This window comes from Microvirga sp. BF8 (genome assembly GCF_059888585.1).
Window position 1 is genome coordinate 4086469 of sequence record NZ_CM187619.1, and the last position, 56124, is coordinate 4142592.

The following is a 56124-nucleotide window of genomic DNA, read 5'->3' on the forward strand; positions in this document are numbered from 1 at the left end:
TGCCGCCGGGCGCGACTTTAAAATGCGCAGGAAACTGCCATCAAGTTCAAGAGCTTAGCAGGCAAAGCTTCGCAAAGCATCGGAATCAGGCACGAGCCCGCCGCGAATCGCTCCTGAATCAAGGTTGCGGGGAAACTCTTTTTCAGGCCTGCTGCCAAGCTGTGATGGAACTGTGAATCAATTGGAGAGTCAGGACTTTATGGCCCCGGCGGAAAAGCTGTGGACGGGATTGCGGGAGGTTTGGGAGTTGCTCTGGCCCGATTCGACCGACTCGGCCGTATTGCTCGACCCTACCCCCCTGTGTAAGGTCAATCTCACTTCGGCGGCCCGAAGTCATTCACTCAAGTCGCAAGGTAGAACACTCAACGGTGGGGATAGGGCATTGTTTCAAGAATTAAGAAGCAAGAGAAAGCTCACCCCCTTTTTGTGGTTTCACTTGAAAAAGCTTGAGGGGATGGGAAGCAAGTGATCGATCTCGATCATCTGTACTTAAGCGTAAAACAATAATCATCGTTAGTATTGGGGGCGCTAGGTTTTCAAGAAACCTGGCGTAGGTCTGTCCCTGACGTTGAGACAGGCTTTGGCGTAGGGGTTCTCTGCCTGGGACGGGGAGAACCTCTTGGAGGGGATATTGATGTATCGCAGCGAGGATCATCGCACCTATGCCGCTCCGAACGAGAGCGGTATCGAGGCGTCGGGCGAACAGAGCGCGCCCGATATTTGGGCCAGGGTCAAACGGCGGCTCCGGGCGGAGCTGGGCGAGGATATCTTCGCCAGCTGGTTCGGACGGCTCGAACTCGATGCGGTCGTCGATGGCTGCGCCTATCTGACGGTGCCGACCCGCTTCCTGAAGAGCTGGATCGAATCCCATTACACCGACCGGGTGCTCGCCCTCTATCGCGCCGAAGCGAAGAATGTGGAGCGCGTGATGATCGGCGTGCGCAGCACCACGGGCCGCGAAGGGACAGCCCAACGCCGCATGATCGAGGCGGCCGCACGGCCGGCCGCCGGTCCGAGTGCGTCTCCGGTCCCGGTGAGCGCTCCCGCGGTCCACGAGGCCAAGCCCGTCCTTCCCTCCCACCAGGAGGAACGAAACGATGCGTCCGATCTCGGCGGCGCTCCGCTCGATCCGCGCCTCACGTTCGAGAGCTTCATCGTCGGACGCTCCAATGCCCTCGCCCATGCGGCCGCCGACCGGGTGGCCCATGCCCAGAACGGCCAGGCCATCTACAACCCGCTCTATCTCCACGCGGGTGTCGGCCTCGGCAAGACCCATCTTCTCCATGCCATCGGTCACGAGGTGCGCAGCCAGGGCCGCAGGGTCATCTATCTCACCGCAGACCGTTTCATGTATGGCTTCGTCGCGTCCCTGAAGGCGCAGACTTCGCTCGCTTTCAAGGAGCGCCTGCGCGGCATCGACCTGCTCATTCTCGACGATGTCCAATTCATCCAGGGCAAGCAGATCCAGCAGGAATTCGGCCATACCCTGAACTCCCTGATCGACGCCGGGCGCCAGATCGTCGTTGCCTCGGATCGCCCGCCGGCGGATCTCGAGAGCCTGGACGAGCGCGTGCGCTCGCGCCTTGCGGGCGGCCTCGTAGTCGAGGTCGGGGCCCTGGACGAGGCCCTGCGCGCCTCGATCCTCACGACCCGCATTGAGGCATTGAGGGCCGTCCATCCCACCTTCGAGGTCAGCCCGAGCGTGGTCTCCTATGTGGCGCGCGCCATCACCGCCAATGGTCGCGATCTCGAAGGCGCAGTGAACCGGCTGCTCGCCCACGCGACCCTGACCGGCTCCGCCATCACGCTCGAGACTGCGGAGGCCGCAATCCGCGACCTGGTTCGCAACCGCGAGCCCAAACGGGTCAAGATCGAGGACATTCAGAAGCTCGTAGCCTCCCGCTACAACGTCTCCCGTTCCGATATCCTGTCCGAGCGCCGGACCGCCGCAGTGGTGCGGCCCCGCCAGATCGCCATGTATCTGTCGAAGGTGCTGACCCTTCGCTCCCTGCCCGAGATCGGGCGCCGCTTCGGTGGGCGTGACCACACCACCGTTCTCCATGCGGTGCGCAAGATCGAGAAGGCTCTGGGGGAGGACAACGCCCTCTCCGACGAGGTCGAGCTTCTCAAGCGTATGCTGCAGGAATAAGCTCCGGCGCCGGGCCGGGCGCGTCAGGGCGCCGGGACCGGCGTCAGCTCCCGCCTCCCGGTCCGGGATCAGGCCCGACGGCCTACGCGCCCTGTTGAGGAAAGCTCGGCCGGAGCTTGCTTTTGCTGGCGACCTTCGCCAATCTTCCCGGCCCTTGGGATCCGTCCACCTGCCGGATCGCCGGCCAATAATTCCAACGAGAATGGGTGTTGGGCTATGAGAGTTACTGTCGAGCGCGCCGCTCTCCTGAAGGCACTCGGGCATGTTCACCGGGTCGTTGAGCGCCGCAACACCATCCCGATCCTGTCGAATGTCCTCCTGCGTGGAGAGGAAGGAACCCTGCGCCTCAAGGCGACGGACCTCGATATCGAGGTGACAGAGACGATCCCGGCCGACATCACGGATGCGGGCTCGACCACTGTCCCCGCCTACATGATCTACGATATCGTCCGCAAATTGCCCGACGGAGCCCAGGTCTCCCTGGAGACCCCCGGCGACACGGGGCAGATGCAGATCCGCTCCGGCCGCTCCCGCTTCATGCTGCAGGCGCTCCCGGAGAGCGATTTCCCGGATCTCGCCGCCGGCGATCTTCCCCATCGTTTCACGCTGGCTGCCGCCGACCTCAAGCGCCTGATCGAGAAAACGCAGTTCGCGATCTCGACCGAGGAAACGCGCTATTACCTCAACGGCATTTTCCTGCACACGATCGACGTCTCGGGCACGACCATGCTGCGCGCCGTGGCGACCGACGGCCACCGGCTCGCCCGGGTCGAGCTGCCGGCGCCTCAGGGGTCCGAGGGCATGGCTGGGATCATCATTCCGCGCAAGGCCGTGGCAGAGATTGTCAAGCTCGTGGAGGACGGCAGCGAATCCGTGACGCTCGAGCTCTCCTCGGCCAAGATCCGCCTGACCTTCGACGGCGTGGTGCTGACCTCCAAGCTCATCGATGGGACCTTCCCCGACTATCAGCGCGTCATTCCCGCCGGCAACGACAAGCTGCTCACGGTGGAGCGCGCCGATTTCGCCAAGGCGGTGGACCGGGTCTCGACCATTTCGTCGGAGCGCGGCCGGGCGGTGAAGCTCGCTCTCAACGACGGACGCCTGACGCTCACCGTCAACAATCCGGATTCCGGCAGCGCGACGGAAGAAATCGAAGTCGACTACGATGCCGCGCCGATCGATATCGGCTTCAACGCCCGTTATCTCCTCGACATCACGGCCCAGCTCGATGGCGATACCGCTCTGTTCAAGCTGGCAGATCCCGGCTCCCCGACGGTGGTGCAGGATCGCGAGGGCGCTTCAGCGCTCTACGTGCTGATGCCGATGCGGGTGTAGGCGTTGCCCGCCCTTCGTGATCGCGCCGCCCAGGTCCACCGGGCGGCGTGGATCGGGTCCGCAGCGAAAGGCAACGCGCATTCGGAGAGCCGGGCTCAGGACGCGGGGCGGCCTCAATCCGTGCGCGCAGGATCCCCATGGCGCGGAACCGGGAGCAGGTCGGACGGAAGTTGGTCCCTGTCATTCAGGCCGTAATCGCGCGACACCTCTGCGACGCGCAGACGATAATGATCGAAGATCCCGTCCCGGCCCCGCGCTTGCGCCATGCGATGCTCGGCCTGCATTCGCCAAGCCTTCACCGCGGCTTCGTCACGCCAGAAGGAGAGCGAGAGGATCTTTCCAGGCCGGGTCAGGCTCGCAAACCGCTCCACCGAGATGAAACCGTCGATGCCATCGAGGAGCGGGCGCAGCGAGGCAGCGATATCGAGATACTCGTCGCGATGCCCGTCGCGCGGCTCGACTTCGAAAATCACGGCAATCATCGTTCTCCTCCCAGGATCGTTCGAGTCCATTGCCGAGCCTTCCATGGGCCTCCCGTGCTGTCCCGTTGAAATGCTTCGGCCCGCGCCAAAATATGCCGGGCCACGACGGCCGCGCTTGATCTTTTTGGGGGAGTCCCGGAAAAGGGGCTGAGATCTGACATGCCCCCTGCGCCCCCCGCCGCTTCCCTGATCACGCGCCTGATGCTTCAGGATTTTCGCACCTATGCGAGCCTGGACCTGGCAGTCTCGCGTCCGCTCGTGGCTCTGGTCGGCGAGAATGGCGCCGGCAAGACCAACGTCCTGGAGGCGATCTCCCTGTTCATGCCGGGACGCGGCCTGCGGCGCGCGGAACTCTCCGACATGACGCGCCACGGCGGCGCCGGATCCTTTGCCGTTTCACTGACCCTGGAAACACCCTATGGCGAGCACCGGCTCGGCACCGGTCTCGAGCGGACGGGCGACGAGGTTCGCGCCTCGCGGATCTGTCGCATCGACGGCATGCCGGCCTCCTCTCCGGCCGCCTTTGCCGAGCATCTGCGCATCGTCTGGCTGACCCCGGATCTCGATGCCTTGTTCCGGGGCCCCGCGGGCGACCGCCGCCGCTTTCTCGACCGGCTCGTCCTGGCCGTCGATGCCGAGCACGGCACCCGGGTGAACGCGCTCGAGCGGGCCCTGCGCTCGCGCAACCGGGTTCTCGAGGACACGCCCGACGATCGGCTCTGGCTCGATGCCCTCGAACGGGAGGTGGCGGAGCTCGCCATCGCCGTGGCGGCGGCGCGCCGGGAGACCGTCGAGCGACTGGCGGCCCTGATCCTCGCCACCCGGGACGATGCCTCGCCCTTTCCCTTCGCCACCCTGACCCTGGAGGGCGAAATCGACGCTCTGGTCGCGACCTTACCGGCCGTCGATGCTGAGGACCGCTATCGTGCCATGCTGCGTGACGCCCGCGCCCGGGATCGGGCGGCCGGGCGGGCGCTGATCGGGCCCCAGGCAACCGACCTTCTCGTGCGCCACGGGCCGAAGGATATTCCGGCCAGCATGGCCTCCACAGGGGAGCAGAAGGCGCTGCTCATCGGCCTCGTCCTCGCCCATGCGAGGCTCGTCGGCAGCATGAGCGGGATCGCGCCCTTCATCCTCCTCGACGAGGTCGCGGCCCATCTCGACCCGAAGCGACGGGCCGGCTTGTTCGACACCCTGGAATCCCTGGGCGGCCAGGTCTGGATGACGGGGGCGGACCCTGGGCTTTTCGCAGAACTCGCCGGCCGTGCCGATCTGCTCCAGGTGCTCCCCGGCTCGATCTACAACCAGAACGATTGACTTGCGGCCGCCCCGGCGCTGGCGTGAGGGCCTGGACCGTCGTATAAGCCCCTGACGCCCACTTTCGCCATTTCCGGTGCATCGTCATGGATCTTGCAGGCATTCTGGTCTTCGCTACGGCGCTCTTCATCGCCGCCGCCTCGCCGGGCCCGGGTATCGCCGCCATCGTGGCGCGGGTCCTGGGGCGCGGAACACGGGGTGCTGCCGCCTTTGGCGCGGGCCTTGCGATCGGCGACGTGGTCTGGCTGACCTTTGCCATCGTCGGCCTTGCCGCCCTGGCGCAAACGTTCCATGGCGTCTTCCTCGTGATCAAGTACGCGGGCGCAGCCTACCTCCTATATATCGCCTACAGGCTCTGGACGGCACCGGCGACGGCTCGGGCCGTGGTGGCGGACGGCAAGGCCGAGCATCCGCTCAAGCTGTTCTTCGGAGGCTTCGCCGTGACCATGGGCAACCCGAAGGTCATGGTGTTCTATCTGGCACTCCTGCCGACCATCCTCGACCTCACCCGGGTGGGCCTGCTCGGCTATGCGGAGCTCGTGCTCGCGACCCTGAGCGTTCTGGCCGTCGTACTGGGCGCCTATATCGTGCTCGCTTCCAGGGCTCGCCGGCTCTTTACCAGCCCCCGGGCCCTCCGGATCCTCAACCGGACCACCGGCACCGTCATGGCAGGCGCTGCGGCCGCGGTGGCGGCGCGGTAGGATTGCATCCCGCTTCCGCAGCGGAAGACCTCGGGCTGGCTCCCGATTCGATTGTTTTTCGTGGATTCCGGCGCCTTTTCACGCGCGCATACGCGCGTGGGGGTGAAATTTCAACCGGGAATGACTAAATAGTTGATTCAACGAATCAAACATGGGGCGCGCATCCATTTTTCCCGCCGCGCTCCGAAGGATCCTCAATGGCCGAACCCGCAATCAACGTGAATGTCGACGCCTATGGCGCGGAATCGATCAAGGTGCTCAAGGGCCTTGACGCGGTGCGCAAGCGGCCCGGCATGTATATCGGCGATACCGACGACGGCTCGGGCCTGCATCACATGGTCTACGAGGTGGTGGACAACGCCATCGACGAGGCTCTCGCCGGCCACGCGACAGAGGTGACCGTCACGCTCAATGCCGACGGTTCGGTCACCGTGACCGACAACGGCCGTGGCATCCCCACCGATATCCATCAGGGAGAGGGCGTTTCGGCCGCCGAGGTCATCATGACCCAGCTTCATGCCGGCGGTAAATTCGACCAGAATTCCTACAAGGTCTCCGGCGGTCTCCACGGCGTCGGCGTGTCGGTGGTGAACGCGCTTTCCACCTGGTTGCGCCTGCGCATCTACCGTAACGGCAAAGAACATTTCATGGAGTTCCGCAACGGCGATGCAGTGGCTCCGCTGGTCGTGGTCGGCGATGCGGAAGGCAAGCGCGGCACGGAGGTGACCTTCCTGCCGAGCCCGGAAACCTTCACCATGGTGGAGTTCGACTATGCCACCCTCGAGCATCGCCTCCGCGAACTCGCCTTTCTGAACTCGGGCGTACGCATCATCCTCACCGACAACCGCCATGCGGAGCGCAAGCGCGAGGAGCTGATGTACGAAGGCGGCGTCGAGGCCTTCGTGCGCTATCTCGACCGTGCCAAGACGCCCCTCATTCAGCAGCCGGTCATGATCCGTTCCGAAAGGGACGGCATCGGCGTCGAGGCTGCCCTGTGGTGGAATGACAGCTACCACGAGAACGTGCTCTGCTTCACGAACAACATCCCGCAGCGGGATGGCGGAACGCATCTCGCAGGCTTTCGTGCGGCCCTGACCCGCCAGGTCAACGGCTATGCGGAATCCTCCGGGCTCACGAAGAAGGAAAAGGTTTCTCTCACCGGCGACGATTGCCGCGAGGGGCTGACAGCCGTGGTCTCCGTGAAGGTGCCGGATCCGAAATTCTCATCGCAGACAAAGGACAAGCTCGTTTCGTCCGAAGTCCGTCCGGCCGTCGAGAACGTTCTGAACGAAGCTCTCAGCAACTGGCTCGAGGAGCATCCCGCCGAGGCCAGGACTCTCGTCGGCAAGGTCGTCGAGGCTGCGGCCGCCCGAGAGGCGGCACGCAAGGCCCGCGAGCTGACGCGCAGGAAAGGCGCGCTCGATATCGCATCGCTTCCCGGCAAGCTCGCTGATTGCCAGGAGCGCGACCCATCGAAATGCGAGTTGTTGCTCGTCGAGGGCGACTCGGCCGGCGGCTCCGCCAAGCAGGGTCGTGACCGCGCCTTCCAGGCCGTGCTGCCCCTGCGCGGAAAAATTCTCAACGTCGAGCGCGCGCGTTTCGACAAGATGCTGTCGTCCCAGGAGATCGGCACGCTGATCACTGCGCTCGGCACCGGCATCGGCCGCGAGGAGTTCAATCCCGACAAGCTGCGCTACCACCGCATCATCATCATGACCGATGCGGATGTGGACGGCTCCCATATCCGAACGCTGCTGCTCACGTTCTTCTTCCGGCAGATGCCGGAGCTGATCGAGCGCGGCCACATCTACATCGCCCAACCGCCACTCTACAAGGCGACGCGCGGCAAGCATGCGATCTATCTCAAGGACGAGCGCGCCCTTGAGGATTTCCTCATCGATGCGGGCATCGACAGCGCATCGCTGCGCCTGGCCTCGGGCCTGGAATTCCAGGGCGAGCAGCTCAAGGGCCTGATCGACGAGGCGCGCCTCGTGCGGCATGTCCTTTCCGGCCTGCATACGCGCTATAATCGCAAGGCTGTGGAGCAGGCGGCGATTGCCGGCGCGCTGCGTCCGGACGTGGTGGAGGATCCGGAGCGGGGACCGGCCGCGGCCGCCTATATCGCCCAGCGCCTCGATACGATCTCGGACGAGCTCGAACGCGGCTGGGCGGGCGAGGTGCGCGATGGCGGCTACGTCTTCTTCCGGACCGTCCGTGGCGTGCGCCAGGTCGCGACACTGGACCAGGCCCTGATCGCCAGCCAGGAAGCCAAGAAGCTCGACGAGCGCGCGGCCTCCCTGCAGGATGTCTATGCCAAGCCGGCGACCCTCGTACGCAAGGGCGACGAGATGCAGATCGACGGGCCTCAGACGCTGTTCAGCTCGGTCCTTACCACCGGCCGCAAGGGGCTGACGCTCCAGCGCTACAAGGGCCTCGGAGAGATGACCGCACAGCAGCTCTGGGAAACCACCCTCGATCGCGACGTGCGCTCGCTCCTGCAGGTCCGAGTGAAGGACGTTACCGATGCGGACGACCTGTTCGTCAAGCTGATGGGAGACGTAGTGGAACCCCGCCGCGAGTTCATTCAGGAGAATGCTCTCTCCGTGGCGAATCTCGACGTCTGACGCATTGCTGAAGAGGCCCGGGAAGGGCAAGGCTGCCCTCCCAGGTTCGGCCTGGAAAGCAATGCATGGCCAAGCTCAACGAGTTTGCCGTTAAGCAAAGGCTCCGCATCGGTGGGCTCTCGGTTGCGCGCTTCCTCGATGCGGCGAAGCCGGTTCAGCCTAAGGTCGGAGGCTGCTCATTCCGTCCGGTGTGTCGACATCCAGGAGGATGGCAGGGTCCGTCGTCGGCCACTCCATGACGTCGCTTCGCCCGCGAAGGCCCGGACCTGCGCCCACATCCCCTGAAAGCGCCTGGATCATGCCTTCAAGGACACGCGACACCACGACCGGATTGCCGCGTTTGCCGTTCAGTGTCGGGATCAACGCCACGGGCTCGCCCTTCGCTTGCCATGTTCGTACAAGGGTATCGATCAGATCGGTCGTGATGAGCGGCATGTCCCCGAGGAGGATTACGGCAGCCCGGGCTTCGGAAGGCAGCGCCGCAAACCCTGCCTTCAACGACGTCGAGAGTCCGCTCGCGAAATCGGTGTTTCGGACAATTTCGGCCGGTAGCCCTTCCAGCGAAGCTTCGATCTCCCCGGCACGATGGCCGGTCACCACGATCACAGGATCGGCCAAGGAACCGACCGCAGCCTCGGCCACGTGGCGCACCAAGGACTTGCCGCCAAGGGAAGCCAGCAGCTTCGGGGAATCGCCGAATCGCGTGCCGCGCCCGGCGGCGAGGATGATAGCCGCCACGTCACTCATCTCTCGTCCCGCTCTCGCCTCCGGCACGCGGCTGCGGCCGGCTCACGATCTCCATGAGGAGGCCCCCGACGCCGAGGGCCATGATATCGGCGCGGGTGACAGGAATATCTGCCAGGACGCGATGCAGAATCCAATCGAATCCATTTTCTTTCGAGGAGCGAGCGCAGCCGGGAGCACCAAGGATCGGCTTGCCTGCGATGGAGCCGAGGAGAAGCAGGTTTCCCGGATCCACGGGCATTCCAAAGTGCTCCACATGCCCACAGGCCATCTCGATCGCAGAAGGAATGACGTCGCGGCGGTCAGCGATGGCAGAGGCACCGAACACGACGACGAGCTGCGTGTCGCCTGCAACTTGGTCCGCCAGCTCCTGTGCCAGCGCAGTCGCCTCATGGGGTACGCGGCGTTCCCGGACAATGGTTGCATTCGCCGGCTGCAAGCGCTTGGCGAGCACGGCAACCGTCTTATCGATCACGGTCGGCTTGAGCCCCGGCAGAACCGTCGAGATGACACCGACATGTCGGCGCGCATAGGGAGCGATGCGCAAGGCCCCCCTACCCGCCCTGGCGATGCCGTTCTCCAGCAAAAACTCAGGGATCGCGTAGGGGATGATCTTGACGGTAGCGATCATCTCGCCCGCGACGACCGGCTTGCAGGATGGCAAGGTCGCAACGGTCATGGCCTCATCAATGGCATTGATGCCATTGATCGCATCGATGTCGATCAGGAGAATCCCTGAGGTCCCGGCATAGAGGTTGGAGCGTCCTGTAAACGGTTTTTCGACGAGGATATTCTCTCCTGCAAGGGCATCGGCGAGCCGGCAGGCCGCCCTGTCCTCGCCGATGTCATCATGTTCCAGCCGTGCGACGATGATCCTCTCGACGCCAGCCTGCTTCAGCTGCGTCGCGATTTCCAATGAGATGAGGCACCCCTTCCTCACCATTGTTTCGCCTGCCCGTACGCTGTGAGCCGCCAACGCGCCAACAGCCTCCTCTACGGGGACAAGGCCGAACTTCACGCGGACTGCCTCCGCTCTTTTCGCAGCGTTGAAATAATCTCGGCGAGAATCGACACGGCAATCTCCGCAGGTACGGCAGCGCCGATGTCGAGCCCGATGGGAGCATGGATGCGACCAAGGTCCGCCTCCGTGAAGCCCGCCTCGACAAGCCGCTGAACCCGTCGCTCATGAGTTTTCCTCGAGCCGAGCGCTCCAATGTAGAAGCATTGGGAGCCCAAGGCGGCGGCGAGCGCCGGATCGTCGATTTTCGGATCGTGAGTGAGCGCCACCAGTGCAGTATGACGATCGAGTTTCAAATCCGGCAGGACCGAATCCGGCCACTCTGCCCGTACCGAGATGTCTGGAAACCTTTCTGGAGTGGCAAAGGCGGTACGTGGATCGATGATTGTAACCTCGAGACCAAGTCCCTTCATCATGGGAGCGAGAGCCTGGCTGATATGGACGGCGCCGATGATGACAGCCCGTACGGGCGGGGCCTGCACGGTCAGGAAGAATTGGCGGCCGCCCCGCTCCACCAGGCCGCTTTTGCCCTGGCGCAGAAATTGCTGCAGCTCGCTGGATAGGGGATCTCCCGCAGCTTCTTGTTCGCGAACAAGGCGCTGCTCTCCCGACGCCAAATCGGTGATGAGAACCGCAGCCCGTCGGGCTGCCCTCTCCGCGTTGAGATCGGATAGGAGGCTCAGTTGCATGCGCCTTCCTCAACCTCCTGGCGAAATGGCGTCCAAAATCATCGAAACGATCCTCTTCAACGTAGACAGGCCCTGGCGTCGACCATACCGTCCCTGCATCGGAGCCCCGGTGAGGAACGGCATTGCTGTTCCCGATATGGCCGCCTCAGTCTACCCGCTCCACATAGACCCTGATCCGCCCGCCGCATGAAAGTCCCACCTGCCAGGCTGTTTCGTCCGCAACGCCGAACTCCAGCATCCGGGGCTTCCCGTCCGCGATGATGTCCAGGGCCTCGGTGATGACTGCGCCTTCAACACATCCGCCGGAAACAGATCCGAGAAAGTTCATATCCTCATCAACGATGAGATGGCTGCCGACAGGGCGAGGCGCCGAGCCCCAGGTCTCGACCACGGTCGCAAGCGCAACGCCCTTGTCCCGGCGCCGCCAGAGTTCAGCCATCTTGAGAATGTCCGTATCCGTCGAGAGCATTGCAATCTCCAGACAATAGCGATGCCTCTAAGGCACAAGCTGCAAGCCGATACTGCCATCCCCGGCACAGGGACTGCAACCGGAATACAGCCAGCCCGAAACGCACATGGCAGGACAGGCGGCCAGCACCGCGATTTCTGGAAACCTCGGGGGGCTAACCAGGATGTCTCGCCGATGGCATGGAACGGAAGTGATACCATGAACCGGCACAGGATGCCGGGCAAATCGGCGGCTTGTTCAAGCCCGAACGAACGCGAATTTGAGATCAGCATCCACCTTTTGTCGCCCAGGGCCTGCAATTGACGCAGCGCATCAAAACCGGATTGCAGTGCAGCAACACTTGGCGGTGGCGCGCTGCCTGATTTGCTCCATACTCTGCCACAGAGATGTCTGACGATGGGAGAGCGCGGCATGGCGATGACGATGCAGGGCGAGGTCAAGTTGCCGGCCGACCGGGCCGCGGTGTGGGCGGCGCTCAACGATCCCGCCGTCCTCAAGGTGTGTATTCCCGGCTGCCAGGACCTGGAGAAAGTGAGCGATACGGAATTCAGGGCAACCGCGAAAATCGCCGTCGGTCCCGTCAAGGCGACCTTCAAGGGCGGCGTAAGCCTGACTGATCTCGATCCTCCGAACAGCTATACCATCAGCGGAGAAGGACAGGGCGGTGTTGCCGGGTTTGCCAAAGGCGGAGCGAAGGTCCGGCTCGAGGATGCCGAGGATGGAACCAAACTCTTCTATGATGTCGCAGCCCAGGTCGGCGGCAAGATTGCCCAGCTTGGCGGACGGGTCGTCAACGGAGTCGCAAAGAAATATGCCGACGAATTCTTCGCGAATTTCGCCAAGGCTCTCTCGCCTGCCGCGAGCGAAGAGAATGCCGCCTGAACGGCCGTTCCTGCGGTCCCTCGTACTTTATTTCAATGCTTGACCGTACTCCCGGCACGGTTCACACTCGACCTCGACTGATCGTCCCTGCTCGACCGGTCCAATGAGAATAAGCCCGCCGGTGCCTGAGACCACCTTAAGGTTGGCCGGGTTGCCGGCGTCCGAGGAGGAAGTCACGCATGGCCACCGTCTCGATGACGGTGAACGGTCAACCCGTCACCGCAGATATCGATCCCCGTACCCTTCTCGTGCAGTTCCTACGCGAGAACCTTCGTCTTACCGGAACACATATAGGCTGCGATACAAGCCAGTGCGGCGCGTGTGTCGTGCATCTGAACGGCCAAGCCGTGAAATCATGCACGGTTCTCGCGGTGCAGGCTGATGCCAGCATCGTGACGACGATCGAAGGCATCGCCCAAGGCAGCGAGCTGCATCCCATGCAGGCGGCTTTCCGCGAGCACCATGGGCTACAATGCGGCTATTGTACGCCAGGCATGATCATGTCCGCGATCGACATCGTGAGCCGAAAGGGGACCGAACTCGATGAGCAGACCATTCGGGCCGAGTTGGAAGGCAATCTGTGTCGTTGCACGGGCTACCACAACATCGTCAAGGCAGTTGCCGCCGGTGCCCGAGCGATGGCTCAGGCACCCCTCAGGCAAGCTGCAGAATAGCGCATGCTCAGCACGCTCGTCTAAAGCGAACGCCCCTCAAGCGAGAGGTATGCGCCAGGCGAGCCTCGAAGCCATCTCCTTAGACCCTGGCATACCCTTCGAGGTTCCCGCTCCGCTTCCACCTCTTGAATATAGGCAGACTAGGAGGACACCATGACCGCGACAGGGATCGGCGCGCCCGTCCGCCGGAAGGAGGACCAGCGTTTCGTCACCGGCCAGGGACGTTATGTGGATGATTTCAATCGACCCGGCCAGACCTCTGCCTTTTTCCTCCGCTCGCCGCATGCGCACGCGACGATCAGATCCATCGATACCGAGGCGGCTCGGGTCATGCCGGGTGTGGTGGCCATCTTCACGGGCGATGATCTCGCCGCAGATAAAATCGGCGGCCTCATCTGCGGATGGATGATCCATTCAAAGGATGGCACACCCATGAAGGCCGGGCCCCATCCGGCGCTCGCGCAAGGCAAGGTCCGCTATGTGGGCGATCACGTAGCGGTCGTGATCGCGGAAACGCTGGCCCAGGCCAAGGATGCAGCGGAAGCGATCGTGGTCGACTACGATGTCCTCCCCGCAGTGGCCGATGCTGCCAGGGCACGAAGTTCGTCCGTCCAGGTCCACGAGGTCTCGTCCGACAATACCGTTTTCAATTGGCATCTCGGCGACAAGGGAGCGACCGAAGCCGCCTTTGCGCAGGCAAAACACGTCACGAAGCTTGACCTCGTCAACAACCGGCTCATTCCCAACGCGATCGAGCCGCGCGCGGCGCTCGGCGAATACGATTCGGGAACCGATACCTATACCCTCTATACGACAAGCCAGAATCCCCATGTCGCCCGCCTCGTTCTGTCAGCCTTCATCGGCATTGCCCCGGAACACAAGCTGCGTGTGATCGCTCCGGATGTCGGCGGTGGATTCGGCTCGAAGATTTTCATCTATGCCGAGGAGACCGTGTGCGTCTGGGCTGCAAAGAAGGTCAAGCGACCGGTGAAGTGGACGTCGGACCGTACCGAGGCTTTCCTTTCGGATGCGCACGGCCGCGACCACGTCACGCATGCCGAATTGGCAACGGACGAGAATGGCAGGATCCTCGGTTTACGGGTTCAGACGATTGCCAATTTCGGCGCGTACCTCTCCACCTTCTCATCATCCGTCCCAACCTATCTCTACGCCCCTCTTCTTTCGGGCCAGTACGACATTCCGGCGATCTATTGCGAGGTGGACGGCGTCTATACGAACACCGCGCCGGTGGATGCCTATCGCGGCGCGGGTCGGCCCGAAGCAACCTTTGTGGTCGAGCGTCTCATTGAGAAGACGGCTCGCGAGCTTGGCCAGGATCCGGCGGAATTCCGCCGGCGGAACTACATCAGGGAATTTCCGCACCAGACCCCGGTCATCATGACCTACGACACGGGAGATTATGAAGCCTCGCTCGACAAGGCGCTGGAGCTCGCAGACTACAAGAACTTCGGAGAAAGGAAGCGTGAGAGCGCGCGCCGCGGTAAGCTGCGGGGGATCGGCTTCTCGAGCTATATCGAAGCGTGCGGAATAGCTCCTTCGCAGGCGGTAGGATCACTGGGTGCGGGCGTCGGCCTGTGGGAATCCGCCGAGGTGCGTGTGAACCCCACCGGCTCCGTCGAGGTGCTGACCGGCTCCCACAGCCACGGCCAGGGCCATGAGACGACGTTCGCCCAGCTCGTCTCCGACCGTCTCGGGATTCCGATCGATCAGGTCAGCATCGTCCATGGCGACACCGACAAGGTGCAGTTCGGCATGGGAACCTACGGATCGCGGTCAGGCGCAGTTGGCATGTCGGCCATCGCCAAAGCGCTCGACAAGGTGGTTGCGAAGGGCAAGAAGGTGGCCGCCCATGTCCTGGAGGCGGCCGAGGGCGACATCGAGTTCAAGGACGGCAAATTCGGAGTCGCTGGAACGGACCGGACGCTCGGTTTCGGAGAAGTGGCGCTACAGGCCTACGTCGCCCACAAGTTCTCCGGCCAGGACCTGGAGCCTGGACTGAAGGAGGGAGCGTTCTACGATCCTACGAACTTCACCTTCCCGGCGGGCGTCCATATCTGTGAGGTGGAAATCGATCCCGATACGGGGGTCACCAAGATTGAACGCTGGACGGCGGTGGACGACTTCGGGGTGATCATCAATCCGATGATCGTTGAAGGGCAGGTTCACGGCGGCATCGCCCAGGGTGTCGGGCAGGCGCTTCTGGAACGAGCAATCTATGACGAGAGCGGCCAGCTCGTGACCGCCAGCTATAACGACTATTGCATGCCCCGTGCCATCGACCTGCCGTCATTCCAGGTCGGCATGACGGTGACGCCATGCCCTTCAAATCCGCTTGGGATCAAGGGCTGCGGCGAGGCTGGCGCCATCGCTGCGCCACCAGCCGTCATCAACGCGATCACGGATGCGCTCGGCCACGAGGACATTGCCATGCCTGCAACACCGCAGGCCGTGTGGCGGGCTGCACAGAAGGCGCGCATGCCGATGGCGGCGGAATAAGGGAGGACCGGGATGTACGCATTCGAATATCACCGTCCGACGAGCGTCGCGCAGGCCGTAAGCCTTGCCACCGCGTTGGGAGACACCAAGTTCATCGCGGGCGGGCATACCCTGCTGCCGACTATGAAGATGCGCCTGGCAGCCCCGGCCAACCTGATTGATCTCGGTCAGATCGCAGAACTCCACGGGATTCGACGTGATGCCGGCTCGATTACGGTCGGCGCCATGACCAAACATGCGGGGGTCGCGAATTCGACTGAGGTCAGGGAGGCTATTCCGGCCCTCGCCGAACTGGCTGAGCTCATCGGCGATCCGCATGTTCGCCATCGCGGTACGATCGGAGGCTCCATTGCCAACAATGATCCGTCAGCAGATTATCCTGCAGCCTGCCTGGCCTTGAATGCCACGATCGTCACCAACAAGCGTGAGGTCGCGGCCGATGACTTCTTTCAGGGCATCTTCACAACAGCTCTTGAGGAAGGCGAGATCATCACGAAGGTCTCGTTCCCTATCCCCTTACAGGCAGGCTACGCCAAGTTTCGCCATCCGGCCTCACGCTACGCCCTCGTCGGCGTGTTCGTGGTCAGGCATGCGGACGGGGCTCGGGTTGCCGTGACAGGAGCGGGTTCCGATGGTGTCTTTCGCGTACCGGAGATGGAGGAAGCACTGGGCCGCACCTTCACCGGCGACGCCCTCAACGGGATCACGGTACCCGCCGATGGCATGAACAGCGACATCCATGCGGATGCGGCCTATCGTGCCCATCTTGTCGGTGTCATGGCGCGCCGAGCCGTGCAGGCGGCCGCATCGGGCGCCTGAATACCCGGTCTGCCAAGGCAAGTCCTGTCGAAGACGACACGGCTGCAAGACTGGACAAGAGGGATAGAGACACGAGGATCCGGACGAGGTTCGGGCCCGAGGTCCTTGTGGAGCAGCGAAGCTTGTGGCTGACAGACCCGGTTCCATCGACGAGACATTGGCTCTGCTGAAGAGCGCAGACTACGTCGCCGACCGCGCCCTCGCGACGGTGCTCTACCTCGCGCTCAGGCTCGGACGGCCGCTGTTCCTGGAAGGAGAGGCCGGCACCGGCAAGACGGAGATTGCGAAGGTGCTGTCCGCAGCGCTTGGGAGAAGGCTCATTCGCCTCCAATGTTACGAAGGGCTCGACGTCACCGCTGCTGTCTACGAATGGAATTATGCCGGCCAAATGATGGCGATCCGGATCGCCGAGGCAGGTGGCCCTGTTGACCGAGACACGCTCGAAAGCGACCTGTTCTCCGAACGTTATCTGGTGAAGCGGCCGCTTCTGCAAGCGCTTGAACCGGACACTGGGGGCGCTCCGGTCCTTCTGATCGACGAACTCGACCGCACCGATGAAGCCTTCGAGGCCTTTCTGCTGGAGGTGCTATCCGATTTCCAGGTGACGATTCCGGAACTGGGGACGGTTCGGGCCGAGCACCCGCCCATCGTGATCATCACGTCCAATCGCACACGGGAAATTCACGACGCGCTTAAGCGCCGTTGTCTCTACCACTGGGTCGACTACCCGGATGCCGAACGCGAACTCGCCATCCTGAAAAGCCGCGTGCCGAGTGCTCCAGCGCGATTGTCGCAGGAGATCGTCGGCTTCGTGCAGGCCATCCGCAAAGAGGACCTTTTCAAGGCGCCTGGAGTTGCAGAGACGCTCGATTGGGCATCGGCGTTGGTAGAACTCGATGCAGTGGCGCTTGACCCGGCCCTCGTGTCGGACACCCTCGGTGTCCTGCTGAAGTATCAGGATGACATCCAGAAGATCCAAAGCAGCCAGGCCAAAGAGCTGCTCGATAGGATACAGGGCGGGTTGAGGAACCTAGAGCAATGAAGCCGCCCCGCGGGCAGGGCCGCCTCCCGGACAACATCGCCTATTTCGCACGGGCTTTGCGGGCTGCGGGTCTGCCGGTGGGTCCGGGCGCGGTTCTCGATGCAATCACGGCGGTCGGGGCCGCCCAGATCGGAACACGTGAAGACTTCTACTGGACGCTGCACGCAGTCTTTGTGAAGCGGCACGAGCATAGCATCCTGTTTCATCAAGCATTCGGAATCTTCTGGCGACGGCGCGCATTGCTCGAAAAGCTGATCGCCCAGATGTCACCTGTTTCCCCCGGCTCAACGAAGAAAGACGACAAGCCGATGGCTGGCGCCTTGCGGGTCGCCGAGGCCATGGCTGCGCCCCAACTGCAGCAACCCGATCCAACGGAACAAACCGAACTCTCTGCACGCCTTACCATCTCGGATCGAGAGGTCCTGAAGTCGAAGGATTTCGCCCAGATGTCCGCCGACGAAATCGGGACGGCCAAACGTCTCATCGCTCAACTTTCCCTCCCGAAGGATGCGGTGCTCACGCGCCGCTTTCTGATCGATCATCAAGGCCGGCGGATCGACCCGCGCCGGACCTTCAGGAGATCGTTCCGCGGAGGCGGCGCCGTCATCGACCTTGCCTATCGCTCCCCCGCGGTTCGGCATACGCCCATCGTCGCATTGATGGATATCTCGGGGTCCATGGCGGAATATTCCCGTCTCTTCCTGCACTTCCTGCACACCATGACTGAAAAGAGGCGGCGGGTGCATTCCTTCGTCTTCGCAACGCGCCTGACCAACATCAGTCATGAATTGCGTGGCCGGGATCCGGATGAAGCACTCGCCCGCGCATCGAAGCGCGTGCAGGACTGGGAAGGTGGCACACGGATCACCCATGCCCTGCACGAGTTCAACCGTCACTGGTGCCGCAGAGTTCTTGGTCAGGGCGCGATCGTGCTGCTCTTCACCGATGGACTTGAGCGTGAGGTGACCAGCGAGCTGACTTTCGAGATGGATCGCCTGAAGCGTTCTTGCCGGCGTGTGATCTGGCTGAATCCCCTTCTGCGATTCGGCGCCTTCGAGGCTCGCGCCTCCGGTATCCGGGCTATGTTGCCCCACGTGCACGAATTCCGCCCCATCCATAGTCTTGCCTCGATGGAGGAGCTCTGCCGGGCATTGTCCGGGGACCAGGCAGGGCGGGAGGACCCGCGCCGATGGCTGCGGGCGTCGTGACCACACCGGGCCGCCATCCGGACCATAGCCATAATAGAATCATTATACGCCAAAATGGACATATAGTCAGGCCTGCCGAGCGTGTAACCAGACCGATCCAACGGCAAGACTTGGAAACTCTGCAATACGAGTTTGGGCATGCGACGACTTCGTGTATATTGGCGCCCTTGATTTGAGTCTCGCACAGGACCTGTGCGACCAAGCTCCTCCATGGCTAGTACTTCTTCGGTATGCGGAGAACGCGCATGGTACAATCGAATGCGTCTGCTCAAGCAACCATCCCATCGCCGGACTCTGTTCCAGTCGAGCTGATCGTGAACGGCAGCAGAACCAGGCTTGATGTCGCTCCATGGACCACCCTGCTCGACGCGCTGCGCGAACATCTCGATCTGACTGGAACCAAGAAAGGTTGCGACCACGGGCAATGCGGCGCCTGCACGGTGCTGGTTGACGGCCGGCGGATCAATTCCTGCCTGACGCTCGCGGTCATGAAGGACGGCGCCGAAGTGACGACAATCGAAGGACTTGCGGTGAATGGCGTGTTGCACCCGCTACAGCAAGCTTTCATCGATCATGATGCGTTCCAGTGCGGATACTGCACGTCGGGTCAGATCTGCTCTGCGGTGGGATTGATCGCAGAGGGCAAGGCAAGGAGTCCTGACGAAATCCGTGAGTTAATGAGCGGCAATATCTGCCGCTGTGGCGCCTACCCCAACATCGTTTCGGCAATCCAGCAGGCGATGGGGGCAACATGATCAATTTCCGGTACGCGCGGGCCTACGACGTCAGCGACGCTGTCCGGCAGATTGCCGCAGATCCCCGAGCAAAATTCATCGCCGGCGGAACCAATCTGCTCGATCTTATGAAAGGAGATATCGAGCGTCCTACTCGGCTGATCGATATCACGCGGCTGCCGCTCTCCAGGATCGAGCAGACGGCGGATGGCGGCTTGCGGATCGGCGCGCTGGTATCCAACTCCGATCTCGCCTGGGATCCGATGATTTCGCACCGCTATCCGGTTCTCGCAAGTGCCGTTCTGGCGGGTGCGTCGGCCCAGTTGCGCAATATGGCGTCTACCGGCGGCAACCTGCTGCAGCGAACGCGCTGCTTTTATTTCTATGATGTGGCAACTCCCTGCAACAAGCGCGAGCCGGGTAGTGGCTGTTCGGCAATAGAGGGCGTCAACCGCATCAACGGAATCCTGGGAACGAGCGACATGTGCATCGCGACCCATCCCTCCGACATGTGCGTGGCGCTCGCCGTGCTCGAGGCCAATATTCACGTTGTCGGGCCGGCAGGCGAACGGATCATCTCCATAGGCGACTTTCATCGTTTGCCTGGCGACACACCTCAACGCGACACCAATCTGGACGCCAACGAAGTCATCACCGCAGTGGAGCTCCCCGCTCGCGGCTTTGCCAGGAATTACACCTACCTCAAGATTCGCGACCGCCTATCCTATGCCTTTGCGCTGGTGTCCGTCGCGGTCGGACTCGATATGGACGGCGATACGATCCGCGAAGCCCGGTTTGCACTTGGCGGCGTTGCCCATAAGCCTTGGCGGGATCGATCGGCTGAGGCGGTGCTGGCTGGGCAGGTCGCGGGCCCGGATATCTTTGGACGCGCCGCGGACCTTGCATTGCGTGGTGCCCGAGGTTTCGGACATAACGCATTCAAGATCGATCTTGCTCGCCGTGCGATCGTTCGAGCGTTGACTCAGGCGTCACAAGGCACGCCACAATCACAGACCGACAAGAAAATCGCGTGAGGAAGCGATGGCAAGTCGTCGCCATACGCCTTCCCATCCAGGCGGTTTCAGCCGCCGTTATGTTCTTCAGGGTGCCGTCGCTGTCGGTGTGCTTGGAACCGGACACGCGGATGCAGCATCGGCGGCGCCTGCCGATAAACAGATAGGTCAAGCGAGCAAACCAATGACAACGTACATCGGTCGCCCGACCTCTCGTGTCGATGGACGCGATAAGGTCACGGGTGCGGCGAAATATGCCGGTGAATTCAACGTGCCGGATCTTGTCCATGGCAGTGTTGTCAGCTCGACAATTGCAAAAGGACGCATAACAAGTATCGATGTCAGTGAAGCCATGAAAATCAGCGGCGTCATCACTGTCCTGACGCACGAAAACAGGCCGCACATGGCCGATAACGACGAGGCTTACAAGGATGAAGTGGCACCCGATCGGGGTTCACCTTTCCGGCCGCTGTATGACAATAGGATCTTGTTCAATAGGCAGCCAGTTGCGCTGGTCTTGGCCGAGGATTCCGAGATTGCGCGCTTCGCTGCTTCGCTGGTGCGCGTGAAATATGAAGCGGAAGCGCATGTCACCGATCTGTTCAGGAAGCGGGATGACACCTTAGCCCTGAAAGAGCCAGCGAAGCCGCGGGGCGACGCAGCACGCGCTCTTGCCGGTTCTGAGGTGCGCCACCTGGGCGAGTACTATGTCCCGATCGAGCATCATAATCCGATGGAGCCGTATGCTTCGACGGTGACATGGGACGGTGGCGGCAAGCTCACGATCTACGACAAGACTCAGGGTGTTCAGAACATCCATCGCTACGTGTGTGGCATTTTCGACCTGATGCCGGAGGATGTCCGTGTCGTGTCTCACTTCGTCGGTGGCGCATTTGGCTCGGGCCTGCGGCCCCAATACCAGGTCGTGCTGGCTGTGCTGGCGGCGCGCGCGCTGGAGCGCTCATCGCGAGTCGTTCTCACGCGCCAGCAGATGTACTCGCTCGGGTATCGGCCTGCAATGATTCAGCAAATCGAGCTGGGCGCGAATACTGATGGAACGATCGAGGCGATGACGCATGACGCGGTTACGATAACGTCCCAGTATGAGGACTTCCATCGCCGTGAAACACCATGGTCGGGCCTGCTCTACAAAAGCGCCAACGCGCGATACGCCCATAGGCTGGCGCGGCTCGATCTTGCAACCCCATGCGACATGCGCGCTCCGAGCGCTGCGACCGGCGTCTATGCCCTTGAATCGGCCATGGACGAGCTTGCGGTGACACTCAAGCTTGATCCGCTCGAGCTTCGCATGCGTTGCTACTCGGATCGAGACCAGAACAAAGGTTTGCCCTACAGCAGCAAGAACCTGCGCGAATGCTATCGGCAAGGCGCAGAGGCATTTGGCTGGGAAAGGCGGAGTCCAGAACCTCGTACGATGCGCGATGGCCGCGATCTGGTTGGCTGGGGCATGGCGACAGGGATCTGGGAGGCCCTGCAGGTGCCGATCACGGTTCGCATCGCTCTGACCGCAAATGGGCATGCCGAGATCTCGTGCGCCACATCCGACATCGGCACCGGAACCTATACGATCATGGCGCAGGTCGCGGCTGATGCGCTTGGGCTGCCGCTCGAAAACATCGATGTCAGGCTGGGTGATTCATCTCTGCCGCAATCTCCGGTGGAGGGCGGATCATGGATAGCAGCGTCGGTGTCAAATGGGATCATTACGACTTCGAATGCAATTCGCGAAGAGCTTTTGCGCCGGGCAAAGGAGATGCCCAATTCTCCACTTGCAGGTTCTGTGCTTGACGAGGTTATCCTCTCCGACGGCGCGATCGTCAGCAAGCATGATGAAACTCGCACGGTCTCGATTGCGGATGTGATGCAGCATGGCGGCCTGGATCGCGTCGTCCTTGAGAAAGCCACGACGTTCGCACATGACAAATCATTTGCGAACAATACCCATTCGGCAATCTTTGCTGAGGTCAAGGTCGATGAACAATTAGGCGTCGTCCGCGTGACGCGGGTCGTCAGCGCAATCGCGGCCGGGCGCATCCTGAACACGAAGACAGCCCATAGTCAGGTCATGGGCGGGATCGTGTGGGGCATCGGAATGGCCCTGCATGAGGAGACCCTGATCGATCACAACTTTGGCCGCATCATGAATGCCAATATCGCGGAATACCATGTTCCGGTGAATGCCGACGTGCATGACATCGAGGTAATCTTCGTCGACGAGCAGGACGACATCGTCAATCCTCTTGGAGTAAAGGGGTTAGGCGAAATCGGCATCGTTGGCGTTCCGGCCGCGATAGCCAATGCGATCTACCATGCTACGGGAAAGCGGGTGCGGGATCTTCCAATCACGCTCGACAAGCTTTATTGACCGAACCTGCAACCGAGCGGTTCGAGTTGCGCCCTTGGACCCGTACTACAGGCGGTTGTCATGCCCGCGCTGGTTGGTTTTCCCTGCGGCCGCCAGCTCACTTTGGAGCCGACATAGGCCTCCGCAGCATCGAACTCGGGACGGGGATCTTCTGCCCTGTCTCTTGGTCGCCTTCTTCCGGATGTCTGACCCGGCCACGCGGGATTTTGCCGGATAGCCTCAAGCCCCTCGCCGGCCAGGCATTTTGAGTGCGCGGAACACGTCCGAGTCCATGACTCCCCGCTCATTATTGCAGGCGTCACAGGCCAGCACGAGGTTACTTTGGTTCAGGGGGCCGCCTGCCGAGCGTGGAATGATGTGGTCGAGGGTTGCCAGATCGGGCCCGCGCTTCATGCCCTTCCCGGGGCGACGGGCCATAATGCCGCAATAGACGCATCGCCCGCCATCACGGGTATAGACGGCGTCAAGAAGCTTCTGCCGCTGCGGTGCTTTCATGGAGCTTGGTTCACGCGAGATCTGCCCGGAAAGCAATCGGTTAGAGCATTTTCCGCCGTCCAGGAAGCTGCTTTCGTCGGAATCGTGTTCTGGTCCGGGACGATCCTTCGGGAAGGCAGGTGGCCGCCCACACCGCCGGCTCTTCTTCAGGACATAGCGTGACCTGATCAGAAAATTTCGTGATCCCGTTTGCGCGATATCAAAGAGACGGGCTGCGCGACCGGGCATGAGTGCGTCGTCACCGTGAGGCTCCGAACCTGATGTCCGCCGGATACCCTACCACCCCTTTCCGACCTGAGAGCTTGGCCGCGTCCAGCCGACTGACCACGAGCCGGATGTGGGTGCGCATCGCCCTTCTCGCCCTTGGTGCGCTCGCTCTATTCAGTGGAATCTGCGGGGCACTTTGGCGGCTTGGATGGGCATTGCCCCATGGCTCTGCCCTTGCCGCTCTGCATGGTCCCCTCATGATTTCCGGTCTTTTCGGGACCCTCATCAGCTTGGAGCGGGCCGTAGCACTTGGCCGGCGATGGAGCTATGTCGCTCCTGCCTTCGCTGGCCTTGGGACATTGGCCCTGGTCGCCGGAGCACCTGTAGTTCTGGGCGCTGGGGCATACGCTGTTGCAGCGGCGGCGCTAGCCGGCAGTTCGCTCCTGATCACGATTCGGCAACCGGCCGTGTTCACGGGGGCCCTTCTCTTCGGCGCCCTCGCCTGGCTTGCCGGTAACGTGCTCTGGCTGCTTGGCCATACCGTGCCTGACCTGGTTGGATGGTGGCTTACCTTTCTCATCCTCACCATTGCCGGGGAACGGCTGGAACTCAGCCGTCTCGCGCCACGTCGCCGCGGCAGCGAACCCCTTTTCCTGTTCGCCGTCGGCCTCCTTCTCGTCGGTGCACAGAACAGCCTGATGACCGACAATGGAGCAATCCTCTTCGGCATCGCGCTTGTCGGCACCACCCTGTGGCTGCTGCGGCACGACATTGCTTGCCGGAATATCCGCAGGGCAGAGCAGGTCCGCTTCATGGCGGCCTGCATGCTGGCAGGATATGCGTGGCTGGGCGTGGCTGGGGTGTCATTGATTGCCTTTCCTCCGGGCAGCGACACTTTTGGATACGACATCGCGCTCCATGCCATCCTGATCGGGTTCGTTCTTTCCATGGTTTTCGGGCACGCGCTGATCATCCTGCCGGCGGTGGCACGGATCCGAGTGTCCTATTCACCCATTCTCTATGCTCCGCTCTTCCTTCTGCATGCCTCCTTGGCCCTGCGGGTGGGCGCCGGAGCTTCCGGTTGGGATGCCGGGCGAAAGGGAAGCGGAATTCTCACCGTTCTCGCGCTCGCCAGCTTTGTCGTTAGCCTTGTCGTTGTCTCGTGGCGTGCCCGCCGGGGTTCGGATGCACGGCGCGAAGCCCTTCATCTCCATGTTGATCGTGTGACCTGAGATCCGAGGTGTTTCGCGATGGGGCAGGCAGCGTATGGAGCTAGGCGGGTTCGGAACACGGCTGCGCTCGCCTCGGTCGTCGCGCTGATCTTCCATGTCGTGGTCATGGCGCTCGGGGCCGGACGCGGGCCCGATATCGGTCGTGATCCCGGCAGCGTTCATGCCCACCGCCCGCAACAGACGGCTCACCGTGGCACGAAGGTCCCTAAGGAAGCCGCGACGCATAAGGCATCGTGCTGCATCCTCAGTCTCTGCCCCGGACTACCCAGTCCGCCAAGCGACTACGTCTGCGCCTTTTTATCCGAACCTTCCGCGACCGCGTTCGCTTTCGAAGCCTCTCAAGCTTCAGAGCGACACCCCTGCCACCACTTCCATCCTGTCGGGGCACGGGCACCGCCCGTGCCGGTTTGACCTTCGTCGATCGACCATACTCAAACGGACAAGGACAAACCCATGACCTCGATCCATCTCCGTGGGGCGGTAGCCGCCTGCGCGTTCCTGACACTCGCCTGCCCGGCTTCGGCTCATACGACGCTTGAGGCACAGCAGGCGCCCATTAATTCCACCTACAAGGCGGTTCTGCGCGTTGGCCATGGCTGCGAAGGCGCGCCCACTCTCAAGCTGCGCGTCCGCATTCCGGACGGCGTCATAGCCGTGAAGCCAATGCCCAAGTCCGGCTGGACCTTGGAAACGGTCAAGGCCAACTATGACAAGGCTTATGATTACTACGGGGCGCCAATGGCGGAAGGCGTGCGTGAGATCGTCTGGACCGGCAAGCTGCCCGACGAGCATTACGACGAGTTTGTCTTCCGGGCCTATCTGAGCGGCAGCCTGAAGCCGGATACTATGCTATATTTTCCAACCGTGCAGGAATGCGGTGATGGAAAGGCAGACCGGTGGATCGAAATCCCGGCCGAGGGCAAGAATGCGGACGACTACAAGCACCCGGCGCCCGGTCTGAAACTCCTCCCGGCCAAGACTGCAACTCACTGAGTGAAGCGAGGGAAGCCGCCCCGCGGCTCCCCGCAAACTAGTCGTGCGCGTCATATTCACCTTTCTCTGGCTTCTGCTCGCAGCCACATGTGGCTCCGGGGCCGCTCTTGCCCATGCGGCGCTGGTCGATTCCCACCCTGCGGACGGTGCCGTGCTCCAGGAAGCACCGGCGGCGATACGCCTGCGCTTCAATGAGCCCGTATCAATCCTGGTTATCGGCCTGACGGATTCTCAAGGCCGGATGCATCATGACCTGCCAGTGATATCCCATGGCGACACCCTCGACATTGCGGTGCCGCGGGAACTTCCCCGCGGCAGCCATATCCTCAGTTACCGCGTGACCTCGGGCGACGGCCATCCGGTCGGAGGTTCACTCCTTTTCTCCATCGGTGCTCCAACCGGAATGGCAAGTGGCGCGGGCAGAGAGGAAAGCGCAGGTGCCCGGACGGTGCTCTGGTTGGCGCGCGTAGCCCTCTACCTGGGCCTTTTCGTGGGAGCCGGAGGGGCTTTCTTCAGCGCCTGGATCGCTCAGGACCTGCCATCCAAAAAAGCGGCGCGTCCGCTGGAAACTTTCATCGCAATAGGGATGGTCGCCGCACTGGCGTCTCTAGGGCTTCAAGGTCTCGACGCCCTGGGGCAGCCACTGTCGGCTTTGGGCACGTCTGCGGTCTGGATGGCCGGGTGGACAACCTCGTACGGATCGACAGTGGCGGGCGGCCTAGTTGCCCTGCTGCTAGCAGCGATCAGCCTAAAGGCACCAAGGAAATGGCGACGCGGATGCAGCCTTGCCGCTTTGATCGGCGTTGGATTGTCCCTGGCTGTGAGCGGTCATGCGAGCGCTGCTACCCCGCAATGGGTGACCCGCCCGGCGGTGTTCTTCCATGTCTTGGGAGTTGCCTACTGGGTCGGAGCCTTGATTCCCCTGATCCTGGCTATCAATCACGCGCAGGCTCAGGCATTCCCCGTCGTCCGCCGCTTCTCGACCGGAGCCGTCGTCGCCGTCGCCGTCCTGACACTGGCCGGTGTGGTTCTGGCACTGATCCAGGTCGATAGGCTCGCCGATCTGACTGAAACCGCCTATGGCCGCGTGCTCATCGCCAAGCTGGTGCTTTTCATGGGCCTCCTCGGCCTTGCAGCCTTGAATCGGCGCTGGCTCACCCCGGCTTTGATCTCCTCGGGACGAACCGGTGGCAGGTGGCTCGTCCGCTCCATCGCAGCGGAAATCCTCCTGGCTACGGCTATCCTTGCACTGGTGAGTCTGTGGCGGTTCACGCCGCCGCCGCGGACCCTCGGCGCTGCAGCCGACATGGCCGCGCCCGCCAGTGTCCATCTCCACTCGCCGGATCTCATGGCACAGATCACTCTCTTCCCCGGGCGCGCGGGCGCTGCCAAGGCGCGAATCGCGATCGCTTCCGGTCGTGCGGAGCCCTTGGATCCCAAGGAAGTGACGCTCACTCTCGCAAAGCCGGATGCAGGAATCGAACCTCTCGAGCGATCGGCGCGTAAGGTAGGCCGGTACGGATGGCAGGTGGACGGCCTCGTCCTGCCGCTTTCCGGTAACTGGCAAGTCAAGGTGGAGATCCTCGTCAGCGACTTCGAGGCATCAACCCTTGAAGGCAGTATCACGGTGAAGCCGTAGGGCATCAGGCCTTTTGAATTTGCAGTTCCGGCAGATCGGATCTCAGCCAGACGAGGCGCGCAATGGCGCGTCCTGCCAACGCCTGCGCCCGCCCCAAATCCTCTTCGTCACGGAGAACATCGCCGGCCGCAATGTAGCGGTCGGTGAGCAGCTCGGCGAGAGCCGTCGGATCGTCCGGGATGTTGCGGACGGATGGGTCACTACCGATCACGATGGGAGATCGCTCAAGCTCCTCCGCGTTGCGTCTCGCTTCTTCGATCAGTCCCGCGAGATGTGCGCGCGCCGAATCTGGTGCCTTCGCAGCGAGAACTGTCAAGAGCTCGGCCAGCCGCCTCTCCAAGGCGGCAGGATCCCCATTGGGCCCCAGGTCGCTGCTCGGCTGCCTGCGCGCAACATGGAAAGCCTTCCGACGCTCGCGCCGGAGAATTGCCACATGTCCGAGTTCCTCATGGGCCATGACTTCCGCGGCCTTGCGAACCTCGGCAGACTCTGCGTGAGCGGCCACATAGCTCCAGAATGCAAAGGCACGCTCTTCGTTGCGGACGGCCATTGACAGAACACGATAGGCACTCATGAGCCGAGGATCCGTCGTCGAAGCTCCCTCGTCGTCGAAGGTTTCCGGAAGTTGCCAGCGAATTCGGGCCGGATCGGGACTTTGCCCTCGAGTCTTCTGTGACCAGTGTACGACACTGTCGAGATGGCCCTGTTCCTCGACGGAGAGATGTTCGAAAACCTCGGCCAGTGCAGGGTTGTCCTCTCTCCGCATCCGGTCGGCAATCTCGGCATAACGGCTCGCAGCCTCCTGCTCCATGGCAGATGCGATCGCGAAAAGCTCCTCCAGGGATTTTACGGTACCTGCCGGTTCGGTCTTCAGCAGTGACATCGTTCTCTCCATGAAGCGTGAGGGAGGGGCCCTCGAGGTTGACGAAAGACTTCCGGGTCGTCAATTTGCGTTAAATCAATGTCTGGCCGATGCGAACTATTCTATAAGGTCTCGAGCTTGGAAATCGCCTTTCCGGCTCCATAATCGTTTGGCCGATGGCGGAACGTTTCTGTTCCGTCAGAGGTTCTACATTTTCGGTTCAGAGGCATCTGAAGCTGGACGGTCCCCTGGTGGCAAGCCTGCATCCTGCAATTTTGATCCCATTCCAACGCCTCGCGCACCTCCTGGGACTCCGTGTCCTGGTCCTGCTCGGAACCATGATGCTCCTGTCGTGGACAGGGCCATCCTTGGCCGCAGGACAGCTTCAGGATTACCTGCCGAAGGCACAGCCCAGCGAATTCTTCCCCGGAGCCGACCGCTTTGGGCCGGCTGAGGGAAATCCGCCCCTCGTGCCGACATACCAAGGTGACCGCCTGCTGGGCTACGTCTATCTCAACACCGACGTCACCAATGCGACCGGCTATTCAGGCAAACCCATCAACCTTCTCGTCGGGATCGACCCGAAAGGGGTCATCACCAAGGTCAAGCTCGTCGACCACAAGGAACCCATTGTCCTCATCGGCATCCCGGAGCGCCGCATCGTCGATGCGCTGAATACGCTGGTTGGCAAGGACATGAAGCCGGTTGCCTCCGGCGCCGAGCGCCCCCCACAGGTTGACATCGTCAGCGGAGCCACGGTTACCGTCCTCGTCATGAGTGACAGCGTCGTTCGTTCCGCGGTGCGACTCATCCGAAGCAACCGGCTCGGTGCAGGACCTCCTGCGGCGGTCGCTGCGGCTCCGGCTGCCGTCAGAGCTGTCGATCTCGGCAAAAGCGAAGTTCTGGACTGGCAGACCCTTCTTGGCGACGGCTCGGTGCGCCGGCTGTCGCTCACCATCGGCGACGTCAACGAGGCCTTCGCAAAGGCAGGCAGTCAGGCAGCGGCCGACAATCCGGAACCCGGCGAACCATCGGACACGTTCATCGACCTGTATCTCGCGCCTGTCAGCGTACCCACCATCGGGCGGAGTCTGCTTGGCGATGCTGGCTACGATCAGCTCAAGGCACGGCTGAAGCCGGGACAGCAGGCAATCGTCGTTGCAGGCAACGGAGCGTACTCGTTCAAGGGTTCTGGCTACGTGCGCGGCGGGATATTCGACCGCATCGAACTGCTCCAGGACGGCCAAAGCACCCGTTTCCGCGATCGCAACCATACCCGACTTGGAGCATTTGCTGCAGCCGGGGCGCCGGATATCCGTGAGATCGGCCTGTTCGTTGTGCCTGAGGATTTCAAGCTCGACCTTGCTGAGCCCTGGCAGTTGCGGCTGCTCGTGCAGCGCAACGTCGGCGCGCGAGACAAGGCATTTCTCAATTTTGATGTCGAGTACACGCTGCCCGACAAATATCTGCGGACCGAGCAGCCTCCACCCCAAGCGACACCGCCGGCGCCAGTGCAGGCTCCGTCCGCACAGGCTCAACCGCAGCCCGGCCCGTCGACGCAGGCTCCCGCCACGGGCGAGGCCGGCGCTTCGCTGAACGACGCTGACGCACTTGCCGCGGGAGGCGTCGAGGAACCGCTCTGGCTCAAGATCTGGAAGACCAACACGGTCTCCATCGGGATCACTGCCCTCGCCCTCCTCGTCCTTACCGCAATCTTTTTCTTCCAGGATTCCCTGGTCCGCCGACCCAAGGTCTATGTCTGGGTGCGCCGCGCCTATCTCGTCTTCACTCTGGTCTGGCTCGGCTGGTACGCCAACGCTCAGCTTTCCGTCGTCAACGTCCTGACCTTCACCAATTCGCTGATCACGAACTTCAATTGGGAGTTCTTCCTCGCGGCGCCTCTTATCTTCATCCTCTGGGCTGCCATCGCCGCCGGCCTGCTGTTCTGGGGGCGCGGCCCCTTCTGTGGCTGGCTCTGCCCCTTCGGCGCACTGCAGGAGCTTCTCAACAACGTCGCGCAATGGCTGAAGGTCCCGCAGATCAATGTGCCCTGGGGCCTGCATGAGCGTCTGTGGCCGATCAAGTACATCATCTTCCTGGGGCTGTTCGGAATGTCGCTCTATTCCGTCGCCTTTGCCGAGGCCCTGGCGGAGGTCGAGCCGTTCAAGACAGCCATAATTCTGAAGTTCGTTCGTGACTGGCCCTTCGTGATCTATGCCCTGACATTGCTATCGGCCGGGCTTTTCATCGAGCGCTTCTTCTGCCGCTATCTCTGCCCCCTGGGGGCGGCCCTCGCCATCCCAGGGCGAATTCGGACCTTCGAATGGCTCAAACGCTGGCCGGAATGTGGATCCCCCTGCCAGCGCTGCGCCAAGGAGTGCCCAGTCCAGTCGATCCACCCCGAAGGACATATCAATGTCAATGAATGCATCTACTGCATGCATTGCCAGGAGCTCTACCATGACGACCACCGCTGCCCGCACATGATCCAGGTCCGTCTCAAGCGCGAAAAGCGGGAGGCACTTTCGTCCGCCTCTATGCGCGGGGACAAAGACGGCGGCGCTGGACCCAATAAGCCCATCATCACCCACATGGGAAAACCCGTTCGGGAGCCGACCACGGCAGATGTCCCGACAACAGGTTCTTGAGCAGGAGGACTTTTGAATGGCAAACGAAGAGAAAAAAGGACTGAGCCGACGCGACATGCTCGGCACGACCGCGGCCGTTGCGGTAGCCGGTGCGGCGGGCACAGCCGGCGGCGTCGCCCTCTCCACGTCCGGCGTCATCACCGCGGCCGAGGCGCAGACGGCTCCTGGCACTTCCGCCGCCCGCCCTGCCGCCCCTAACAAATATGAGGTCAAGCCCGGCGAACTCGACGAATATTATACCTTCTTCTCGAGTGGCCAGACTGGCGAGGTCCGGATCGTCGGCCTGCCGTCCATGCGCGAATTGATGCGGATTCCGGTCTTCAACCGGGACAGTGCTACGGGGTGGGGCCAGACGAACGAGAGCCGCAAGATCCTCACCGAGGGCCTGACGCCGGAGGCGCGCGAGTTCCTGAAGGATAAGGGCGGCATCTATCTCAACGGCGACCTGCACCACCCGCATCTGTCCTTCACCGACGGCACCTATGACGGGCGCTATCTTTTCGCGAACGACAAGGCCAATACCCGCGTCTGCCGCATTCGCCTCGATGTGATGAAGTGCGACAAGATCATCCAGCTGCCAAACCAGTACACGGTTCACGGGCTGCGGGTGCAGAAGTACCCGAGAACGGGCTATGTCTTCGCCAATGGCGAGGACCGCGTGCCGATCCCGAACGACGGCAAGGTGCTCGATGATCCGAAGAAGTACTCGGCGATCTTCTCGGCCGTCGACGGCGACACCATGAAGGTCGCCTGGCAGGTCAGGGTCGACGGAAACCTCGACAATGTCGATTGCGATTACCAGGGCAAGTATGCATGGGCCACCTGCTACAACTCGGAGGAAGGCGTGACTCTCGCCGAGATGATGGCGAAGGAGCAGGATTGGGTCGTTGTCTTCAATCTCACGCGCATCGAAGAGGCTGTGAAGAACGGGGAATTCGAGACTCTCGGCGGCGTGCCGGTTGTCGACGGTCGCGCTGGGTCGAAGTTCACCCGCTACATTCCGGTACCGAACAGCCCGCACGGTATCAACACGGCGCCGGACGGCATCCATTTCGTTGCTAACGGCAAGCTCTCCCCGACCGTCACCGTCTTCGACGCCCGTAAGCTCGACGACCTCTTCGACGACAAGATCAAGCCGCGTGATGTTGTGGTGGCGGAGCCCGAGCTCGGCCTCGGTCCTCTGCACACGGCTTATGATGGCAAGGGCAATGCCTTCACGACGCTCTTCCTCGACAGCCAGGTCGTGAAGTGGAACATCGATCTGGCCAAGCGCGCCTACAAGGGCGAGAAGGTCAATCCGATCATTCAGAAGCTCGACGTTCACTACCAGCCTGGCCACAACCATACTTCCATGGGCCAGACCAAGGAGGCCGACGGCAAGTGGCTGATCTCCCTCAACAAGTTCTCGAAGGACCGCTATCTCAACGTCGGCCCGCTCAAGCCCGAGAACGATCAGCTCATCGACATTTCGGGCGACAAGATGGTCCTCGTCCATGATGGCCCGAGCTTCGCCGAGCCGCACGATGCCACCATCGTGCATCGTTCGAAGATCAACCCGATCAGCATCTGGAAGCGCGACGATGCCTTCTTCGAGGATGCGGTAAAGCAGGCGAAGGCCGACGGCGTGACGCTGGAAACGGACTCGAAAGTCGTTCGTGATGGCAACAAGGTGAGAGTCTACATGACCTCCTCGGCGCCGGCCTTCGGGTTGGAGAGCTTCCAGGTCAAGCAGGGTGACGAGGTCACGGTCTACGTCACCAATATCGACGAGGTCGAGGACCTCACCCACGGCTTCTGCATCACCAATTACGGCATCAACATGGAGGTCGCGCCACAGGCGACGGCATCGGTAACCTTCGTGGCCTCGAAGCCGGGCGTGTACTGGTACTACTGCTCTTGGTTCTGCCATGCGATGCACATGGAAATGAAGGGTCGCATGTTCGTCGATCCACAAGGCGTCTGACGGCATGGGCCCGACACGCACGCTTCCGTGCCTGGGACTGGCGGCGATCTTCGCTGCCGGTCTCACTTCTCCTGCCTGGGCCGAGCGAGTCCTGGTCGATTCGGGCAAGGACAATCTTCAAAGCGTTTTGGACGGCGCGGCCGAGGGCGACATCGTGTTCCTGAAAGCGGGCGAGCACCGCGGACCGATCCTGATCCGGCGCAAACTGACGGTGGAAGGAGAGCCGGGGGCTGTTCTCATCGGCTCTGGCAAGGGGAGCGTCATCACGATTGCCGCACCTGGCGCGACTGTTCGGGGCTTGACGATCCGTGGCTCCGGCATGGATCTGCCGCAGATGGATTCCGGCGTTTTCGTGGAGCAATCCGCCACGGGAGCCGTCGTCGAGAATAACCGCATCGAGGGAAACCTTTACGGCATCTACTTGCATGGGGCAGAGAATTCGACCGCGCGCAATAATCAGATCATCGGCCTGCAGGAAGGGCGCGTTAACGAGGCAGGCAACGGGATTTCCGTATGGAACGCCACAGGCGCCAAGGTGATCGACAACGATGTCCGCTACGGCCGCGACGGCATCTTCGTCATTACCAGCAAGCGCAATGTCTTCAGCGGCAATCAATTCCGCGACCTGCGCTTTGCCATCCACTACATGTACACCAATGACAGTGAAATTACGGACAATCTTTCGCTGGATAACGCGGTCGGTTATGCAATCATGTTTTCGCACCGCCTGAAGGTCAGTCGCAACGTGTCAAACGGCGACCGCGATCATGGCTTTCTTTTCAACTATGCAAATTATTCGCAGATCACGGACAATACGGTCCTGGGACGTCTGCAGCCTGCCGAACGCTGGACGATGGCCGGTATGCGGACAAACGAGGCCAAGGAGCATGGCCTCCCAGCATCCGGTGAGGCCGAACCGGACCAGACCGCGGGCGCTCGCCCGGGCCCCACGAAGTGCGTGTTTATCTACAATGCGAACAAGAACGTCTTTCGTAGCAACTGGTTCGAAGGCTGTGAGATCGGCATCCATTTCACTGCAGGGTCGGAAGGAAATGAGATTGTTGGCAACGCCTTCGTGAAGAATCGGAACCAGGTAAAGTATGTGGGCACCCGTTATCTCGACTGGTCCAAGAACGGGCGTGGCAACTACTGGAGCGACAACCCGGCATTCGACCTCAATGGAGACGGGCTGGGAGATAGCGCCTATCGCCCGAACGACCTTGTCGACAGGGTGCTCTGGACGGCGCCACAGGCCAAGGTGCTGATGAACAGCCCTGCCGTACAGGTGATCCGATGGGCGCAGGCACAGTTTCCCGCCCTTCTTCCAGGCGGCGTCGTCGACAGCCACCCCCTCATGGCGCCTCTCGCGCGTCCGAAGCCTGTCGAAGGAGCCAGGCAATGACTGCGACCGTTGAGATTTGCAATGTCGTCAAGCGCTTCGGCGAGGTGGAGGCCGTCCGCGACGTCTCCTTCCAATTGCATAGGGGCGAGACCGTTGCACTCGTTGGACATAACGGCGCCGGTAAGACGACTCTGATGAAGCTCATGCTCGGGCTGATCCGTCCGACCAGCGGCAAGATTGCCGTACTCGGCGACGACCCGGCTGCCGGAGAATTCTCTGCGAGGCGGCGGCTGGGCTATCTGCCGGAAAACGTTTCCTTCAATGCGGCTCTGACCGGGCGCGAGACACTCGCATTCTATGCGCGCCTCAAGCAGGAACCCAAACAATCCGTCATGCCGCTTCTCGAACGCGTGGGTCTGACCCATGCGGCCGACCGGCGGGTCGGGACCTATTCCAAGGGAATGCGTCAGCGACTTGGCCTTGCCCAGGCGCTTCTGGGCGAGCCGCAGGTGCTCCTGCTCGATGAGCCGACCACCGGTCTCGACCCGGCTCTGCGCCAGAGTTTCTATGAAATCGTCGAAGAGCTTCGGGCGCGGGGCGCGACCGTCCTCCTTTCTTCGCACGCCCTGACCGAGCTCGAGGAGCGTGCCGGACGCGTGATCATCATGAACCAGGGAATCAAGGTCGCAGACGGAACTCTTGGCGAGTTGCGCCACATCGCCCGATTGCCCACCCGCATACGTCTGAAGGTGACCGATGCCGGTCTCGCCAATGTCTCGGATTGGCTTGGGCCGGTCGACAGTTGGCGCCGGGTCAACGGCCACATGGTCGAGATCGATGCGGCGCCCGAGCGGAAGATCGAGGTCTTGCGTCGTGCCACTCTTGCAGGCGCTCCGGTCGAAGACCTCGATGTCGTGCCCCCGACGCTCGACGAGCTCTATGCACATTTCCTCCTCACGCAGGAGCCGGCGCGATGAGAAATATTCTGGTCGTCGCGCGCAAGGAAATCCAGGAAGGCCTGCGCAACCGCTGGGTCCTCGCCACGACCCTTCTTCTTGCGGCGCTCTCCCTTTCGCTGACTTTCCTCGGCAGTGCGCCTACGGGCACCGTAGGGGTCCGGGCACTTGATGTCGTGATCGTGAGTCTCTCAAGTCTCACCATCTTCCTCCTGCCACTGATTGCCCTCCTCATTTCCCACGACGCCATTGTCGGCGAAATGGAACGCGGCACCATGCTCCTGCTCTTGAGCTATCCCGTGGCGCGATGGCAGGTGCTGCTCGGCAAATTCGTAGGCCACCTGTCCATCCTCGCCTTCGCAACGCTCCTGGGTTACGGCGCGGCAGCGGCGGCGCTGGCAGCGACCGGCGTCGCCATCGACGCCGAAAGCTGGAGGGCCTTCGCCTCCATGATCGGTTCCTCGGTGCTGCTCGGTTCGGTATTCATCGCTGTCGGTTATCTGGTCAGCGCCCTTGTCCGGGAGCGCGGCACTGCCGGCGGGATCGCAATCGGCATCTGGCTGGTCTTCGTGCTGATCTATGACATGGCGCTTCTCGGTCTGCTCGTCGTCGACCAGGGCCAGATCGTGTCGGGCGCCTTCCTCAATACCCTCCTCCTGCTCAACCCCACGGATGCCTATCGCCTTTTCAACCTGACGGGATTTGCAAATATCAGCTCCTTCTCCGGAATGGCCGGGGTCGCGCAGAACGCAACCCTAAGTCCGTCTGCCCTCCTCGCCGCATTGGCCGCTTGGGCTCTCGTCCCGCTGGCACTCGCGGCGTTTGCCTTTTCCAGGAGAGAATTATGAGAAGACTCGCCCTCCTTGCGGTGTTCGCCGGTGCGCTGATGCTATCCGGCTGCAACGACAAGAAGACCGTAGAAGCTCCGCCTCCTCCACAGACTCTGACAGCGGCCGCAATCGGCCACTATTGCGGCATGAACGTCCTCGAGCATTCCGGACCGAAGGGCCAAATCATCCTGGCCAGTCGCAAGGAGCCTGTCTGGTTCTCATCAGCCCGGGATGCGATCTCCTTCACCCTGCTGCCTGAGGAGCCGAAGGATATCCGTGCGATCTATGTTTCCGACATGTCCAGGGCACCTTCCTGGGACAAGCCCGGCGAGGACAACTGGATCGACGCGAAACAGGCCTCCTTCGTCATCGGCAGCCGCGCCAAAGGCGGAATGGGGGCCGAGGAAGCCGTGCCGTTCTCGGACCGGAGCGCCGCGGAGAAATTCGCGGCCGAGAATGGCGGCCGCGTCGTAGCCTTCGCCGATGTGCCGCGCGATTACATCCTCGGCACCAGCGAGACGACGGGCTCCGGAGAACAACCTGACATGGGCGGACATGACGGCCACGCCGCTCCCGCCGAGCCAAAAGCGGATCATGCGCATTAAGGAAACCGCCATGTCCCCTCTCCTCTCTCGCAGACGCGTCATTGGTATCACTGCGGCTGCGGCCGGTCTGAGCCTCCTTCCGTTCGGACACCGAGCAAGGGCCGAGGCTCAGCTCGTAACATGGCAGGGCCAGGCCATGGGTGCGGTCGCGACCCTGCAGATTCATCATCAGGACCGCGCTGCGGCCCAGCGATTGATCGAGCGTTCGCTGGAGGAAGTGCGCCGCCTGGAGCAGATCTTCAGTCTCTACAGGGACGACTCGACGCTGTCCGCACTCAACCGGCACGGCATACTCGTCGCGCCGCCCGCCGAACTCGTGACGCTCCTGGCCGACTGCCGCCGCTACGCCGAGTTGACAAGCGGCGCCTTTGATCCAACCGTGCAGGCCCTGTGGGCACTTTACCGCGATCACTTCACACGAGGCGGGGCGAATCCGGACGGACCCGATGAGCCTTCCGTTCGTGCTGCACTGGAACGAGTGGGCATCGATCGGGTCCTATTCGACAGGAACCGGGTTACCTTTGCGCGTCCTGGGATGGAGCTGACCTTCAACGGCATTGCCCAAGGTTATGCAACCGACCGGATCGTGGACATTCTGCGTGGAAACGGGATCGCCAGCAGTCTCGTCGATATGGGCGAAAGCCGAGTGCTTGGCGTGCGCGGCGACGGAACGCCCTGGCGCATCGGTATCGCCGACCCGGATCAGCCGGAAAACGTCGGCGAGACCCTGGATGTCGCCGACCGGGCGGTCGCGACATCCGGCGGTTATGGATTCCGCTTCGATCCCGCCGGGCGGTTCAACCACCTGCTGGATCCGCGGACCGGCATGTCGGGCCATTTGTACCGGAGCGTGACTGTAATCATGCCCACGGCGACCGCGGCAGATGCGCTGTCGACGGCGTTCAGCCTTCTGCCCAGCACGGAGATTTCCAGGACCCTCCGTGAGATCGGAACGGGAGAGGTCCGGCTGGTCACTGCCCAGGGCGAGAGGCGCGTCATCAGCGCCTGAAACATCGCAGCCTCGAAGCGGAGGAACTATCCTTCGGCCAGCAGTGCCTTGAGTGTGACGGTATTCGGACAATACCGCTGTACCACCGGTGCCCATCCCGAATCCAAGGCGTTCCGGCAGTGGGTTGCGGCCTCGCAGCCGGAACAGACGATGCTCATGTCGCGCATGACATCCGGATGCGTGCGTGCGACCTTCTCGGGAACGAGCCCGAGAGCACGCATCAGCCGCGGCAGCTCCTCCGCGCCCTTCGCGCCGCGCGCCGCCAGGCCGATCAGGCGGTCTGTGGAGATCCCGACATCCTCAGCCAGAGCCCGAAGCTGGTCCGCATCGAGATTCTCCAGCTCCCGTTGCGCTGCCCGCCCGGATCGCCAAGACGCAATCGTGGTCATCAAACTCATGGGAAACCTCCATGATATAGAATTATTGTGACACGATTGGCTCCGACGGCTTTGCGCCAGATCAAAGGAATTCCAGAAATTCTCAGCCCGCGGCGTGAACAGGATCGCCGACGCGGTAGTCGACGCCGGCGCTGCCATTCAGGAATCCATTCGAGAAAGAAGCCCCCTTGCAGAGCTCGTCCAGGGCCTCTCTGCCGTCTGCGGAGCCAAGCGTCCCGTCGGCAACGCGACGGAAGATTTTCGCCACGCCAATCATGTCGCAGGTCTGCGGCGAAAGGCGGCACGAGGCCACGCCCATGGCTGCGAGGTCGGGGAGCTGCTCGATCAGATTGACATAGGTCGAAGAGAGCGTCTGAACGCCGTTCACGGCCAGGAACGCCTGCCCGTCCAAGGTATCGGTCGGCAGCCCGTCCGGATCCTTGCCGCAGACGAACTGGCAATTGTCCTTCGTCAGCTTATGCAGTCGGGCATGATAGCAGCGCGCCGATATTGCCAGAGGCATACGCCCGAACGACCAGACCTCGAGCTCCACATCGGGACATGCCTTCGCCAAGGCAGCGATGGACGATGCCGGAAGCTCCGGCGGCAGACAGACGCGCCGGGCACCGTTTCCCGCAAGCCAGGCCAGGGTGGTCTCGTTGTAGACGTTGACATACGGCCCGATCGCGTGGGGACGTCCCGCCAAGTGGGTAAGGCCCGTAATATCATTGACTTCGACGAGCAGATCCGCTTCCTGCGCAAGGGAGGCCATCTGCTTGCGCTCCCGGTCGAGGGTCACGAGAGCCAGCGAGCTCAGAAGGACCTCCTTGCCGGCGGCCGAGAGACGCTCAACCACTTCAGGAACCAGATCCTGAAAGAAGGGGAGGCGCTTCGAGCAGACAACTTCACCGATGCAGACGCTGTCGACCGGCGCCTCATCCGCAATCCGGAAATAGAAGTCCCGCCAGACCGACGGCTCCCAATTGTAGAGAACGGGTCCCAGGGTCAGCTTCATGATGGGTCTCCTGGCTCAGCGCCATGTCTTGCGGTAGGCACCGAGAGTATTGCTCTGGCCCTCGCTCATCGGCTGAAGCATGCCGGCGGGAATGGTGCGTCCATCCTCGAGCGCCGACAGCGCCTCGCGGAAGGAGCGCACCACGTTTTCGATATAGGCGCGGCTGCGCTGGCGACCCTCGATCTTCAAGGCTGTCACGCCTGCATTTCGTAGGCCGGGCAGAAGGGTGGCGGCGTCGAGACTAACTGGGTCCTCGAAGATATAGCCGGTCCCGAGATCCGTTCGGAAGCGCCCTTTGCACAGGGTCGGATAGGCAGCCGGTTCGCCTCTTCCGAACTTATTGATCGTGAAGCCTCCGAGGCGGGAAAGGATCGCTCCGTCCTGCTCCTCGTAGGCCACATGGCTTGCCGGCGAGCAAACGCCGTTCATGTTCGGCGAAAGACCTGTAGCATAGGACGAAAGCGAGCATCGCCCCTCTGCCATGACGCACAATCCGCCAAAGACGAAGACCTCTACCTCACATGGCGTTGAGCGCGTGATGGCCGCGATCTCAGGAACGCTCAGCACACGTGGCAGGACGACGCGTTTCGCGTTAAACCGCTCCACATAGAAGCGAATGGCATCGGGGTTGGCTGCGGCGGCCTGCACCGAAATGTGCAGACGGACCTCGGGATGCGTCTCGACAAGATACGCCATCAGACCGAGGTCGCAGAGGATAAGCGCATCGGCACCGGTCGTCACCGCATCGTCGACGGCCTTGCGCCACAATGCGACTGCTCCGGCACGAGGAAACGTGTTGATTGCCACAAGAACCTTCGCGCCGCGCCCATGTGCATAGGCTACGCCCTCGGAGAGTTCGCTCGGGCTGAAATTCAAGCCGGGGAAATTTCGGGCGTTGGTCTCATTGCGAAAGCCGCAATAGACTGCGTCGGCTCCGGCGTCCACGGCAGCGCGCAGGGCGGCCGGCGTTCCGGCGGGGCATATCAGTTCCATGGGGAGAATTCCTTGGACTCGGGCCTGGCGCTCGCCATGCCTTGCCTGCGTTGCCGTAAAAATGCCTCTCCGAATTGTCCGAGGGGCCCGAGCAGAGCCGCGCCCTCGCGCAGGACATCGACGCCGGCATCGTCAACGGCGTTTCGGAGAGCGAGCACCGCCTCGATATCTCCCTCGACCACAATGGTCCGGGAAAAGAACAGCGCGTCGCCGTCATAGGACCCGTCCGCCATGCCGATCAGGGCGAGAAGCGGTCCCGAGATTCGGGCATCGAGCCGTACCGGCAAGGATCGAACCGCGACCACCTTCGGAGCGCACGGCGTTGTGTCGAGAATGAAGGCCAGCGGCAGATCTGTTGGCGCCAGGCCGTATCGCTTTCCGGCATAGGGCCCGAGGCGTTCGAACATACGCGGATGGTGCCGCACGATGCGTCGCATCACGGCCGACAGGAACAGTTGCAGCGGCGACAGAGGAAGCGGCCGTAGAGCGGCGGAGACAAGGGATGGGAGGGTCGCAACAGGTCTGTGCAATGGCGTCATGAGAGCATCCTTGATGCTCCTCTACAGCAAGCTGCCAAGCTTGTGTTTGAGTTGGATCAAAGACGCCGGCATCTTCTTCCGCCAATGAGGCAGTTCAGACTCTGAAGGATGCCGATGTCCCACCGTGACCTGCCCTCGTTCTCGGACCTGCAAGACTTCATGGCGTTTCTCGAAACCAAGGGGCAGCTCGTCCGGATTCGGGAACCGGTCTCGGTTGCGCACGAGATCACCGAGATCCATCGGAGGGTTCTTCGGGAGAATGGACCGGCTCTCCTGTTCGAGAATGCTGTTCGGCCGAACGGGCAGCCGGCGGCAATGCCGGTCCTCGTCAATCTCTTCGGCACCGTCGAGCGGGTTGCCTGGGGTCTTGGCGTCCAGGCGGATGGTCTGCGTGGTCTCGGCGAAACACTCGCTGAATTGCGCGAGCCGCGCCCGCCGCAGAATCTGGCGGATGCCTGGAGCAAGATTCCGCTGGCACGCGCCGCACTTGCCATGCGTTCCAAGGAGGTCAAGGGCGAGCGACGAATCATTCTGACGGGAGACGCCATCGACCTGGGACGGCTTCCGATACAGATCTGCTGGCCAGGGGAACCGGCGCCGCTCATCACCTGGCCCCTCGTCATCACACGTCCACGGGATACGGCAAGCGTGAACGACTACAATGTCGGTGTCTATCGCATGCAGGTCCTTGGGCCGGATCGCGCGATCATGCGCTGGCTCGCACATAGGGGGGGCGCCCGCCATCATCACCAGTGGAAAGCCGCCGGCGAGCCGATGCCGGTCGCCGTCGTTATCGGCGCCGATCCGTCCACCATTCTCTCGGCCGTTCTCCCCCTTCCGGAGAACCTGTCGGAGCTTCGCTTTTCCGGCCTTCTGCGCGGGCAACGTCCGCGGCTGAGGCCTTGCGTGAGCGTTCCCCTCCAGGTTCCCGCCGAAGCGGAAATCGTCATCGAAGGCTTCGTAGCGCCAGACGAAACGGCCGCCGAAGGTCCTTTCGGCGACCACACCGGTTACTACAATTCCATCGAACGCTTCCCCGTCCTGCAGGTGACGGCCATCACGACGCGTCCTGAACCGATCTACCTTTCGACCTTCACCGGACGCGCACCGGACGAGCCGTCCCGCATCGGCGAGGCACTCAACGAATTGTTCGTTCCAATCCTCATTCGGCAGTTTCCCGAAGTCCGTGATGTGTGGTTGCCGCCGGAGGCCTGCTCCTATCGGATCGCCATCGTCTCCATCGCGAAGCGCTACGCCGGACAAGCGCGCCGCGTGATGCTCGGGCTATGGTCGCTTCTCCCGCAATTCACCTATACGAAACTTCTCATCCTGGTCGACGAGGACGTCGATATCCGCTCCTGGGATGATGTGATGTGGGCAGTGGCGACCCGTTCCGATCCCTCCCGCGACCTCGTCACGATATCGGACACACCCATCGACTATCTCGATTTTGCCTCACCAAAGGCGGGCCTCGGGGGCAAGCTCGGCATCGATGCCACGAACAAGCTTGCGCCTGAGACGGATCGCGAGTGGGGACAGGTACTTAGAATGGACAGCAGTGTCGCGAAGCGGGTCGATGAACTCTGGACCCGGCTCGGTCTCGGGGCAGCCACGCGGGAGGTGTCCTGATCATGGCACCCCGCGTTGTCGTCGGCATCAGCGGCGCTTCAGGCGCCGTGCTCGGAATTCGAATCGTGCATCTTCTCGCAGAGGCAGGTTGTGAAACCCATCTTGTCGTCTCGCGCAGCGCGGAGCGGACGATCGCCCACGAGATTGGTCCCGAAGCGCTGTCAGAAGCCTGTGCCAGGGTCTCCTGCCACCACCCCATCGATGACGTGGGCGCGACCATTGCCAGCGGATCGTTCCGGACGGCGGGAATGATCGTCGCGCCTTGTTCGATGCGGACCTTGTCCGCCATTGCAATCAGTGCAGCCGACAATCTTCTGGTCCGCGCGGCAGACGTCCATCTGAAGGAGCGACGCCGCGTTGTGCTCCTGACGCGAGAAACGCCCCTGCATCTCGGCCATATCCGGATGATGGCAGCGGCAACCGAAATCGGTGCGATCATCGCGCCTCCGGTTCCCGCCTACTATCGCAAGCCGCACTCGGTCATGGAGATCATCGACCATACCGCCCGGCGAGCCATCGATCTGCTCGGCCTCGACATTGCCGCACTTGCGGAGCCCTGGGGCGGGCTCGGGCAGCAGCAGCACCGGCCCGCGGGAAGATGGCCCTAGCCGGAGATGCGCGGGCGGGTGAACACGTTCCAGTATGCCAGGGCAAAGCCGATGAAGGCGCCGGCCCATGCGAGGCCGGCCACATGGAGCAGCGTATCGCTCCAGGCAGGATGGATGGCTGCGCATATCCGTGCCAGTGCCGCAACAACAGCCAGGACGTAGAGAATCTGTGTCGCCACGGTAGCGACAAGCGCTCTTCCTGTGTGGCCAAGGCTCGCACGCGACATCACGGCAAGAGTCATGATTCCCATCGCACCGCCTGTCCAGGCGTGGACTCCCGCAGCGGTCGGCAAAACGTTCAGCGATGCAAGACCTGTGAGGACGAAGCCGATCGGCACGAAGGCATAGGCGATATGCAGGATCAGGACGAGCCGATCCCGCCAGGTGCGATCGCCTGCCCAGCGGGCAAGTCGCACCGCCTGGAACAGGCCTGCGGCGATCAGGGCAACCCCGGTCAACAGCCAGGATGGAGCTGCAATCCAAAGCAGGAGCGCTGCACCGCCAACGATCATGGAGACCATGTCAAAGGGGCCGAACGGCGCCGGTAGCCGTCCGGGATTCTCACGGACAAGCCAGTTGCGGGTGAAGCTCGGAAGGATACGCCCGCCGATCAGCATGATCAGCATCATGGTGGCGCCGATCCCGAGGCGGACGCCGTAATCCGCGGCGCCGAGAAAATGGGCCTCGAGGTGGAAAACGATGTTGCCGGCGGTAAGGACGCCGAGGACGATCAGGACCTTGAGATTGCGCCAGTTTCGTCCCTTGAGGATTTCGCGGGCCGTTGCCGCCGCAACGAGGAGGAGGAATGCATTGTCGATGACAGCTGCGGTCTCCCACCCGATCCAAGCCGAGGTGGTGACCGCAAGGCGTCCGGCGACCCAAGCCAGGACAAGGATGAGCAAGGGCCGCCCCTGGAGCGGAAGCCTCCCTGTCCAGTTCGGAACCGACGTCAGGAGGAAGCCCGTAATCACCGCTGAAAGATAGCCGTAGAGCATTTCGTGAATGTGCCAGTCCCGGGGCGCGAACGCGGTCGTCACCTCGAGCTCCCCATAGAACATCGGCAACCATGCAAGGATCGCGAGGCCGGCATAAAGTGACCCGAACAGAAAGAAGGGACGGAAGCCGTAAGAGAACAGCGCCGGGCCCTTATAGTCCCGCAGGCGTAGGATCGGAGCCATCATTGGCCTCCTTCGAGGGGAATGAAGATATCCTGCGCAGTTACGGACTGGCCAGTGCCGATATCTGTTGCCACGAAGGCGACGGCCTGTCTGTCCGCCTGGGCCACCGATACGAGCACGCGCAATTCACGCGTTGCATCGGGGGCGACGCCGACCAGCGAGTCGTCACCGACGACCTCGACGGTCGCTGCCGCCAGTCCGGTTACATCAAGGCGGAACGAGCGCTCATGATCTGCCTTATTGTAGAGACGGATTGTATATCCGTTTCTGGTTCTGCCGTCCGACAGCCGCACAGCAACGGGATTGCGGTCGTGAATGACGGCGATCTTGGCATCGCCGCGCATGCTGAGGCCTGCACCCATGACTGTGGCCAACGTCATGACAGCGAGGCCAAGTACGATTGTCTTCGGCCTGACCACACGCCGGCGCGCCGGGGCACCGCTGCGCTCCCGCTCGATATTGGCCCATGCCTCGTAGTCGATCAGTCCGCGTGGGCGGCCAACCTTCCCCATGACGCCGTCGCATGCATCGACGCACAATCCGCAATTGATGCAGGCGAAATTCGGGCCCTCGCGGATGTCGATCCCAATGGGGCACACATTCACGCATTGGAGGCAATCGACGCAATCGCCTGCGGGCTCGCCCTTGGCCCTCAGCTCGGCGGATTTCTTGACGGAGCCGCGCGGCTCGCCTCTGTAATCCCGGTAATTGACGGTCAGTGCTTCCGGATCCCAGATGGCGCCCTGCAGACGCGGCCAGGGGCACATCCATGTACAGACCTGCTCGCGCGCGAAGCCGGCCAGCGTGTATGTCGTCGAGGTGAGAATGACGACCCAGGCATAGGCTATCGCAGAGGCCTGTCCGGCGAAAAGCTCGCGGATGAGCGTCGGCGCATCCGTGAAGTAGAGGGTGAATGCGCCGCCCGTACCCAGAGCGATCAGGATCCAGACTCCATGCTTGAGCCCGATTTCGAGGGCGCGCTTCGGCGACAGAGGAGCCCCGTGCTTCTTCAGGCGCTCCCGGCGGTCGCCCTCGATCCAGCGTTCAACAAGCAGGAACAGATCAGTCCAGACGGTCTGGGGACAGAAATAACCACACCAGACCCGTCCTGCGACGGCGTTGATCCAGATGAGAACAAGCGTTGCGAGGATCAGAAGGCCTGTCAGGTAGTAGACCTCCTGTGGCCAGATCTCGATGAAGAAGAAGTACAGGCGACCCCGGTCAAAATCGAGGAGGACGGCCTGATCGGGCTGACCCGCACCGCGCTCCCAGCGGATGAACGGCAGAACATAGTAGACCGTCAGGCAGACGACCAATGCCGTCCACTTCAGGCGCCGATACCGCCCCGAGACGGACTGGGGGACGACGCGTTCCGCGATGATGCCTCGCTTCGGTTTGCGCAGATGAGCGCGTTCGGGTTTGAAGCTGATATCTAGTGTTGTCATCGAACGCCGGAACAGAGTTGGCACCGCCGCGCGGAAATCGGCGCGGCGGTACAGTCGGCCTGGAAACAGGCAGTTACTTTGCGGCAGTGGCGGTCGTGGCGAGCTTGTCGAACAGGGTGGCGAATGCCTGCTTGGCCTTTCCGGGATGTGCGGCAGCCTTTGCCTGATCGAGGTTGGCGGGCTCGCCGACCACAATCATGCCGACCATGCCCATGCCGTAGTGCGGCTTGCACTTGAAGCCATAGACGCCGGGCTTGTCGAGGGTGACCGTCACCTCCTCGTTGACCTTGCCCGTGAAGGCCTTGCCGCCTTCGGGAAGCATCGTCTCGATGCTCTCGACGTTATGGCCCTTGTCAGCCGCTACGAACTTGACCGTGTCGCCTGGATTCACCTTCACCAGCGCCGGCTCGAACACCATGACGCCTTCCGTACCCTTATTCAGCATCTTGATTTCGACCTCGGCCGCGCTTGCCGCACCTGCGAAACCGAGCGCCGCCACGAGAGCGCCGAGCATGATGACCTTCCGCATGATTCTTCTCCTGTTGCGATGCGAACCTGTGAGCTTCGGGCGAAGCTCTTGCGGAGGGTGATACGCCCAGGCTAGCGGCGGGTGTTTGTTCTGGAACAAGGAGCCGTACGTTTCACGCATCTGCTGGAATTCGCGACCTTGCCCGGCTCAAATCCTGAAATTATGAAACACTATCCGGAAACAGGACGGCCGGAGAGAAGCCCTTCGAAACCGTGGCTCGTGCGGGCCGGCCAGACTGTTCCCACGCCTGACCGCCTATGGCCCGAACAACCTGATTTCCTCCTTTGATCTCATTGGGGTAAAAGGACCGGCAAGAGTAGCTCATGGCACCCAGGCTTCCGCCGGCCATGAACCTCCGAGCCGGTGCGCCCGACGGGACAATCGTTCCGGGAGGCTCTTATCGTATTACTCTAAGTTGAGTTGGACCTTGCCCGATGTCGAGTTTGGACAAATCCCTCGTGGCCGACCTTCCGATGTTCGCCGGGCTCGCCCCGGACGATCTCGACCAAATTCTGCGTGAGGCGCAATCGATCCGGTATCCGAAGGGAACACCCGTTTTTCAGCAGGACGAGGAGGCGCACTCCTTCTTCATCCTCCTTCATGGGCACTTGCGTGTCATGAAGATCACGCCGGACGGGCAACAGGTCGTGGTCCGGTTCGTCACTCCGGGCGAACCCTTTGGCATTGCCATGGCCATGGGCCGTGCGACCTATCCTGCGACCGCCATGGCCATCGTGGACAGCATCGCCCTCGTTTGGCCGTCCGTAGCGTGGCCGCGACTCATTGCCAGACACCCCTCGCTCGCGGTGAATACGCTGCAGACTGTCGGAAGCCGCCTCCAGGATGCTCACACCCGTGTCGTCGAGATCTCGACGGAGCAGGTCGAGAAACGCGTCGCGCATGCGCTGCTGCGCCTGGCACACCAGGCGGGGCGGAAGGCCGAGGATGGCGTCCAGATCGACTTCCCGATCTCGCGTCAGGACGTGGCCGAGATGACAGGGACCACACTCCATACCGTGAGCCGTATCCTAAGTGCCTGGGAGGATCGTGGCCTCGTCGAAAGCGGCCGCCAAAGGATTACGATCCGCGACCCCCACAAGCTGTTCCTGCTCGCCGAAGGCACGCCAAATTAGAGTGGGGTACCCGAGTCCGCAGCGACGATGCGAGCCTCTTCGCCGGTGACGACCTTCCGCAGATCCGCCAGGAACTTCGTAGGGTCTGCCCCATGCTCACGGCAGGCATCGTCGACGGTATGGAAGCATGCGATCGGGCAGCCGACGCAGCGCATCCTGTGATTGAGAAAGACACGGATCGTCGCGGGCCATTGCCGCATGACGTCATCGACAAGCTGGGTGGCTTCAACAGACATCACAGCCTCCAGGTTGATAATCTGGTTCATGCATTCCACGCTAACGGAATTTCAGCGTTCATCTTTGCGCAACAACAAGGATGCAAACTGGCATGACCGGTGAATCCCTGCCTTGTTTGAGGCAGGGCAAAGAAGAGATAATTTTGTTCGGCCAGGGTCCTGCCGTCGAAACGAGGACCATCGATGAGCAATTCTCCCAATGGGCGGCAGCCCCTCGATCCGGCCATCCTGGACTGTCTCGCAGATGTCATGGACCCGGAGATAGGCCTCAGCATCGTCGACCTCGGCTTGGTCTATCAGGCCAGGTCGACGCCTGATGCTGTCGAGGTTGCCCTCACTCTGACCACGCGGGCCTGTCCGCTCGGTGAAATGATCGTGGATGAGGTGCGTGAGCGTCTCGCGCATCGCTTTCTAGACGTACCTCGTGTCGACGTCCGTCTGGTCTGGGATCCTGTCTGGAAACCGGACTTCGTCACCGCTCGCGGCCAGGAGCTTCTCGGCCGCCCCTCGCTCTGAGGAATGCTGTCTGATGTGCAATTGCAATGTTTCCGAGACCGTCATCGATGTCCGCCAGATCATGCCGCGGATGCGCCATCCGCTGATTTTCAATACATTCGATCAGCTTGCTCCGGGCGAAGCTTTCCTGCTCGTCAATGACCATGACCCCAGGCCGCTGCTCTATCAGTTCAATGCCGAGCGACCCGGAGAATTCGCGTGGGACTATGAGGAGCAGGGTCCGGACCTCTGGCGGATCCGGATCAGCCGCGCCGCGTGAAGCACTCTTATCAGCCGACTGGGGCGGAGCCTGACCGGGCTCCGCAATCCGGTTGGTTCAGGGCCCGGAACAGCATCTTATGATCGAGTTCTTCGTCGCACTGGCAGCTTTCCTTGCGGCTCATCTCTTTCCCGCGAGTCCGCGATTGCGCGGTGCGCTGATCACCTGGATGGGGAGGAGAACCTATCTCGCGGCCTACTCGGTTCTTTCTCTCGTCCTGCTCGGATGGTTGATCATGGCAGCCCAGCAGGCACAGACCATCTGGCTCTGGCAGCCCGCCCCCTGGCAATGGCATGTCCCCTTCATCGCCATGCCCATGGCGGCGTTTCTTCTCGTCGCCGGTCTGACGGAGCCCAATCCCCTCTCGATCTCCTTCCGGAGCGGCTCGTCGCCTGGCCCGGTCACGGCCATCAGCCGGCATCCGGTTCTATGGGCCTTCCTGATCTGGGCCTTGTCGCACATCCCACCGAACGGGAGTCTGGTCGCCGTCATCCTGTTCGGCACGATGGCTCTGTTTTCCCTGCTCGGATTTGCGCTCCTCGATGTCAAAGCGCGTAAGCGCCTTGGGCCGGAGCGCTGGTGCGCCCTGAGCGCCGGCACGTCGATTGTCCCGTTTGCGGCGGTCCTTTCCGGGCGGGCGAAGTGGCGCTCGCTCACTCCGCTGATCCTGCCTGCGTCGATCGCTGCTGCGCTCTATCTCTGGTTCGTCTTCCAGGGGCATGCGCTTCTCATTGGACCGGACCCCCTTGCTGGTCTCGCTGCCATGGGCTGAGCGAACGCCTTCCACACTTTGAGGAGTGCCTCCACGAAGGCGAGCACCTTACTGGGTGAAGAAGAGGGCCGCCGCAATGACAACGGACATGGTCACGGCGGCGACAGTACCGGTCAGGCGCAGCACCCCCATCCGGTGAAGCATAATGGCGAAAATGATGATGAGGGGGGTCGCCATCACCAGCCCGACCTGCGCGTCACTCATGATCTCGTTCCTGTTGTCTGACCGCTGCATCTATGCCCCGTCGCGCAGCCTGCTTATTTGCGCCAGCGCAACGAGGAGGCCCGGAATCCGGCGCTAGAGGGTTCGCGAGGACGACTTCGGAAGGCACGACCATGTTGACTGCAGAAGAGGAGCGCCCCTGGGGCATACTCTCGGACCTGCCAGGGCACCCCATGATGTGGCTGCTCATCCTGACCGAGGTGGTGACCTTCGGCCTGCTCCTCCTGATCTTCGCCGTCACGCGCGCCTTTCAGCCGGCTCTCTTCGCGGCGGGCCAGGCGCATCTCGATCCCCTTCTCGGGGGTGTGAACACCATCGTCCTGATCACCAGTGGATGGTTCGCCGCGCTGGCGGTGGAGTATCGTACATCTGGACGGCGCAGATCCGCACGCATGCTCCTTGCCGGCGCCATGGCCATGGGCGCGGCCTTCATGGGCATCAAGCTCACGGAATACGCGTCTGCAGCGCGTGCGGGCATCGGACTGGAGACGGATACGTTCTTCACTCTCTATTTTCTCCTGACCGGCTTTCATCTTCTCCATGTTCTGCTCGGAACCATCATTCTCGCAGCGGTCGCGCGGTATGACAGTCTCGAGAATCTGAAGACCGGCACCGCTTTCTGGCACATGGTCGATCTGATTTGGGTCGTGATGTATCCACTGATCTACTTGGTCAGGTGACATGATGACGCACTCTCCGACCCGGCAGGTCACACGCACCTGGGCATTCCTGATCATCCTTACCAGCCTGAGCATGTTCTCGGGGCATGCCGGCATCGCCGGTCTCGCGACAGACGGCATCGTGCTGATTGCGGCCGTGGCCAAAGGGCGGTGGATGTTGCTGGACTTTCTGAAGCTGAGAAACGTGCCGCCAGGCTGGAGCGCTCTTCTGTCCTCGTGGCTTCTGCTCATCGCGGCGGCTGCCTGGATGGCAGCCGCCCTGCCTTCCTTGCACGGCTGACGCGCTCTCTCTCCTCCAAAGCTTGTCCCAGAGCAAAGAGCGATTGTGTCGCTCCTGTAGCTTGCCCGTCGTCCGCCCTGCCGGGCGCACAATTCCGACTCGAAGCAAGCCGCCATGTCGAACTCTCACGGTCAAGCGAGCCATTCGCGCATTCCGCCTGAACAATCCTGGCATTGCGGCCTGTCCTGCATCTCCGCCTCCCAGAAATTTCAGAAAGGATTGCGTGATGGCTGAAGCCCTCACCAAGTCGGCGGCGAGAAACGTGTTCTATGGGGGCTCGTTCTTCTTCTTCGCCATCTTCGTGGGCCTGACCGCCCACAGCCACTACTACATGAACACCACATCGACCGACACGTCGACGCTGTCCGCCTCGGTCGCCCGCGGGAAGCACGTGTGGGAGAAGAATTCCTGCATCAACTGCCACTCGATTCTTGGCGAGGGCGCCTACTTCGCGCCTGAACTCGGCAATGTGTGGGATCGCTATGGCGGCAAGGAGGATCCGGCGACTGCCCGCGAGATGCTGAAGGCCTGGATGCAGGCCCAGCCTTCTGGGATCGAGGGCCGCCGCCAGATGCCGCAGTTCAACCTGACCGACCAGGAACTCAACGATCTCGCCGATTTCCTAGAATGGACCAGCCACATCAAGACCCAAAACTGGCCGCCGAACAAGGCGGGTTGAGATCAGGACCGACATCATGAAGTACCAATCCCAAAAAGTCGCTCTGCTCTATTTCTATGGAGCACTCGGCCTGTTCCTGGCCCAGGTTCTGTTCGGCGTACTCGCCGGCACGATCTATGTGCTGCCCAATACCCTGTCTGAACTTCTTCCCTTCAATATCGTCCGCATGGTGCACACGAATGCTCTGATCGTGTGGCTCCTGATCGGCTTCATGGGCGCGACCTACTACCTCGTTCCCGAGGAATCGGAGACAGAACTCTTCAGCCCGCTGATCGCCAAATTGCAGTTCTGGCTATTTCTGGGGGCAGCCGCCATTGCCGTGGTCGGCTATCTGTTCAAGATCCACGAGGGCCGGGAATTTCTCGAACAGCCGTTCATCATCAAGGTCGGCATTGTCGTCGTCTGCCTGATGTTCCTGTTCAACATCACGATGACGGTTCTCAAGGGCCGCAAGACGGTTGTCACCAATATCCTGCTCTTCGGCTTGTGGGGCGTGGCGATCTTCTTCCTGTTCGCCTTCTACAACCCCGCGAACCTCGCCGTGGACAAGATGTACTGGTGGTACATCGTCCATCTCTGGGTCGAGGGCGTGTGGGAGCTCATCATGGCCTCGGTCCTCGCGTTCCTGATGATCAAGCTCAACGGCATCGACCGCGAAGTGGTGGAAAAGTGGCTCTATGTCATCGTCGGCATGGCGTTGTTCTCGGGCATTCTCGGAACCGGTCACCACTTCTACTGGATCGGGGCTCCGGGATACTGGCAATGGATCGGTTCGCTCTTCTCGACACTTGAAGTCGCGCCGTTCTTCACCATGATCGTGTTCACGGTGCAGATGACTTGGAAAGCCGGTCGCCGCCATCCGAACCGCGCCGCGCTGCTGTGGTCGGTCGGCTGCTCGGTCATGGCGTTCTTCGGAGCTGGCGTATGGGGTTTCCTGCATACGCTGTCATCGGTGAACTACTATACTCACGGAACGCAGGTCACCGCGGCCCACGGGCACCTCGCCTTCTTCGGCGCCTACGTGATGCTCAACCTCGCCGTGATGGCCTACGCCATTCCGCAGATCCGCGGCCGCGCACCCTACAACCAGTGGCTCAGCATCGTAAGCTTCTGGATCATGTGCACCGCCATGTCGGTCATGACCTTCGCTCTGACCTTTGCCGGAATCATCCAGGTTCATCTGCAGCGGGTGCTCGGGCAGTCCTACATGGAAGTCCAGGACCAGCTGGCTCTCTTCTACTGGGTCCGCCTTGGCTCCGGCGCGTTCGTCCTCATCTCCGCGCTGATGTTCATCTATGCGGTGCTGGTCCCCGGCCGCGAACGGGCCCCACGCCTCACCCAGGGACTCCAGCCTGCCGAGTAAACTCCGTGGGGCGGCTGGTCCGCCGCCCCACGCGTCAACCGATTCAGTTTCAAAGGATTCGACATGAGGCCGCTTCTTCAAACCGTACCGCGCCCGTCAACGGACCTGCCTTACTATGTCCCTACGGGAAACGAGTGTGACCTCTTCGAACTTGCCTGGCGCAAGCGCCTGCCGCTTCTCCTGAAAGGTCCGACAGGCTGCGGCAAGACACGATTCGTCGCTCACATGGCGGCAAGGCTCGGGCTGCCCCTTCACACAGTTTCCTGTCACGACGACCTCACCGCCGCCGATCTCACAGGCCGCTATCTTCTCAAGGGCGGCGATACCGTATGGGCGGACGGCCCCCTCACCCGCGCGGTGCGCGAAGGCGGCGTCTGCTATCTCGACGAGATCGTGGAAGCGCGCAAGGACGTCACGGTGGTCCTTCATCCGCTGACCGACGACCGTCGCATCCTGCCACTGGACCGCACAGGCGAGGAATTGCAGGCGCCGGATTCCTTCATGCTCGTCGTCTCCTACAATCCGGGCTACCAGACGCTCCTGAAGTCGCTGAAACCTTCGACACGCCAGCGTTTCGTCGCCATCGAGTTCGATTTCCTTCCCATCGATCATGAGGTCTCCGTCGTCACCTCGGAAAGCGGCCTCTCCGAGGAGCGCGTGCGCCCACTCCTGCTTCTGGCCCGGCGCTTGAGGGCGCTGAAGGGTCAGGACCTGGAGGAAGGCGTCTCCACACGGTTGATCGTCTATTGCGCCTCGCTTATGGCCGCCGGCGTCGCGCCCGAGCTGGCCGTGACGGCGACCATGATTGAGCCTCTGACCGACGATCTCGACGTCAAGAACGCACTGATCGAAGTCGCCCGCGCGACGCTGGGCTGACCCGGAGCGGCATCATGCTCGACTTTCTGGAACTCGAAGAGACGGTCGGCCATTTCTGGCACCGACTTGTGGGCCGCGCCGCCAGCTATCCCCGCTATCCGGAACTCGGGGTCTCTCTCGATGAGGTACGGGGGCCGCTCGGCGTCTTCTTTCGCGGCCTCGGCGGAGAAGTCGGCGTTCAACTTGCAGGCACTGCCGCCCGCGCCTCGTCCCACCGCCTCAATCTGCGCCAGCGGATCGGGATCGCGGAAGAGAGGCTGGAGCAGCCGGGGCGCGATCCTGCCACCCTCTTCCTGCCTGCGAAAATCGAGCTCTTTCCTTCGAGCACTCTGAATCGTCTCCTCTACTTCTGGCTCGCCGCCTATTTTGCCTTTGTCCCCACAAGCCCGATCGAGGAGACGGATCCCCTGCGCCGGGACCTGGCGAGTCTGACAAGGGCGAAGGAGACGGTCGCGCGCGTCCTTGACGCGTGCCCCGGCCTGATCGAACCCTACAGGGAGCTGTGCCTGGCCTTGCTCGAGGCGCGGCCCAAACGCTCGCTGCCGCCGCTGGAAAACAGGATCGAGCAGATCGCACGGTCGCTGCTGGGTGACGCCGATGCGGCTCCGCCGCTCGGGAATCCAGCGACTGCGGACGAGTTGATCTCCTGGCGGGCGGCTGCCACCTATCAGCCCCTCCTGCCGGTCCCTTTGTGGGGCGACACCTGGACACGCGAGGCGGGGACATCCAGCCGCGATGGCGACGAGCCTTCGGCGCCCGGCGCGCTGGCTGCTTCGGATACGCGCAGGCGTTTTGCCGTCCGGCGTGAAGCTGACCAGGCTCAGCGTTCGGATCCGTTCATCCTGAACCGCTTCGAGAAAATTCTCGCCATGGCCGAGATGGTCAACGTCAGTCGACCTTCCGACGACGAGGAGGACGAGAATGCCGAGAAGGCCGCCGACGAAGCGGAGGAAATTCCGCTCTCGAAGCATCACGGCAAGCCCGCGACGAAACTCAAATTCGATCTCGATCTTCCGCCCGAAGCCGTCGATACCGCTGCGCTCACCGCCGACATCACTTATCCTGAATGGGACTACACACGGAAAGCCTATCTGCCGCATCACTGCCGTGTCCTTGCGGCGCCGGCATCCGAGCAAGGCGAGATTTGGGAGCCGGATATGGAAGCCCGCCGCCGGATCCGTCGCGTTCGCAGGCAATTCGAGGCGCTTCGGCCCAAGCATGAGATCCTGAGGGCGCAAGGCGACGGAGAACAGATCGATGTCGATGCGCTGGTTCGCGCGCGCAGCGACCTGCGCTCAGGGGGCACCGGCTCCGACCGGGTGTATCTCGCCAGTCGACGCCAGGCCCACGATCTCGCAGTGACCCTTCTCGTCGACGTGTCGCTGTCGACCGATGCATGGATGGACGATCGGCGGGTTCTCGACGTCGAGAAGGAAGCGCTGCTGGTGCTGGCACATGGTTTGGCTGCCTGCGGCGACTCTCACGCGATCATGACCTTTACCTCCCGCCGCCGCTCCTGGGTCAGGGTCGAAACGGTGAAGGATTTCGACGAACCCCTGAATAGCGCCGTGATGCGCCGCATCTCGGCCCTGAAACCGGGCTACTACACCCGCATCGGCGCAGGCATCCGTCATGCCGCCGCGAAACTGTCGGAGCGCCCCAACCGCCAGCGGCTGCTTCTGGTCCTCACCGATGGCAAGCCGAATGACATCGACCACTACGAAGGCCGATTCGGCATCGAGGACACCCGACGCGCCGTCATGGAGGCCCGGCGCAACGGGGTGACCGTGTTCGGCGTAACGGTGGACCGCGAGGCGCAATCCTACTTCCCGACGCTCTTCGGCCGCGGCGGCTACGCTATCGTCAGCCAGGTTTCGAAGCTCCCCGCTGCCCTCCCCGCCATTTATCGGCAGGTGGTGCGCTAGAGCCATCGGATCCAGGGGTGGATTCCACGGGTGGGATCGGTCCGATACTAAGGCAGCTATCGTGCGGAATCCGGGTCCGCTTTTCATGCGGTGCGTTAGACAAGCATTCAATGAAGGTCCACGGGACAATGTCGACGAGAACGATTCTGATGACGGTGCTCCTTTTCTCGGCCGGGCCGGCCTGCGCCGAGTGCGTCTATAAGGAAGCGTTCAATTACGTTACGGGCGAGAAGGAAACGGTTCCGTTCTCCTGCCCGCCCGCGAAGGCGCGTCAGGCGCCGAAATTCCGGAGCTGGCAGGATTGCCCGGTCCGCGAGGAGCGGAACGAGACAACAGGCAAGGTTCAAAGAGTGAGATCCTGCGCGTGAGCCGCCTCAGCTCCACCATGGCGCGCAAGGGGCGAGGCTGGCCACGCTGCACCCATGGCCAGCCTCCCCGGAGGGTTACACAGCGCGGCTGTGCGTGCGTCCCGAGTCGCCGAGATAAGCGTCGAATGCGGAGGCTACGCTTCTTACCAGGAATCGCGTGTCCTCATTGACCGAGAGCACCGTCCCTTCGAGGCGGATGATCCCGTCCTTCGCCAGCCCTTCGAGCCGGGGAGTCGATTGCAGGACGATCTCGGGGGCCGTGCTGTGCCGGTTGCAAATTTCCGCAACGTCGACCCGAAAGTCGCACATCACTCTCTCGATCAGGTCGGCCCTCAGGCGGTCGTCTACCGTCAGCGCGTAACCCTTCGCGGTGGCCAGCTCGCCACGCGAGATGCGCTCGGCATAGCGGCCGAGAACGACTTCATTCTGAGCGTAGCCCTGGCCGAGCCGTCCGATGGCCGAGGCTCCGAAGCCTATCAGAATATCGCTCGGATCCGTCGTGTAGCCCTGAAAGTTGCGATGGAGGACTCCATCGACCTGAGCCTTCACCATGGAATCCTCAGGCAGCGCGTAATGGTCGAGGCCGATCCGGCGATATCCGGCCTCGATCAACGCCTCGGCGATAGCCTCGGCCTGGGCATATCGGGCAGCACCATCGGGAAGCGCGGCCTCGTCGATCTTGCGCTGATGCTTCTTGAAAGTCGGGATATGGGCATAACCGAACACGGAGAAGCGTTCGGGACGAAGCGTGATGGCTTGCCGGACCGTTTCGATGCAGGATTCGACCGTTTGGTACGGCAGTCCATAGATAAGATCGAAATTGATACCACGCACACCTGCATCTCTCAGGCCGTTCGTGGCTTTCGCCGTCTGCTCGAAGCTCTGGATGCGGTTGATGGCACGCTGGACGACCGGATC

At 62.2% G+C, this 56124-nt stretch carries 54 protein-coding genes (1 of these 54 only partly in view); 37 read left to right on the top strand and 17 right to left on the bottom strand.

Going from position 1 to position 56124, the window contains the following annotated elements; genetic code table 11:
- Window positions 1-634: 634 nt before the first annotated feature.
- Together dnaA and dnaN are read left to right on the top strand one after the other, a co-directional pair.
- A complete protein-coding gene (dnaA, locus tag AC522E_RS19255) occupies window positions 635-2149 on the top strand; it encodes a chromosomal replication initiator protein DnaA (protein ID WP_500750764.1) in 1515 nt (504 codons plus the stop codon).
- Window positions 2150-2365: 216 nt separating this feature from the next.
- The gene (gene dnaN / locus AC522E_RS19260; protein WP_500747840.1) at window positions 2366-3484 is read left to right on the top strand and encodes a DNA polymerase III subunit beta; all 1119 of its coding nucleotides are present in this window, start codon (window positions 2366-2368) and stop codon (window positions 3482-3484) included.
- A gap of 113 nt (window positions 3485-3597) precedes the next feature.
- On the opposite strand, the gene AC522E_RS19265 is transcribed toward dnaN, so the two are convergent.
- Entirely contained in the window at window positions 3598-3966 is a 369-nt protein-coding gene (locus AC522E_RS19265) for an antibiotic biosynthesis monooxygenase family protein (protein WP_500747841.1), read from the bottom strand.
- A 159-nt stretch (window positions 3967-4125) separates the two neighbouring features.
- Between AC522E_RS19265 and recF the strand changes: the two genes are divergently transcribed.
- The 3 genes from recF (at window position 4126) to gyrB (ending at window position 8608) form a co-directional block, all read left to right on the top strand.
- On the top strand, window positions 4126-5283 hold the full coding sequence (recF, locus tag AC522E_RS19270; RefSeq protein WP_500747842.1) for a DNA replication/repair protein RecF: 1158 nt from the start codon (window positions 4126-4128) through the stop codon (window positions 5281-5283).
- 86 nt (window positions 5284-5369) lie between these two features.
- Window positions 5370-5984 carry a LysE family translocator gene (locus tag AC522E_RS19275; RefSeq protein ID WP_500747843.1) on the top strand — a complete coding sequence of 205 codons (615 nt, stop codon included), beginning with the start codon at window positions 5370-5372 and terminating at the stop codon, window positions 5982-5984.
- 197 nt (window positions 5985-6181) lie between these two features.
- Window positions 6182-8608, top strand: coding sequence for a DNA topoisomerase (ATP-hydrolyzing) subunit B (gyrB, locus tag AC522E_RS19280; protein WP_500747844.1), 2427 nt, complete (start codon window positions 6182-6184; stop codon window positions 8606-8608).
- 159 nt (window positions 8609-8767) lie between these two features.
- Here the strand turns inward: gyrB and AC522E_RS19285 are convergent, their stop codons facing one another.
- From AC522E_RS19285 to AC522E_RS19300, 4 genes are all read right to left on the bottom strand, one after another.
- Entirely contained in the window at window positions 8768-9355 is a 588-nt protein-coding gene (locus AC522E_RS19285; RefSeq protein WP_500747845.1) for a nucleotidyltransferase family protein, read from the bottom strand.
- The gene (locus tag AC522E_RS19290) at window positions 9348-10370 is read right to left on the bottom strand and encodes a molybdopterin-binding protein (RefSeq protein WP_500747846.1); all 1023 of its coding nucleotides are present in this window, start codon (window positions 10368-10370) and stop codon (window positions 9348-9350) included. The genes AC522E_RS19285 and AC522E_RS19290 overlap by 8 nt, the downstream gene beginning before the upstream one ends.
- Window positions 10367-11059 (bottom strand): XdhC family protein, encoded by a 693-nt coding sequence (locus AC522E_RS19295; protein WP_500747847.1) that lies wholly within the window; start codon window positions 11057-11059, stop codon window positions 10367-10369. The genes AC522E_RS19290 and AC522E_RS19295 overlap by 4 nt, the downstream gene beginning before the upstream one ends.
- Window positions 11060-11204: 145 nt before the next feature.
- Window positions 11205-11528, bottom strand: coding sequence for an XdhC family protein (locus AC522E_RS19300; protein ID WP_500747848.1), 324 nt, complete (start codon window positions 11526-11528; stop codon window positions 11205-11207).
- A 411-nt stretch (window positions 11529-11939) separates the two neighbouring features.
- Here AC522E_RS19300 and AC522E_RS19305 point away from each other — a divergent pair, with 411 nt between their 5' ends.
- The 9 genes from AC522E_RS19305 to AC522E_RS19345 all read left to right on the top strand — a co-directional run bounded on the left by AC522E_RS19305 (window position 11940) and on the right by AC522E_RS19345 (window position 22803).
- The gene (locus AC522E_RS19305) at window positions 11940-12410 is read left to right on the top strand and encodes an SRPBCC family protein (RefSeq protein ID WP_500747849.1); all 471 of its coding nucleotides are present in this window, start codon (window positions 11940-11942) and stop codon (window positions 12408-12410) included.
- 179 nt (window positions 12411-12589) lie between these two features.
- Window positions 12590-13084: a (2Fe-2S)-binding protein gene (locus AC522E_RS19310; RefSeq protein ID WP_500747850.1), complete on the top strand. Its 495-nt coding sequence runs from the start codon at window positions 12590-12592 to the stop codon at window positions 13082-13084.
- Between the two features lie 153 nt (window positions 13085-13237).
- Entirely contained in the window at window positions 13238-15601 is a 2364-nt protein-coding gene (locus AC522E_RS19315; protein ID WP_500747851.1) for a xanthine dehydrogenase family protein molybdopterin-binding subunit, read from the top strand.
- Between the two features lie 12 nt (window positions 15602-15613).
- The gene (locus AC522E_RS19320) at window positions 15614-16420 is read left to right on the top strand and encodes an FAD binding domain-containing protein (RefSeq protein ID WP_500747852.1); all 807 of its coding nucleotides are present in this window, start codon (window positions 15614-15616) and stop codon (window positions 16418-16420) included.
- Between the two features lie 124 nt (window positions 16421-16544).
- Window positions 16545-17462 (top strand): AAA family ATPase, encoded by a 918-nt coding sequence (locus tag AC522E_RS19325; protein ID WP_500747853.1) that lies wholly within the window; start codon window positions 16545-16547, stop codon window positions 17460-17462.
- Window positions 17459-18670 (top strand): vWA domain-containing protein, encoded by a 1212-nt coding sequence (locus tag AC522E_RS19330; RefSeq protein ID WP_500747854.1) that lies wholly within the window; start codon window positions 17459-17461, stop codon window positions 18668-18670. Before AC522E_RS19325 ends, AC522E_RS19330 begins: the two co-directional genes overlap by 4 nt.
- Before the next feature lie 245 nt (window positions 18671-18915).
- Window positions 18916-19425, top strand: coding sequence for a (2Fe-2S)-binding protein (locus AC522E_RS19335; RefSeq protein WP_500747855.1), 510 nt, complete (start codon window positions 18916-18918; stop codon window positions 19423-19425).
- A complete protein-coding gene (locus tag AC522E_RS19340) occupies window positions 19422-20438 on the top strand; it encodes an FAD binding domain-containing protein (RefSeq protein ID WP_500747856.1) in 1017 nt (338 codons plus the stop codon). The genes AC522E_RS19335 and AC522E_RS19340 overlap by 4 nt, the downstream gene beginning before the upstream one ends.
- A 163-nt stretch (window positions 20439-20601) precedes the next feature.
- Complete coding sequence (locus AC522E_RS19345) at window positions 20602-22803, top strand: xanthine dehydrogenase family protein molybdopterin-binding subunit (RefSeq protein WP_500750765.1); 2202 nt, start codon at window positions 20602-20604, stop codon at window positions 22801-22803.
- A 219-nt stretch (window positions 22804-23022) separates the two neighbouring features.
- On the opposite strand, the gene AC522E_RS19350 is transcribed toward AC522E_RS19345, so the two are convergent.
- A complete protein-coding gene (locus tag AC522E_RS19350) occupies window positions 23023-23298 on the bottom strand; it encodes an HNH endonuclease (protein ID WP_500747857.1) in 276 nt (91 codons plus the stop codon).
- Window positions 23299-23633: 335 nt separating this feature from the next.
- Here AC522E_RS19350 and AC522E_RS19355 point away from each other — a divergent pair, with 335 nt between their 5' ends.
- The 3 genes from AC522E_RS19355 to AC522E_RS19365 all read left to right on the top strand — a co-directional run bounded on the left by AC522E_RS19355 (window position 23634) and on the right by AC522E_RS19365 (window position 27369).
- Window positions 23634-24737 (top strand): DUF8744 domain-containing protein, encoded by a 1104-nt coding sequence (locus tag AC522E_RS19355; protein WP_500750767.1) that lies wholly within the window; start codon window positions 23634-23636, stop codon window positions 24735-24737.
- A 453-nt stretch (window positions 24738-25190) separates the two neighbouring features.
- Window positions 25191-25730 (top strand): YcnI family copper-binding membrane protein, encoded by a 540-nt coding sequence (locus AC522E_RS19360; RefSeq protein ID WP_500747858.1) that lies wholly within the window; start codon window positions 25191-25193, stop codon window positions 25728-25730.
- A 43-nt stretch (window positions 25731-25773) separates the two neighbouring features.
- Window positions 25774-27369 carry a copper resistance CopC/CopD family protein gene (locus AC522E_RS19365; RefSeq protein ID WP_500747859.1) on the top strand — a complete coding sequence of 532 codons (1596 nt, stop codon included), beginning with the start codon at window positions 25774-25776 and terminating at the stop codon, window positions 27367-27369.
- A 4-nt stretch (window positions 27370-27373) separates the two neighbouring features.
- On the opposite strand, the gene AC522E_RS19370 is transcribed toward AC522E_RS19365, so the two are convergent.
- Complete coding sequence (locus AC522E_RS19370) at window positions 27374-28252, bottom strand: ferritin family protein (RefSeq protein ID WP_500747860.1); 879 nt, start codon at window positions 28250-28252, stop codon at window positions 27374-27376.
- Window positions 28253-28569: 317 nt separating this feature from the next.
- Here AC522E_RS19370 and AC522E_RS19375 point away from each other — a divergent pair, with 317 nt between their 5' ends.
- The 7 genes from AC522E_RS19375 to AC522E_RS19405 are packed head-to-tail and all read left to right on the top strand — an operon-like array spanning window position 28570 to window position 37584.
- The gene (locus AC522E_RS19375) at window positions 28570-30879 is read left to right on the top strand and encodes a 4Fe-4S binding protein (RefSeq protein WP_500750768.1); all 2310 of its coding nucleotides are present in this window, start codon (window positions 28570-28572) and stop codon (window positions 30877-30879) included.
- A 16-nt stretch (window positions 30880-30895) separates the two neighbouring features.
- The gene (gene nosZ, locus AC522E_RS19380) at window positions 30896-32842 is read left to right on the top strand and encodes a TAT-dependent nitrous-oxide reductase (protein ID WP_500747861.1); all 1947 of its coding nucleotides are present in this window, start codon (window positions 30896-30898) and stop codon (window positions 32840-32842) included.
- A 4-nt stretch (window positions 32843-32846) separates the two neighbouring features.
- Window positions 32847-34244 (top strand): nitrous oxide reductase family maturation protein NosD, encoded by a 1398-nt coding sequence (locus tag AC522E_RS19385; RefSeq protein WP_500747862.1) that lies wholly within the window; start codon window positions 32847-32849, stop codon window positions 34242-34244.
- On the top strand, window positions 34241-35161 hold the full coding sequence (locus AC522E_RS19390) for an ABC transporter ATP-binding protein (RefSeq protein ID WP_500747863.1): 921 nt from the start codon (window positions 34241-34243) through the stop codon (window positions 35159-35161). Before AC522E_RS19385 ends, AC522E_RS19390 begins: the two co-directional genes overlap by 4 nt.
- Window positions 35158-35988 carry an ABC transporter permease gene (locus AC522E_RS19395; protein WP_500747864.1) on the top strand — a complete coding sequence of 277 codons (831 nt, stop codon included), beginning with the start codon at window positions 35158-35160 and terminating at the stop codon, window positions 35986-35988. The genes AC522E_RS19390 and AC522E_RS19395 overlap by 4 nt, the downstream gene beginning before the upstream one ends.
- Entirely contained in the window at window positions 35985-36575 is a 591-nt protein-coding gene (locus AC522E_RS19400; protein ID WP_500747865.1) for a nitrous oxide reductase accessory protein NosL, read from the top strand. Before AC522E_RS19395 ends, AC522E_RS19400 begins: the two co-directional genes overlap by 4 nt.
- 10 nt (window positions 36576-36585) lie before the next feature.
- On the top strand, window positions 36586-37584 hold the full coding sequence (locus AC522E_RS19405) for an FAD:protein FMN transferase (protein WP_500747866.1): 999 nt from the start codon (window positions 36586-36588) through the stop codon (window positions 37582-37584).
- Window positions 37585-37610: 26 nt separating this feature from the next.
- On the opposite strand, the gene AC522E_RS19410 is transcribed toward AC522E_RS19405, so the two are convergent.
- From AC522E_RS19410 to ubiT, 4 genes are all read right to left on the bottom strand, one after another.
- Complete coding sequence (locus tag AC522E_RS19410; protein ID WP_500747867.1) at window positions 37611-37982, bottom strand: DUF6455 family protein; 372 nt, start codon at window positions 37980-37982, stop codon at window positions 37611-37613.
- Between the two features lie 82 nt (window positions 37983-38064).
- Entirely contained in the window at window positions 38065-38976 is a 912-nt protein-coding gene (gene ubiV / locus AC522E_RS19415) for a ubiquinone anaerobic biosynthesis protein UbiV (RefSeq protein WP_500747868.1), read from the bottom strand.
- Between the two features lie 15 nt (window positions 38977-38991).
- The gene (gene ubiU, locus AC522E_RS19420) at window positions 38992-39969 is read right to left on the bottom strand and encodes a ubiquinone anaerobic biosynthesis protein UbiU (protein WP_500747869.1); all 978 of its coding nucleotides are present in this window, start codon (window positions 39967-39969) and stop codon (window positions 38992-38994) included.
- Window positions 39960-40508: a ubiquinone anaerobic biosynthesis accessory factor UbiT gene (ubiT, locus tag AC522E_RS19425; protein WP_500747870.1), complete on the bottom strand. Its 549-nt coding sequence runs from the start codon at window positions 40506-40508 to the stop codon at window positions 39960-39962. The genes ubiU and ubiT overlap by 10 nt, the downstream gene beginning before the upstream one ends.
- A gap of 114 nt (window positions 40509-40622) precedes the next feature.
- Here ubiT and AC522E_RS19430 point away from each other — a divergent pair, with 114 nt between their 5' ends.
- Complete coding sequence (locus AC522E_RS19430) at window positions 40623-42137, top strand: UbiD family decarboxylase (protein WP_500747871.1); 1515 nt, start codon at window positions 40623-40625, stop codon at window positions 42135-42137.
- A gap of 2 nt (window positions 42138-42139) precedes the next feature.
- Complete coding sequence (locus tag AC522E_RS19435; protein ID WP_500747872.1) at window positions 42140-42745, top strand: UbiX family flavin prenyltransferase; 606 nt, start codon at window positions 42140-42142, stop codon at window positions 42743-42745.
- Here AC522E_RS19435 and AC522E_RS19440 read toward each other — a convergent pair.
- The 3 genes from AC522E_RS19440 to AC522E_RS19450 form a co-directional block, all read right to left on the bottom strand.
- Complete coding sequence (locus AC522E_RS19440) at window positions 42742-43923, bottom strand: NnrS family protein (protein ID WP_500750770.1); 1182 nt, start codon at window positions 43921-43923, stop codon at window positions 42742-42744. The two genes, AC522E_RS19435 and AC522E_RS19440, sit on opposite strands and share 4 nt — an antisense overlap.
- Window positions 43923-45368, bottom strand: coding sequence for a cytochrome c oxidase accessory protein CcoG (gene ccoG / locus AC522E_RS19445; RefSeq protein WP_500747873.1), 1446 nt, complete (start codon window positions 45366-45368; stop codon window positions 43923-43925). The genes AC522E_RS19440 and ccoG overlap by 1 nt, the downstream gene beginning before the upstream one ends.
- A 73-nt stretch (window positions 45369-45441) precedes the next feature.
- Window positions 45442-45897: a pseudoazurin gene (locus AC522E_RS19450; protein WP_500747874.1), complete on the bottom strand. Its 456-nt coding sequence runs from the start codon at window positions 45895-45897 to the stop codon at window positions 45442-45444.
- Between the two features lie 434 nt (window positions 45898-46331).
- On the opposite strand from AC522E_RS19450, the gene AC522E_RS19455 reads away from it, so the two are divergent.
- Window positions 46332-47030 carry a Crp/Fnr family transcriptional regulator gene (locus AC522E_RS19455; RefSeq protein WP_500747875.1) on the top strand — a complete coding sequence of 233 codons (699 nt, stop codon included), beginning with the start codon at window positions 46332-46334 and terminating at the stop codon, window positions 47028-47030.
- Here the strand turns inward: AC522E_RS19455 and AC522E_RS19460 are convergent.
- Window positions 47027-47266: a DUF1858 domain-containing protein gene (locus AC522E_RS19460; protein ID WP_500747876.1), complete on the bottom strand. Its 240-nt coding sequence runs from the start codon at window positions 47264-47266 to the stop codon at window positions 47027-47029. The two genes, AC522E_RS19455 and AC522E_RS19460, sit on opposite strands and share 4 nt — an antisense overlap.
- A gap of 183 nt (window positions 47267-47449) precedes the next feature.
- On the opposite strand from AC522E_RS19460, the gene AC522E_RS19465 reads away from it, so the two are divergent.
- The 3 genes from AC522E_RS19465 (at window position 47450) to AC522E_RS19475 (ending at window position 48813) form a co-directional block, all read left to right on the top strand.
- The gene (locus AC522E_RS19465; protein ID WP_500747877.1) at window positions 47450-47782 is read left to right on the top strand and encodes a metal-sulfur cluster assembly factor; all 333 of its coding nucleotides are present in this window, start codon (window positions 47450-47452) and stop codon (window positions 47780-47782) included.
- 13 nt (window positions 47783-47795) lie between these two features.
- Window positions 47796-48041 carry a DUF2249 domain-containing protein gene (locus tag AC522E_RS19470; RefSeq protein ID WP_500747878.1) on the top strand — a complete coding sequence of 82 codons (246 nt, stop codon included), beginning with the start codon at window positions 47796-47798 and terminating at the stop codon, window positions 48039-48041.
- 79 nt (window positions 48042-48120) lie between these two features.
- Window positions 48121-48813 (top strand): NnrU family protein, encoded by a 693-nt coding sequence (locus tag AC522E_RS19475; protein ID WP_500747879.1) that lies wholly within the window; start codon window positions 48121-48123, stop codon window positions 48811-48813.
- Between the two features lie 48 nt (window positions 48814-48861).
- Here the strand turns inward: AC522E_RS19475 and AC522E_RS19480 are convergent, their stop codons facing one another.
- Window positions 48862-49017, bottom strand: coding sequence for a hypothetical protein (locus tag AC522E_RS19480; RefSeq protein ID WP_500747880.1), 156 nt, complete (start codon window positions 49015-49017; stop codon window positions 48862-48864).
- 131 nt (window positions 49018-49148) lie between these two features.
- Between AC522E_RS19480 and AC522E_RS19485 the strand changes: the two genes are divergently transcribed.
- The 7 genes from AC522E_RS19485 to AC522E_RS19515 all read left to right on the top strand — a co-directional run bounded on the left by AC522E_RS19485 (window position 49149) and on the right by AC522E_RS19515 (window position 55206).
- Window positions 49149-49715, top strand: a complete 567-nt coding sequence (locus tag AC522E_RS19485) for a cytochrome c oxidase subunit 3 family protein (RefSeq protein ID WP_500747881.1) — start codon at window positions 49149-49151, stop codon at window positions 49713-49715.
- A gap of 1 nt (window position 49716) precedes the next feature.
- The gene (locus tag AC522E_RS19490; RefSeq protein ID WP_500747882.1) at window positions 49717-49995 is read left to right on the top strand and encodes a cytochrome C oxidase subunit IV family protein; all 279 of its coding nucleotides are present in this window, start codon (window positions 49717-49719) and stop codon (window positions 49993-49995) included.
- A 226-nt stretch (window positions 49996-50221) separates the two neighbouring features.
- Window positions 50222-50674 carry a c-type cytochrome gene (locus AC522E_RS19495; protein ID WP_500747883.1) on the top strand — a complete coding sequence of 151 codons (453 nt, stop codon included), beginning with the start codon at window positions 50222-50224 and terminating at the stop codon, window positions 50672-50674.
- A 16-nt stretch (window positions 50675-50690) separates the two neighbouring features.
- Complete coding sequence (locus AC522E_RS19500) at window positions 50691-52037, top strand: cbb3-type cytochrome c oxidase subunit I (RefSeq protein WP_500747884.1); 1347 nt, start codon at window positions 50691-50693, stop codon at window positions 52035-52037.
- Between the two features lie 63 nt (window positions 52038-52100).
- Window positions 52101-52913 (top strand): CbbQ/NirQ/NorQ/GpvN family protein, encoded by an 813-nt coding sequence (locus AC522E_RS19505; protein WP_500747885.1) that lies wholly within the window; start codon window positions 52101-52103, stop codon window positions 52911-52913.
- Between the two features lie 14 nt (window positions 52914-52927).
- On the top strand, window positions 52928-54838 hold the full coding sequence (locus AC522E_RS19510; protein ID WP_500747886.1) for a nitric oxide reductase activation protein NorD: 1911 nt from the start codon (window positions 52928-52930) through the stop codon (window positions 54836-54838).
- 149 nt (window positions 54839-54987) lie between these two features.
- Window positions 54988-55206 (top strand): hypothetical protein, encoded by a 219-nt coding sequence (locus AC522E_RS19515; protein ID WP_500747887.1) that lies wholly within the window; start codon window positions 54988-54990, stop codon window positions 55204-55206.
- 75 nt (window positions 55207-55281) lie between these two features.
- On the opposite strand, the gene hemN is transcribed toward AC522E_RS19515, so the two are convergent.
- Window positions 55282-56124 carry the 3' portion of an oxygen-independent coproporphyrinogen III oxidase gene (hemN, locus tag AC522E_RS19520; RefSeq protein ID WP_500747888.1) on the bottom strand. The gene runs 510 nt beyond the window's last position, so the window shows 843 of its 1353 coding nt (coding positions 511-1353); the start codon falls outside the window, past its right edge; the stop codon is at window positions 55282-55284.

Coding starts and splice junctions, on each gene's coding strand:
- AC522E_RS19510 (WP_500747886.1), top strand. CDS start 52,928: ATGCTCGACTTTCTGGAACTCGAAGAGACGGTCGGCCATTTCTGGCAC.
- AC522E_RS19455 (WP_500747875.1), top strand. CDS start 46,332: ATGTCGAGTTTGGACAAATCCCTCGTGGCCGACCTTCCGATGTTCGCC.
- AC522E_RS19285 (WP_500747845.1), bottom strand. CDS start 9,355: ATGAGTGACGTGGCGGCTATCATCCTCGCCGCCGGGCGCGGCACGCGA.
- AC522E_RS19500 (WP_500747884.1), top strand. CDS start 50,691: ATGAAGTACCAATCCCAAAAAGTCGCTCTGCTCTATTTCTATGGAGCA.
- AC522E_RS19470 (WP_500747878.1), top strand. CDS start 47,796: ATGTGCAATTGCAATGTTTCCGAGACCGTCATCGATGTCCGCCAGATC.
- AC522E_RS19355 (WP_500750767.1), top strand. CDS start 23,634: ATGTGGGTGCGCATCGCCCTTCTCGCCCTTGGTGCGCTCGCTCTATTC.
- AC522E_RS19385 (WP_500747862.1), top strand. CDS start 32,847: ATGGGCCCGACACGCACGCTTCCGTGCCTGGGACTGGCGGCGATCTTC.
- AC522E_RS19330 (WP_500747854.1), top strand. CDS start 17,459: ATGAAGCCGCCCCGCGGGCAGGGCCGCCTCCCGGACAACATCGCCTAT.
- AC522E_RS19490 (WP_500747882.1), top strand. CDS start 49,717: ATGATGACGCACTCTCCGACCCGGCAGGTCACACGCACCTGGGCATTC.
- AC522E_RS19390 (WP_500747863.1), top strand. CDS start 34,241: ATGACTGCGACCGTTGAGATTTGCAATGTCGTCAAGCGCTTCGGCGAG.
- AC522E_RS19410 (WP_500747867.1), bottom strand. CDS start 37,982: ATGAGTTTGATGACCACGATTGCGTCTTGGCGATCCGGGCGGGCAGCG.
- AC522E_RS19345 (WP_500750765.1), top strand. CDS start 20,602: ATGACAACGTACATCGGTCGCCCGACCTCTCGTGTCGATGGACGCGAT.
- AC522E_RS19515 (WP_500747887.1), top strand. CDS start 54,988: ATGACGGTGCTCCTTTTCTCGGCCGGGCCGGCCTGCGCCGAGTGCGTC.
- AC522E_RS19265 (WP_500747841.1), bottom strand. CDS start 3,966: ATGATTGCCGTGATTTTCGAAGTCGAGCCGCGCGACGGGCATCGCGAC.
- AC522E_RS19350 (WP_500747857.1), bottom strand. CDS start 23,298: ATGAAAGCACCGCAGCGGCAGAAGCTTCTTGACGCCGTCTATACCCGT.
- AC522E_RS19375 (WP_500750768.1), top strand. CDS start 28,570: ATGATGCTCCTGTCGTGGACAGGGCCATCCTTGGCCGCAGGACAGCTT.
- AC522E_RS19400 (WP_500747865.1), top strand. CDS start 35,985: ATGAGAAGACTCGCCCTCCTTGCGGTGTTCGCCGGTGCGCTGATGCTA.
- dnaA (WP_500750764.1), top strand. CDS start 635: ATGTATCGCAGCGAGGATCATCGCACCTATGCCGCTCCGAACGAGAGC.
- AC522E_RS19475 (WP_500747879.1), top strand. CDS start 48,121: ATGATCGAGTTCTTCGTCGCACTGGCAGCTTTCCTTGCGGCTCATCTC.
- dnaN (WP_500747840.1), top strand. CDS start 2,366: ATGAGAGTTACTGTCGAGCGCGCCGCTCTCCTGAAGGCACTCGGGCAT.
- AC522E_RS19450 (WP_500747874.1), bottom strand. CDS start 45,897: ATGCGGAAGGTCATCATGCTCGGCGCTCTCGTGGCGGCGCTCGGTTTC.
- AC522E_RS19310 (WP_500747850.1), top strand. CDS start 12,590: ATGGCCACCGTCTCGATGACGGTGAACGGTCAACCCGTCACCGCAGAT.
- AC522E_RS19275 (WP_500747843.1), top strand. CDS start 5,370: ATGGATCTTGCAGGCATTCTGGTCTTCGCTACGGCGCTCTTCATCGCC.
- AC522E_RS19430 (WP_500747871.1), top strand. CDS start 40,623: ATGTCCCACCGTGACCTGCCCTCGTTCTCGGACCTGCAAGACTTCATG.
- nosZ (WP_500747861.1), top strand. CDS start 30,896: ATGGCAAACGAAGAGAAAAAAGGACTGAGCCGACGCGACATGCTCGGC.
- ccoG (WP_500747873.1), bottom strand. CDS start 45,368: ATGACAACACTAGATATCAGCTTCAAACCCGAACGCGCTCATCTGCGC.
- AC522E_RS19370 (WP_500747860.1), bottom strand. CDS start 28,252: ATGTCACTGCTGAAGACCGAACCGGCAGGTACCGTAAAATCCCTGGAG.
- ubiT (WP_500747870.1), bottom strand. CDS start 40,508: ATGACGCCATTGCACAGACCTGTTGCGACCCTCCCATCCCTTGTCTCC.
- AC522E_RS19495 (WP_500747883.1), top strand. CDS start 50,222: ATGGCTGAAGCCCTCACCAAGTCGGCGGCGAGAAACGTGTTCTATGGG.
- AC522E_RS19485 (WP_500747881.1), top strand. CDS start 49,149: ATGTTGACTGCAGAAGAGGAGCGCCCCTGGGGCATACTCTCGGACCTG.
- AC522E_RS19305 (WP_500747849.1), top strand. CDS start 11,940: ATGGCGATGACGATGCAGGGCGAGGTCAAGTTGCCGGCCGACCGGGCC.
- AC522E_RS19340 (WP_500747856.1), top strand. CDS start 19,422: ATGATCAATTTCCGGTACGCGCGGGCCTACGACGTCAGCGACGCTGTC.
- AC522E_RS19360 (WP_500747858.1), top strand. CDS start 25,191: ATGACCTCGATCCATCTCCGTGGGGCGGTAGCCGCCTGCGCGTTCCTG.
- AC522E_RS19295 (WP_500747847.1), bottom strand. CDS start 11,059: ATGCAACTGAGCCTCCTATCCGATCTCAACGCGGAGAGGGCAGCCCGA.
- AC522E_RS19395 (WP_500747864.1), top strand. CDS start 35,158: ATGAGAAATATTCTGGTCGTCGCGCGCAAGGAAATCCAGGAAGGCCTG.
- AC522E_RS19300 (WP_500747848.1), bottom strand. CDS start 11,528: ATGCTCTCGACGGATACGGACATTCTCAAGATGGCTGAACTCTGGCGG.
- AC522E_RS19335 (WP_500747855.1), top strand. CDS start 18,916: ATGGTACAATCGAATGCGTCTGCTCAAGCAACCATCCCATCGCCGGAC.
- AC522E_RS19465 (WP_500747877.1), top strand. CDS start 47,450: ATGAGCAATTCTCCCAATGGGCGGCAGCCCCTCGATCCGGCCATCCTG.
- AC522E_RS19460 (WP_500747876.1), bottom strand. CDS start 47,266: ATGTCTGTTGAAGCCACCCAGCTTGTCGATGACGTCATGCGGCAATGG.
- AC522E_RS19505 (WP_500747885.1), top strand. CDS start 52,101: ATGAGGCCGCTTCTTCAAACCGTACCGCGCCCGTCAACGGACCTGCCT.
- AC522E_RS19440 (WP_500750770.1), bottom strand. CDS start 43,923: ATGGCTCCGATCCTACGCCTGCGGGACTATAAGGGCCCGGCGCTGTTC.
- gyrB (WP_500747844.1), top strand. CDS start 6,182: ATGGCCGAACCCGCAATCAACGTGAATGTCGACGCCTATGGCGCGGAA.
- ubiU (WP_500747869.1), bottom strand. CDS start 39,969: ATGGAACTGATATGCCCCGCCGGAACGCCGGCCGCCCTGCGCGCTGCC.
- AC522E_RS19405 (WP_500747866.1), top strand. CDS start 36,586: ATGTCCCCTCTCCTCTCTCGCAGACGCGTCATTGGTATCACTGCGGCT.
- AC522E_RS19315 (WP_500747851.1), top strand. CDS start 13,238: ATGACCGCGACAGGGATCGGCGCGCCCGTCCGCCGGAAGGAGGACCAG.
- recF (WP_500747842.1), top strand. CDS start 4,126: ATGCCCCCTGCGCCCCCCGCCGCTTCCCTGATCACGCGCCTGATGCTT.
- ubiV (WP_500747868.1), bottom strand. CDS start 38,976: ATGAAGCTGACCCTGGGACCCGTTCTCTACAATTGGGAGCCGTCGGTC.
- AC522E_RS19480 (WP_500747880.1), bottom strand. CDS start 49,017: ATGAGTGACGCGCAGGTCGGGCTGGTGATGGCGACCCCCCTCATCATC.
- AC522E_RS19320 (WP_500747852.1), top strand. CDS start 15,614: ATGTACGCATTCGAATATCACCGTCCGACGAGCGTCGCGCAGGCCGTA.
- AC522E_RS19435 (WP_500747872.1), top strand. CDS start 42,140: ATGGCACCCCGCGTTGTCGTCGGCATCAGCGGCGCTTCAGGCGCCGTG.